This is a genomic window from Cupriavidus sp. MPR-AND1C, from assembly GCF_058809705.1.
Map to the genome: position 1 here is coordinate 57,112 of NZ_JBXASU010000004.1, position 56,218 is coordinate 113,329.

General features: G+C 64.7%; 47 protein-coding genes and 10 pseudogenes (1 of these 57 cut by a window edge). 20 read left to right on the forward strand and 37 right to left on the reverse strand.

The features are described from left to right. The 4 genes in view from pqqB to pqqE are tightly spaced (each overlapping or abutting the next) and all read left to right on the forward strand, a layout consistent with a single transcriptional unit that may run on beyond the window. Window positions 1-397, forward strand: the final stretch of a protein-coding gene (gene pqqB / locus AC1RWI_RS03860) for a pyrroloquinoline quinone biosynthesis protein PqqB (RefSeq protein WP_043346801.1). It extends 521 nt beyond the left edge of the window; 397 of the gene's 918 nt are visible here — the last part of the coding sequence; its start codon lies beyond the left edge, outside the window; it ends in the stop codon at window positions 395-397. Next, on the forward strand, window positions 394-1,086 hold the full coding sequence (pqqC, locus tag AC1RWI_RS03865) for a pyrroloquinoline-quinone synthase PqqC (RefSeq protein WP_492864668.1): 693 nt from the start codon (window positions 394-396) through the stop codon (window positions 1,084-1,086). The genes pqqB and pqqC overlap by 4 nt, the downstream gene beginning before the upstream one ends. Further along, window positions 1,083-1,355 (forward strand): pyrroloquinoline quinone biosynthesis peptide chaperone PqqD, encoded by a 273-nt coding sequence (gene pqqD, locus AC1RWI_RS03870; protein WP_035862268.1) that lies wholly within the window; start codon window positions 1,083-1,085, stop codon window positions 1,353-1,355. The genes pqqC and pqqD overlap by 4 nt, the downstream gene beginning before the upstream one ends. Then, on the forward strand, window positions 1,327-2,523 hold the full coding sequence (pqqE, locus tag AC1RWI_RS03875; RefSeq protein ID WP_492864670.1) for a pyrroloquinoline quinone biosynthesis protein PqqE: 1,197 nt from the start codon (window positions 1,327-1,329) through the stop codon (window positions 2,521-2,523). Before pqqD ends, pqqE begins: the two co-directional genes overlap by 29 nt. A 229-nt stretch (window positions 2,524-2,752) precedes the next feature. Here the strand turns inward: pqqE and AC1RWI_RS03880 are convergent, their stop codons facing one another. The 11 genes from AC1RWI_RS03880 to AC1RWI_RS03930 form a co-directional block, all read right to left on the reverse strand. Next, window positions 2,753-3,037, reverse strand: a complete 285-nt coding sequence (locus AC1RWI_RS03880; RefSeq protein ID WP_492864810.1) for a c-type cytochrome — start codon at window positions 3,035-3,037, stop codon at window positions 2,753-2,755. 161 nt (window positions 3,038-3,198) lie between these two features. Further along, window positions 3,199-4,941: a PQQ-dependent methanol/ethanol family dehydrogenase gene (locus tag AC1RWI_RS03885; RefSeq protein WP_043346807.1), complete on the reverse strand. Its 1,743-nt coding sequence runs from the start codon at window positions 4,939-4,941 to the stop codon at window positions 3,199-3,201. 214 nt (window positions 4,942-5,155) lie between these two features. Beyond that, complete coding sequence (locus tag AC1RWI_RS03890; protein ID WP_492864672.1) at window positions 5,156-6,097, reverse strand: quinoprotein relay system zinc metallohydrolase 1; 942 nt, start codon at window positions 6,095-6,097, stop codon at window positions 5,156-5,158. Continuing rightward, window positions 6,094-6,846, reverse strand: coding sequence for a quinoprotein dehydrogenase-associated SoxYZ-like carrier (locus AC1RWI_RS03895; protein ID WP_236701900.1), 753 nt, complete (start codon window positions 6,844-6,846; stop codon window positions 6,094-6,096). Before AC1RWI_RS03895 ends, AC1RWI_RS03890 begins: the two co-directional genes overlap by 4 nt. 8 nt (window positions 6,847-6,854) lie before the next feature. Then, on the reverse strand, window positions 6,855-7,679 hold the full coding sequence (locus tag AC1RWI_RS03900) for an ABC transporter permease (protein ID WP_492864674.1): 825 nt from the start codon (window positions 7,677-7,679) through the stop codon (window positions 6,855-6,857). Between the two features lie 18 nt (window positions 7,680-7,697). Beyond that, entirely contained in the window at window positions 7,698-8,879 is a 1,182-nt protein-coding gene (locus AC1RWI_RS03905; protein ID WP_492864676.1) for an ABC transporter substrate-binding protein, read from the reverse strand. Beyond that, complete coding sequence (locus AC1RWI_RS03910) at window positions 8,872-9,882, reverse strand: PQQ-dependent catabolism-associated beta-propeller protein (protein WP_492864678.1); 1,011 nt, start codon at window positions 9,880-9,882, stop codon at window positions 8,872-8,874. The genes AC1RWI_RS03905 and AC1RWI_RS03910 overlap by 8 nt, the downstream gene beginning before the upstream one ends. Then, complete coding sequence (locus AC1RWI_RS03915) at window positions 9,879-10,667, reverse strand: ABC transporter ATP-binding protein (protein ID WP_492864680.1); 789 nt, start codon at window positions 10,665-10,667, stop codon at window positions 9,879-9,881. Before AC1RWI_RS03915 ends, AC1RWI_RS03910 begins: the two co-directional genes overlap by 4 nt. After that, window positions 10,667-11,662, reverse strand: a complete 996-nt coding sequence (locus AC1RWI_RS03920) for a tripartite tricarboxylate transporter substrate binding protein (protein WP_492864812.1) — start codon at window positions 11,660-11,662, stop codon at window positions 10,667-10,669. Before AC1RWI_RS03920 ends, AC1RWI_RS03915 begins: the two co-directional genes overlap by 1 nt. 229 nt (window positions 11,663-11,891) lie before the next feature. Continuing rightward, window positions 11,892-12,515 carry a response regulator gene (locus AC1RWI_RS03925; RefSeq protein ID WP_492864682.1) on the reverse strand — a complete coding sequence of 208 codons (624 nt, stop codon included), beginning with the start codon at window positions 12,513-12,515 and terminating at the stop codon, window positions 11,892-11,894. Next, complete coding sequence (locus AC1RWI_RS03930) at window positions 12,512-13,927, reverse strand: histidine kinase (protein WP_492864684.1); 1,416 nt, start codon at window positions 13,925-13,927, stop codon at window positions 12,512-12,514. The genes AC1RWI_RS03925 and AC1RWI_RS03930 overlap by 4 nt, the downstream gene beginning before the upstream one ends. Before the next feature lie 168 nt (window positions 13,928-14,095). Between AC1RWI_RS03930 and AC1RWI_RS03935 the strand changes: the two genes are divergently transcribed. Continuing rightward, window positions 14,096-16,537 (forward strand): TonB-dependent receptor, encoded by a 2,442-nt coding sequence (locus tag AC1RWI_RS03935; protein ID WP_492864686.1) that lies wholly within the window; start codon window positions 14,096-14,098, stop codon window positions 16,535-16,537. A 195-nt stretch (window positions 16,538-16,732) separates the two neighbouring features. Here the strand turns inward: AC1RWI_RS03935 and AC1RWI_RS03940 are convergent, their stop codons facing one another. Both AC1RWI_RS03940 and AC1RWI_RS03945 read right to left on the reverse strand, forming a co-directional pair. Next, a complete protein-coding gene (locus tag AC1RWI_RS03940; RefSeq protein WP_492864688.1) occupies window positions 16,733-16,969 on the reverse strand; it encodes a tautomerase family protein in 237 nt (78 codons plus the stop codon). Window positions 16,970-17,058: 89 nt separating this feature from the next. Further along, entirely contained in the window at window positions 17,059-17,793 is a 735-nt protein-coding gene (locus AC1RWI_RS03945; RefSeq protein ID WP_492864690.1) for an SDR family NAD(P)-dependent oxidoreductase, read from the reverse strand. A 157-nt stretch (window positions 17,794-17,950) separates the two neighbouring features. Between AC1RWI_RS03945 and AC1RWI_RS03950 the strand changes: the two genes are divergently transcribed. After that, complete coding sequence (locus AC1RWI_RS03950; protein ID WP_492864692.1) at window positions 17,951-18,874, forward strand: LysR family transcriptional regulator; 924 nt, start codon at window positions 17,951-17,953, stop codon at window positions 18,872-18,874. Between the two features lie 109 nt (window positions 18,875-18,983). Here AC1RWI_RS03950 and AC1RWI_RS03955 read toward each other — a convergent pair whose 3' ends face one another. The 5 genes and pseudogenes from AC1RWI_RS03955 to AC1RWI_RS03975 form a co-directional block, all read right to left on the reverse strand. Then, window positions 18,984-21,188, reverse strand: coding sequence for an OsmC domain/YcaO domain-containing protein (locus tag AC1RWI_RS03955; RefSeq protein ID WP_492864694.1), 2,205 nt, complete (start codon window positions 21,186-21,188; stop codon window positions 18,984-18,986). 575 nt (window positions 21,189-21,763) lie between these two features. Further along, window positions 21,764-24,337, reverse strand: a complete 2,574-nt coding sequence (locus tag AC1RWI_RS03960) for an EAL domain-containing protein (RefSeq protein WP_492864696.1) — start codon at window positions 24,335-24,337, stop codon at window positions 21,764-21,766. Between the two features lie 575 nt (window positions 24,338-24,912). Further along, window positions 24,913-25,482 carry an MgtC/SapB family protein gene (locus tag AC1RWI_RS03965; protein ID WP_492864698.1) on the reverse strand — a complete coding sequence of 190 codons (570 nt, stop codon included), beginning with the start codon at window positions 25,480-25,482 and terminating at the stop codon, window positions 24,913-24,915. A gap of 37 nt (window positions 25,483-25,519) precedes the next feature. Further along, window positions 25,520-25,642: pseudogene (locus AC1RWI_RS03970) on the reverse strand (hypothetical protein); the annotation flags it as partial. A gap of 114 nt (window positions 25,643-25,756) precedes the next feature. Continuing rightward, window positions 25,757-25,849, reverse strand: a pseudogene (locus AC1RWI_RS03975) (FMN-dependent NADH-azoreductase); the annotation flags it as partial. 205 nt (window positions 25,850-26,054) lie between these two features. Here AC1RWI_RS03975 and AC1RWI_RS03980 point away from each other — a divergent pair. After that, entirely contained in the window at window positions 26,055-26,444 is a 390-nt protein-coding gene (locus tag AC1RWI_RS03980; RefSeq protein ID WP_492864814.1) for a winged helix-turn-helix transcriptional regulator, read from the forward strand. Window positions 26,445-26,641: 197 nt separating this feature from the next. Here the strand turns inward: AC1RWI_RS03980 and AC1RWI_RS03985 are convergent, their stop codons facing one another. Beyond that, window positions 26,642-27,481, reverse strand: coding sequence for a universal stress protein (locus AC1RWI_RS03985; RefSeq protein WP_492864700.1), 840 nt, complete (start codon window positions 27,479-27,481; stop codon window positions 26,642-26,644). Between the two features lie 252 nt (window positions 27,482-27,733). Between AC1RWI_RS03985 and groL the strand changes: the two genes are divergently transcribed. Then, entirely contained in the window at window positions 27,734-29,371 is a 1,638-nt protein-coding gene (gene groL / locus AC1RWI_RS03990; RefSeq protein WP_492864702.1) for a chaperonin GroEL, read from the forward strand. Between the two features lie 84 nt (window positions 29,372-29,455). On the opposite strand, the gene AC1RWI_RS03995 is transcribed toward groL, so the two are convergent. The 11 genes from AC1RWI_RS03995 to AC1RWI_RS04045 all read right to left on the reverse strand — a co-directional run bounded on the left by AC1RWI_RS03995 (window position 29,456) and on the right by AC1RWI_RS04045 (window position 43,184). Beyond that, window positions 29,456-30,082, reverse strand: a complete 627-nt coding sequence (locus AC1RWI_RS03995; RefSeq protein ID WP_043346845.1) for a phosphoribosyltransferase — start codon at window positions 30,080-30,082, stop codon at window positions 29,456-29,458. A 32-nt stretch (window positions 30,083-30,114) separates the two neighbouring features. Continuing rightward, entirely contained in the window at window positions 30,115-30,720 is a 606-nt protein-coding gene (locus tag AC1RWI_RS04000) for a nitroreductase family protein (protein ID WP_492864704.1), read from the reverse strand. Window positions 30,721-31,202: 482 nt separating this feature from the next. Continuing rightward, the gene (locus AC1RWI_RS04005; protein ID WP_043346848.1) at window positions 31,203-31,523 is read right to left on the reverse strand and encodes a hypothetical protein; all 321 of its coding nucleotides are present in this window, start codon (window positions 31,521-31,523) and stop codon (window positions 31,203-31,205) included. A 607-nt stretch (window positions 31,524-32,130) separates the two neighbouring features. Further along, window positions 32,131-32,673, reverse strand: a complete 543-nt coding sequence (locus AC1RWI_RS04010) for a flavin reductase family protein (RefSeq protein WP_043346850.1) — start codon at window positions 32,671-32,673, stop codon at window positions 32,131-32,133. Between the two features lie 171 nt (window positions 32,674-32,844). Further along, window positions 32,845-33,489 carry a BON domain-containing protein gene (locus AC1RWI_RS04015; RefSeq protein ID WP_492864707.1) on the reverse strand — a complete coding sequence of 215 codons (645 nt, stop codon included), beginning with the start codon at window positions 33,487-33,489 and terminating at the stop codon, window positions 32,845-32,847. Between the two features lie 149 nt (window positions 33,490-33,638). Next, a complete protein-coding gene (locus tag AC1RWI_RS04020; protein WP_492864709.1) occupies window positions 33,639-36,020 on the reverse strand; it encodes an exo-beta-N-acetylmuramidase NamZ domain-containing protein in 2,382 nt (793 codons plus the stop codon). Continuing rightward, the gene (locus tag AC1RWI_RS04025) at window positions 36,017-37,291 is read right to left on the reverse strand and encodes a putative glycoside hydrolase (protein WP_492864711.1); all 1,275 of its coding nucleotides are present in this window, start codon (window positions 37,289-37,291) and stop codon (window positions 36,017-36,019) included. The genes AC1RWI_RS04020 and AC1RWI_RS04025 overlap by 4 nt, the downstream gene beginning before the upstream one ends. Further along, window positions 37,288-38,073, reverse strand: coding sequence for a polysaccharide deacetylase family protein (locus AC1RWI_RS04030; protein WP_236701904.1), 786 nt, complete (start codon window positions 38,071-38,073; stop codon window positions 37,288-37,290). Before AC1RWI_RS04030 ends, AC1RWI_RS04025 begins: the two co-directional genes overlap by 4 nt. Before the next feature lie 236 nt (window positions 38,074-38,309). Next, entirely contained in the window at window positions 38,310-39,659 is a 1,350-nt protein-coding gene (locus AC1RWI_RS04035) for a phosphoribosyltransferase family protein (protein ID WP_492864714.1), read from the reverse strand. Window positions 39,660-39,792: 133 nt separating this feature from the next. Next, entirely contained in the window at window positions 39,793-42,504 is a 2,712-nt protein-coding gene (mgtA, locus tag AC1RWI_RS04040) for a magnesium-translocating P-type ATPase (protein WP_492864716.1), read from the reverse strand. A gap of 212 nt (window positions 42,505-42,716) precedes the next feature. Next, window positions 42,717-43,184: a CBS domain-containing protein gene (locus tag AC1RWI_RS04045; RefSeq protein ID WP_492864718.1), complete on the reverse strand. Its 468-nt coding sequence runs from the start codon at window positions 43,182-43,184 to the stop codon at window positions 42,717-42,719. A 367-nt stretch (window positions 43,185-43,551) separates the two neighbouring features. Between AC1RWI_RS04045 and AC1RWI_RS04050 the strand changes: the two genes are divergently transcribed. The 4 genes and pseudogenes from AC1RWI_RS04050 (at window position 43,552) to AC1RWI_RS04065 (ending at window position 46,355) form a co-directional block, all read left to right on the forward strand. Further along, the gene (locus tag AC1RWI_RS04050) at window positions 43,552-44,046 is read left to right on the forward strand and encodes a hypothetical protein (protein ID WP_492864720.1); all 495 of its coding nucleotides are present in this window, start codon (window positions 43,552-43,554) and stop codon (window positions 44,044-44,046) included. A 174-nt stretch (window positions 44,047-44,220) separates the two neighbouring features. After that, window positions 44,221-44,391, forward strand: a pseudogene (locus AC1RWI_RS04055) (YgaP family membrane protein). A 48-nt stretch (window positions 44,392-44,439) separates the two neighbouring features. Beyond that, window positions 44,440-44,571, forward strand: a pseudogene (locus AC1RWI_RS04060) (SDR family oxidoreductase); the annotation flags it as partial. 8 nt (window positions 44,572-44,579) lie between these two features. Further along, window positions 44,580-46,355: a PHA/PHB synthase family protein gene (locus tag AC1RWI_RS04065; protein ID WP_236701906.1), complete on the forward strand. Its 1,776-nt coding sequence runs from the start codon at window positions 44,580-44,582 to the stop codon at window positions 46,353-46,355. Window positions 46,356-46,510: 155 nt separating this feature from the next. On the opposite strand, the gene AC1RWI_RS04070 is transcribed toward AC1RWI_RS04065, so the two are convergent. From AC1RWI_RS04070 to AC1RWI_RS04080, 3 genes and pseudogenes are all read right to left on the reverse strand, one after another. After that, window positions 46,511-46,933, reverse strand: coding sequence for an Hsp20/alpha crystallin family protein (locus tag AC1RWI_RS04070; protein ID WP_043346868.1), 423 nt, complete (start codon window positions 46,931-46,933; stop codon window positions 46,511-46,513). A gap of 102 nt (window positions 46,934-47,035) precedes the next feature. Further along, a pseudogene (locus AC1RWI_RS04075) lies at window positions 47,036-47,209 on the reverse strand (DNA-binding response regulator); the annotation flags it as partial. Window positions 47,210-47,421: 212 nt separating this feature from the next. Beyond that, window positions 47,422-47,613 carry a DUF2188 domain-containing protein gene (locus AC1RWI_RS04080; RefSeq protein ID WP_043346871.1) on the reverse strand — a complete coding sequence of 64 codons (192 nt, stop codon included), beginning with the start codon at window positions 47,611-47,613 and terminating at the stop codon, window positions 47,422-47,424. Between the two features lie 153 nt (window positions 47,614-47,766). Here AC1RWI_RS04080 and AC1RWI_RS04085 point away from each other — a divergent pair, with 153 nt between their 5' ends. The 5 genes and pseudogenes from AC1RWI_RS04085 to AC1RWI_RS04105 form a co-directional block, all read left to right on the forward strand. Continuing rightward, window positions 47,767-49,299, forward strand: coding sequence for a thymidine phosphorylase family protein (locus AC1RWI_RS04085; protein WP_492864723.1), 1,533 nt, complete (start codon window positions 47,767-47,769; stop codon window positions 49,297-49,299). Further along, on the forward strand, window positions 49,296-50,192 hold the full coding sequence (locus tag AC1RWI_RS04090) for a ribose-phosphate pyrophosphokinase (RefSeq protein WP_492864725.1): 897 nt from the start codon (window positions 49,296-49,298) through the stop codon (window positions 50,190-50,192). Before AC1RWI_RS04085 ends, AC1RWI_RS04090 begins: the two co-directional genes overlap by 4 nt. Window positions 50,193-50,375: 183 nt before the next feature. Then, window positions 50,376-50,660, forward strand: coding sequence for a DUF1488 family protein (locus tag AC1RWI_RS04095; RefSeq protein WP_492864727.1), 285 nt, complete (start codon window positions 50,376-50,378; stop codon window positions 50,658-50,660). A 30-nt stretch (window positions 50,661-50,690) separates the two neighbouring features. Beyond that, a pseudogene (locus AC1RWI_RS04100) lies at window positions 50,691-50,792 on the forward strand (1-phosphofructokinase family hexose kinase); the annotation flags it as partial. Further along, window positions 50,782-50,880: pseudogene (locus AC1RWI_RS04105) on the forward strand (1-phosphofructokinase family hexose kinase); the annotation flags it as partial. The pseudogenes AC1RWI_RS04100 and AC1RWI_RS04105, both read left to right, overlap by 11 nt. A 465-nt stretch (window positions 50,881-51,345) precedes the next feature. On the opposite strand, the gene AC1RWI_RS04110 reads toward AC1RWI_RS04105, so the two are convergent. After that, on the reverse strand, window positions 51,346-51,480 hold the full coding sequence (locus AC1RWI_RS04110; protein ID WP_269083335.1) for a hypothetical protein: 135 nt from the start codon (window positions 51,478-51,480) through the stop codon (window positions 51,346-51,348). Between the two features lie 115 nt (window positions 51,481-51,595). On the opposite strand from AC1RWI_RS04110, the gene AC1RWI_RS04115 reads away from it, so the two are divergent. Then, a complete protein-coding gene (locus AC1RWI_RS04115; protein ID WP_043346883.1) occupies window positions 51,596-52,912 on the forward strand; it encodes an erythromycin esterase family protein in 1,317 nt (438 codons plus the stop codon). 292 nt (window positions 52,913-53,204) lie between these two features. Further along, window positions 53,205-53,861: a SagB/ThcOx family dehydrogenase gene (locus tag AC1RWI_RS04120; RefSeq protein ID WP_492864729.1), complete on the forward strand. Its 657-nt coding sequence runs from the start codon at window positions 53,205-53,207 to the stop codon at window positions 53,859-53,861. Window positions 53,862-53,968: 107 nt separating this feature from the next. On the opposite strand, the gene AC1RWI_RS04125 is transcribed toward AC1RWI_RS04120, so the two are convergent. Continuing rightward, the gene (locus AC1RWI_RS04125) at window positions 53,969-54,622 is read right to left on the reverse strand and encodes a BON domain-containing protein (RefSeq protein WP_492864731.1); all 654 of its coding nucleotides are present in this window, start codon (window positions 54,620-54,622) and stop codon (window positions 53,969-53,971) included. 52 nt (window positions 54,623-54,674) lie between these two features. Then, window positions 54,675-54,842, reverse strand: a pseudogene (locus AC1RWI_RS04130) (universal stress protein); the annotation flags it as partial. A 430-nt stretch (window positions 54,843-55,272) separates the two neighbouring features. Between AC1RWI_RS04130 and AC1RWI_RS04135 the strand changes: the two are divergent. Next, window positions 55,273-55,470 (forward strand): annotated as a pseudogene (locus AC1RWI_RS04135) (alcohol dehydrogenase catalytic domain-containing protein); the annotation flags it as partial. Window positions 55,471-55,652: 182 nt separating this feature from the next. Here the strand turns inward: AC1RWI_RS04135 and AC1RWI_RS04140 are convergent. Continuing rightward, window positions 55,653-56,010, reverse strand: a pseudogene (locus tag AC1RWI_RS04140) (tyrosine-type recombinase/integrase); the annotation flags it as partial. Window positions 56,011-56,218 lie beyond the last annotated feature (208 nt).

A 56,218-nucleotide genomic window follows, 5' to 3' on the forward strand; every position in this document is an offset into this window, starting at 1 on the left:
CAACGCGCCGCAGCGTGGCGACAATATCGGGCTGCGCATTGTCGATGCCGCCACCGGCCGGCGCGCCTTCTATGCGCCCGGGCTGGGCCGCATCGAGCCGCGCGTGCTCGACGAACTGCAGCGCGCCGACGTAGTGCTGGTGGACGGCACCTGCTGGCGCGACGATGAGATGCAGCAGCTTGGCTTCTCCGCCAAGACCGCCGCGGACATGGGGCATCTCGCGCTGTCCGGCCCGGGCGGCATGATCGAGACGCTCGACCGCCTGCCCGCGGCACGCAAGATCCTGATCCACATCAACAACACCAACCCGATCCTGGTGGACGACTCGCCGCAGCGCGGCCTGCTGGCGGACCACGGCATCGAGGTGGCCTACGACGGCATGGAAATCACGCTATGACACAAGCCACGGCCTGGAGCCCCGCCGAATTCGAAGCGCGCCTGCGCGCGAAAGAGACCGGCTATCACATTCACCACCCGTTCAACCTGCGCATGGCGGCCGGGCAATGCACGCCGGCGCAGATTCGCGCCTGGGTGGCCAACCGCTTCTACTACCAGACCAGCATCCCGCTCAAGGACGCTGCCGTGCTCTCCAACTGCCCCGACCGCGCCACGCGCCGCGAGTGGGTCGTGCGCATCCTGGACCATGACGGCACAGACACCCAGGAGGGCGGCATCGAAGCCTGGCTGCGGCTGGGCCTGGCGGTGGGACTCACGCGGGACGCGCTGTGGTCGCACCGGCACGTGCTGCCCGGCGTGCGCTTCGCCGTCGACGCCTATGTGAACTTCGCGCGGCGCGCGCCCTGGCAGGAGGCCGTGTGCTCCTCGCTGACCGAGATGTTCGCCCCGGAAATCCACAAGGAGCGCCTGGCCGGCTGGCCGGGGCACTATCCGTGGATCGAAGCGCAGGGGCTGGATTATTTCCGCTCGCGCATTCCGCTTGCGCAGCGCGACGTCGATCACGGCCTGCGCGTGACGCTCGGCTACTTCCGCACGCCGGAGCAGCAGCAGCGCGCGCTGGACATCCTGCAATTCAAGCTCGACATCCTGTGGTCGATGCTCGACGCCATCCAACTCGCCCAACCATGACCCCGACCGAAGCCGACCTGACCAAGCCGACGCTGCACCGGACCTTTCGCCTGCAGTGGGAAGACGCCCAGCAGAGCTGGATCCTGCTGTATCCGGAAGGCATGGTCACGCTCAACGACAGCGCGGCTGCCATCCTGCAGCGCTGCGACGGCAGCCACACTCTCGACATGCTGATCGACGACCTGCAGTCCGCCTTCGGCGTGCAGGGCATCGCACCGGAGGTACACGCCTTTGTCAAACATGCCATCGAACGCGGCTGGCTGGTCTGAGCCGCCAGCAGCCATGGCGCCACCCGGGCCGCCGCTATGGCTGCTGGCGGAACTGACCTACCGCTGCCCGCTCCATTGCGCCTTCTGCTCAAACCCGGTGGACTATGCCCGGCATGATGCCGAGCTCGACACCGCGCAGTGGCGCGACGTCTTCACCCAGGCGCGCGCACTGGGCGCCGTGCAACTGGGCCTGTCGGGCGGCGAACCCCTGCTGCGCAAAGACCTGGAAACACTGGTCGGACATGCCCACGGGCTGGGCTTCTACACCAACCTCATCACCTCCGGCATCGGCCTCACGGATGCACGGCTGGCCGCCTTGCGCGTTGCCGGGCTCGACCATATCCAGCTATCGTTCCAGGACTCCACGCGCGAACTCAACGATTTTCTCTCCAGTACCCGCACCTTCGACCTGAAGCAGCGCGTGGCCCGCCTGATCAAGGCGCACGGCTATCCGATGGTGATGAACTGCGTGCTGCACCGGCATAACCTGCCCCACGTCGGCGCCATCATCGAGATGGCGCTGGAGATGGGCGCCGAATACCTGGAACTGGCCAACACCCAATACTACGGATGGGCCTGGGAGAACCGGCAGGCGCTGATGCCCACGCATGAGCAACTGCGCGAAGCCGAAGCGGTCGTGAATGCCTACCGCGCGCGCATCGGCAACCGGTGCAAGATCCTGTTCGTGGTGCCCGATTACTTCGAGCAACGGCCCAAGAAATGCATGAACGGGTGGGGCACCACCTTCCTTGGCGTGGCGCCCGACGGCGTCGCGCTGCCCTGCCACGCGGCCCGCATGCTGCCCGGGCTCGACCTGCCGAACGTCACCACGCGATCGCTGCGTGAAATATGGCGCGACAGCGACGCCTTCCAGCGTTTTCGCGGCACGCACTGGCTGCCGCAGCCTTGCCGATCCTGCGACTCGCAGGCGCAAGACCATGGCGGGTGCCGCTGTCAGGCGTTCCTGCTGACCGGCGATGCCGCCGCCACGGATCCGGTCTGCGATCGGTCGGGAGAACATGGGAAGGTCATGGAGATCGTGCTACAGGGCAGGCTGGCCGAGGCGCAGGCGCGCGCACGGGGGCACGGGATGGTCTTCCGCAGCGATGGGAATTCGCTCAGGCTGAGCAGCGAAGCTGGCTGCGCCGGCAGAAAAAGCGCCAAATAGAAAATTCGAAAATTCGAAAATTCGAAAATTCGAAAATTCGAAAACTCGAAAAATCGAAAAATCGAAAAATCGAAAACAGAAAAATCAAAGACGTTTCACACCGTGCCTGGGCAGCCATGCGGGCCGATGTGAAACGTCCTTGCGAATCCTTCCTTCGTATCCGGTTTTTATCCGACCGTCAGGCCTGACACCGGTCTATTCCAAGGCTCATCCGATACTCACCCGATGCTCACCCGATACTCAGAACCCACTCTGCCAGCTTCCTGGCATCAGTCTCGCTGAGATTGTCGTGTGGCGGCATGGGAATCCGTCCCCAAACGCCTTTCCCGCCCTCACGGATCTTTTTCGCGAGCCGCTCGGGTGCTTCCCCGTCGCCCTTGTACTTGCCCGCCACCTCGGCAAAGCCTGGCCCGACTACCTTGGTCTTCATGCCATGACAAGAAAAGCAGCCGCTCTTGTCAGCCAGCGCCTGCATATCGGGCGCCGCTTCGACACGGGCGGCACACAGCATCATCGTCACCACCACCACGGTGCCCGTCAACGACAGGAATCCTCTCGCCTTCTGCATATCTACGTCCCAATGCTCTGATCATCGACCCGCCCTCGCGCGTGCCGGCGCCGGTGTGCGATGCCGGCACGCGCAGGACAGCTACGCTACATGGTGTCCGGCAACATTCAGCTCTTGTGCAGCTTGAACACCCACACCGATCCGCCCTGCTCCAGGAAATTCACGCGCTTGGCGACTTCCCCGCCCCACAGCGGCACGGCGCCGCCCCAGCCCGACACCACCGCCACATACTGCTCGCCGCCCTCCTCCCAGGTGACCGGCGGCGCCACCACGCCGCTGCCGGTCTGGAACTTCCACAGTTCCTTCCCGGTCTTGGCATCCGCGGCCTTCAGGTAGCCCTCCGGCGTGCCCCAGAACACCAGCCCGCCGGCGGTGGTCATCACCCCGCCCCACAGTGGCGCGTAGTTCTTGACTTCCCACTCGATCTTGCCGGTCTTGGGGTTGATCGCGCGCAGCGAGCCGATGTAGTCCTCGTTGAGCGGATGGATGGTGAAGCCGGCGCCGAGGAACGCGGCGCCCTTCTTGTAGCCCACGGGTTCGTTCCAGATATCCATGCCCCATTCATTGGCCGGCACATAGAACAGGCCGGTCTGCGGGCTGTAGGCCATCGGCTGCTGGTTCTTGCCGCCGAGGAAGCCCGGCGCGGCGAACACGGACTGGCCCTTCTTCGGATCGCCGCCCGCCGCCGGGTCGCCCGGCCGGCTTTCCGCGATCATGTTGGGTCGTCCGGTCTTGAGGTCGATGCTGCTGGCCCAGGTGATCTTCTTGACGAAGGGAAAGGCGTTCACCAGCTTGCCGCTGGTGGCGTCATTGACATAGAAGAAGCCGTTGCGGTCGGCCTTGCCGCCCAAGCGCTTCCCATCCTGGTCGAAGGTCACGAACTCATTGACGCCGTCGAAATCCCAGCCATCGTTAGGCGTGTTCTGGTAATGCCATACGATCTTGCCGGTGGCGGGGTCGAGCGCCACGGTCGAGGCCGAATACAGGTTGTCGCCCTTGCGCATGTGGCTGTTCCACGGCCCCGGGTTGCCGGTGCCGAAGTAGGCAAGGCCGGTCTGCGGATCGTAGGTGCCGCCAAGCCAGGTGGCCGCGCCGCCGGTCTTCCAGGTCTCGCCGGGCCAGCTGGCGTTCTGGGTGCCGGTCACACCGTTCTCGGTCTTGTTGCCGTCCTTGTCATACTTGTAGCCCATATGGCCTTCCACCACTGGCCTGGACCACACCATCTGCCCGGTCTTGGCGTCGCGTGCCTCGACCCGTCCCACCACGCCGAACTCGCCGCCCGAGATGCCGGTCAGCACCATGCCTTTGACGATCAGGGGGGCCGCCGTGTAAGAGTATCCGGCAGCATAGTCTTCGATCTTCTCCTTCCACACCACCTTGCCGGTCTTCTGGTCCAGCGCCACCAGTTGCGCATCGAGCGTGCCGAAGATCACCAGGTTGTCGTACAGGGCCGCGCCACGGTTGACCACGTCGCAGCAGGGCATGATGCCTTCGGGCAGGCGGTGCTCATATTTCCACAGCTTGGTGCCTGTCTTCAGGTCGAGCGCGTAGATGCGGGAATAGGAGGCGGTCACGAACATCTTGCCGTCGTGGATCAACGGCTGCGCTTCCTGCCCGCGCTGCTTCTCGCCGCCGAAAGAGAACGACCACGCCGGCACCAGCTGGCTGATGTTCTTGGTGTTGATGCGGTTCAGCGTGGAAAAGCGCTGGCCTTGCGGGCCCATCCCCCACGACAGCACGTCGCCCGGCGACTTCGCGTCGTTCTCGATCATGGCATCGGTCACCGCGGCCTGCGCCACCAGGCTCGCGGTTGTCGCCGCGAGCACCATCATCACGCGTAACGTCCTCATTGTCTGCTCCTCTGTCTTGTTGTCGATCTTCGCCGGTGTGCCACGCACACCAGACGGACACTTGGCAATTCCCATGCCAAGGGAAAACACCCGCATCCGGGCCCATAGCAGCCCGATAGCGGCCCCATCGCGGCCTACGGATGCCTTGATGGCGTACCAGCGCGGAACACTCCGTTGCCGTTGTTGCGGAATTGAACAGCACACCTGCCCTGACTCAGCGTCCCAGCGCGGCGTCCTCATACGCCGGGTAGAGGTGCGTCACATTGCGCAAGTACTCCGCCGGCATGGCGCCCCAGTGGGCATATGCCTGCGGCACCGGCATGGCGATCACCTCGGCCAGGTCGCGCCCCTGGGATGCCGCCTGGGTCATGCGGGCATCCAGCCACTGCAGGTAGCCGCGTGTCTGCGCGATGGCATCCGCGCTGCCGAGCGCCGGCCCGTGGCTGGGGATCAGCAGCCGCGCGCCGCTGTCGCGCAGCAGCGCCTGCAATTGGTCCAGGCTGGCCAGCCAGCGCTTGAGATCCGCGTGGGGCGTGGTCGGCACGCGCTCGCGGAACGCCACACCGCCCGCGAACACAATGCCGGCGCTGCGGTCCACGATCACCAGGTCGTCGGCGGTGTGGCCGTCCATCCGGATCAGATCAAAGGTGTGCCTGCCGATCGTGCGCCGGCCCGGGGTCAGCACGTGGCGCGGCGGCGCCGGTTCGGTGTCGCGCATCCAGTTGCCGCACAGGCGATAGAGGTTGTCGGCATAGGCAGGCCCTTCGCGCCGGGCGCCGTCGATGGTGCCGGCCAGCGCGCTGGCGCCCACGTCGGCATAGGCCTGGTTGCCGAAGAAGTAGTCCGGATGCAGGTTGAGATTGAGCACCAGCCGTACCGGCGCCGCCGTGACCGAAGCAATGGCGCGGCGCTGCTGCTCGCCATATTGGCGCGATGGCCCGGTATTGATCACCACCACGCCATCACCCGTGTCGATAAAGGCGGTGTTGATGATGTTGCAGCCGTTGTCCGGCGCGAAATCCGCGTTCGCCCCTTCCAGCAGCCACACGTCGGCGGCCACCTGGCGCGGCGCCAGGCGATAGTCCCCTGCGTCCCCTGCCTGCGCCAGCGCCGCCTGCGCTGCCAGCCATAGCAGGATGCCGAGCACGCGCTTCATGGCGTCACCTGCGCCGCAAACCGGTTGCCGTTGTTATCGCGTCCGGTCACCGTCATGCCGCGCTCGATGGCCCCGCGCAGATCGAAGGAGAAGATCGGGTTTTCAGCGACCGGTTCGTATAGCGTCAGCCGCAGCATCGCTTGCCGCGTGGCGTCGAGCAGGTTCAGCGACTCCACATGGAAAGCTGGGATGCCGGCCACCAGCCCGGTGTCCATCGGGTGCATCACGCGTAGGCGCACCCGGGCACCCGCGCCGCCGAGGCCGGGAAACACGCGCGACTCGACCCGGTTCAGCGTGGTGCTCCATGAGCCATCACGGCGGGTAGCGCCCGGCACCGTGCAGCCGCCGCCGCTGGCATCCACCATCACCCCGCCCACATGCCACACGCCGTCCGGCGTGCGGGCTGCCACGCGCACCGGCGAGGCCTGCTCCAGCTTGAAGCGCAACGACAGCGAGGGACGCACCTTGAGCGGCTCGAACTCCAGCACCTTGCGGATCGGGTTGCGGTCCACCATCACCACGACGCGATCCACCTCGCCGAGCGCCGATGCATCGAAGGCGATCGGCACCCGCATCGGATCTTCGGCAAAGGCCGGCCCGGTGACCTTGACGCGGCTGTCGAACACGAACGGCGCCTGCTGCAGCGCTTCCTTGCGCACCAGCGGCCATTGCGGCGACTGCAACGGATCGCGGCTCTCAGATGCCCACGCGCCCGCCGCAGCCAACGCCAGGCAAGCTGCCAGCGGCATGGCGCGCCTCATGCCGCCCCCCCGGCCTGGCGCACGCGGCGCGCCACCCCGCGCTGCGGGTCGTAGCCGAGCAGCGCCAAGGCGAAAAACACTGCCGTGCAACCGGCCACCACCGCGAGGCTGACTGGCGCGGCCTGCCCGTACAGGGCGAAGCGGATCGCTTCCACGGCATGGGTGAAGGGATTGAAGCGCGCGAGCTGGTAGACCACGGTGGCGCCGGACTCCTCCAGCTTCCAGAGCGGATACAGCGCCGAGCTGATGAAGAACATCGGGAAGATCACGAAGTTCATGGTGCCGGCGAAGTTCTCCAGCTGCCGCACGTGCACCGACAGCAGCAAGCCCAACGCCCCCAGCATCAGCGCGGCCAGCACCATCACGGCCAGCGCGCCGGGCAGGCACGCCGGCGCGAACGTCACGTCGAAGGCCATGGCGACAAGCAGGAAAGCGATCATCTGCAGCAAGGAAAGCAAGGTGCCGGCGGCCAGCTTGCAGGCCAGCAGCCAGGCCCTGGGCAGCGGCGCGGTCAGCAGCAAGCGCATCACGCCCATCTCGCGGTCGTACACCATCGCCAGCGAGGACTGCATGCCGTTGAACAGCGCGATCATGCCGAGCAGGCCGGGCGTGACAAAGACCTTGTATTCGACATAGGTGTCATAGGGCGGCACGATGGCAACGCCGAGCGCGTTCTGGAAGCCGGCCGCGAAGACCAGCAGCCACAGCAGCGGCCGCACCAGCGACGAGAACAACCGCCCGGGCTGCCGGAAGAACTTGTGCAGTTCGCGCCCGGACACCGCGCGCAAGGCGCGCCAGGCGTGGATCAGGGTGGTAGTCATGGCTCGGGCGTCGCCTCCTTATTTGCCTGGCCGGCACGCGGTGTCGGCGGCGTCGGCGCCCAGCGTGTCGAGGTTGTTTTTCGGATGCAGCACGCCTTCCACCGGGGCCACGCCGACCACGCCGTCGGGATGCGCCAGCAGGACCGGCTGGCGCAGCTGGTGGTCCCAGCGCCGGAAGGACAGCGGCGGCCCCTTGAAGCCATCCACCACGACCGCTTCGGTGACCAGCGCCTCGGCCTGCCCGGCAAAGCCGCCCTTGGGCTGCCGCGCCACGCTTTCGGCAATCGCCTTCACGGCCACCCACGCAGCCCAGTCGTAGCCGGTCATGGGGCGGCCCGCCGCCTTGATAAAACGCCGGTTCAGCTGCGGCCCGCCGTTGCGCTCCCATGCCCAGTGCCAGGCCTGGGCGCTCAGCCCGCTGGCACCCACCACCGGGCGCGGCAACTGGGTGGCATAGGGCACGCTGCGCGCGAACTCCCCATCTGCATCGGCCACCACCACCACGTCGTAGTCCACGCCGGTGGTCAGCAGGCTGAGATTGCCCAGCTCGCGCTCGCGCGGATCGTTCGACAGCTTGAACGCGCGCTGCGCCGACCACGCAATGCCGAAGCGGCGGGCGGCCTGCGTGAGCACGGCGCGCTGCGCCGCGTCTTCCGGGGATGGCCCGCTCAGCAACAGCGCACGGCGCCATTTGCGCAGCGCCAGGTATTGCATTAGCGCATCCGCCTGCATGCGCTGGCTGGGCAGCGTGTGGAGCAGGTGCGGCGCGCAGCCAGCGCCGCGCAGTTCATCGTCGGCGGCGGAAACGTTGAACAGCAGCGCTTCGCCGGGCTTGACCGCGCGCGCCGCCAGCCTGACCGCCGGAGCCGGCAGGTCGAGCAGGATGAAGCGCGTGCCCTGGCGCGCCAGCGCGGCCACCATGGGGCCCACCTCGGCTTCGCTGCTGGCCTCCTGCGCATCGAGCCGCAAGACCTGCCCGGCGGCTTCCAGCGCAAAGCGCGATTCCGCCGCTGCCACGCGTGCGCCGTCCACCGGACGTCCTTGCGGCTGGCCGGGATAACGCTGCTCCATCCGCCTGGGCGCATAGCGCGCATCCCCGGCCATGGAAACCACCGCCACCCGTACCTCAGCCGCGTGCGCGGTGGCCCCCAGCCACGCCAACACGGCCAGCCAGCGCAGCCCGGTCGCCGGGCTAATCATCGATCGCCACCGAATGCGGCACCCTGCCCGCCTTGAGCGTGGTCACGGCCTTGTTGCTTGCGGTGTCGACCACGCTGACGTCATCCGAGAGCCCGTTGGCCACGTAGAGCAAGGCGTTATCGCGCGTCAGCGCCAGGCCCCAGGCGCGGCGGCCCACCAGCACGTAGTCCAGCACCCGGCGCGAAGCCACATCCACCACGGCCACGCGATTGGCGCGGCCCAGCCCGATATAGGCGCGCTTGCCATCGCTGCTGGCGACCAGCCCGACCGGGGTCACGTCCTCGGCACGCAAGCCCTTGGGCGTGAAAGCGATGGTCTGCACCACCTCCAGCGTATCGGTGCGGATCACGCTCACGCTGGCGGCCAGTTCGTTGGTCACCCACAGCTCCTTGCCGTCCATGGCGAGCAGCAGGCGGCGCGGGCGGTTGCCGACCTGGATATTCCTGACCAGCTTGCGCGACGCCACGTCGATCACATGGACCAGATTGGCCACTTCCGAGGTGACGTACACCCGCTTGCCGTCCGGGCTGGCCTTCACGCCCTCCGGCTCTTCGCCCACCTTGATGGCAAACACCTTCTTGCCGGACGCGATGTCGTAGGCCGACAGCAATCCGTCCTCCTCGTTGGAGACGTAGAGCGTGCGGCCGTCGGGACTGAGGTCGAACAGTTCCGGATCGTCGCCGACCGGCAGCGAGGCCACGGTCTTGCGGCTCGCCACGTCGACCACGTCCACCCGGCTATCGTCGCTGCAGGCCACATAAAGGCGCCGCCGGTCCGGCGACAGCTGCAGGTGGCGCGGGCGCTTGCATTGCCGCCAGACGGCGATCAGTTGCCTGCTGGCGGCGCTATAGGCGGCCACGGCATCGTCTTTCTCGCTGGAGACGAAGACCTGCCCGGTGGCATTGCGGCTTTCGGCAGCACCGGCCACGCCGGCGGCAATCAGCAGCAGCATGGCGGCCACAGTGGCGCAGGCGATAAAGCCAAGGGAGGGCGGCTTGTTCATGCCGGGACGCGCTCGGTGGCTCGCTCGGCGGCACGGATTGGCGATGCGGGGAAGGCAGTCAGGGCCAGGAAGGCCTGCTCCAGGCTGTCACGCTCGGCTGCGCCGCGTAGCGCGGCCGGGGTGCCATCGAAACGCACCGCGCCGCGATGCAGCACGATCACGCGGTCCGCCTGCTCCACCTCCTGCACCAGGTGCGTGGCCCACAGCACGCCGGCCTGCGCCTGCGCGGCAAGCCGGCGCGCATCGGCAACGAGCTGCGCGCGCGAGGCCGGATCGAGCCCGACCGTGGGCTCGTCCATCAGCAGCACGGCAGGCTCGTGCAACAGCGCGCGCGCCAGCTCCACCTTGCGCCGGTTGCCGCCCGAGAGCTCGCGCACGGACGCCGCGGCCCGCTCGGCCAGGCCGAAATCCTCCAGCAGCCGGGCAATCCGCCCGGCGGCAACGCGGCGCGCCAGCCCGTGCAGGCCGGCATGGAAATGCAGGTTGGACAAGACCGACAAGTCCAGGTCGATGGCTGGCTGCTGGAACACGATGCCGAGCCGGGCCAGCGCGCGCACCGGGTGGCGCCGCATATCCACCCCCACGACCGTGACCCGCCCCGCGTCGGGCACGAACAAGCCGCTGAGGATCTGGAACAGCGTGGTCTTGCCTGCGCCGTTGGGGCCCAGCAGCGCGACGAATTCGCCGCGCCGCACGTCGAGCGAAACGCCGTCCAGCGCATGCTGGTCGCCAAAGCGCTTGCGCACGGCCTCACAGTGCAGTGCCAGCTGGGATTCCGGGGCCATCACAGGTGCTCCTTCGGCAGCGCCGTGCCCACCCGCTCGGCGAAGCGCCGCTCCACGTCCCAGGCGCGCTGCAGGTAGGCTTCGTACCGGGCGGTGTTCATATAGGTCAGTTCCTGGTCGTACCTGGCCAGCTCGGCCACGTGGCGGGGCTGGTACATGGCGCTGCGGAACGCGTCGTGCAGGCGGCTGACGATCAGCGGGTCGGTGCCGCGCGGCACGCCGATGCCATAGGGCGAATTGTGGATCGCGTGGTCGAAACCCAGCTCGCTGACGGTCGGCACCTCGGGCCAGCGCGCCGAGCGCTGCGCGCTGAACACGGCCAGCAGGCGCATCCGCCCGCTGTCCACGAAGGGCGCGAAGCCGGTCGAATTCACGCCCGCCATCAGCGAGCCATTGGCCACCGCCAGCATCTGGTCCGCGGTGCCGCGGTAAGGCACGTGCACGTAGCGCACGCCGCTGCGCCCGAGCACATCCTCCATGGCGAGGTGCGCGGTGGTGCCGATGCCGGTGGAACCCACCGTCAGCGCCCCGGGATGGGCACGGCCCCAGGCAATCAGGTCATCCAGCGTATGGAAGGGGCTGTCCGCGGGCACCACGATGCCGAAGGTGTAGCCGGAGATCATCAGCACCGGCTGGATGTCGCGCAGCGGCTGCCACGCGGTTTTCTGCTGATGCGGGAAGCGATAGACCGTGAGCGGCAACTGGCCGATGGTGTAGCCATCCGGCCGCGCGGCGGCAAGCGCGCCGCCCACCAGCGTGCCGCCGGCGCCTGGCTTGTTCTCCACCACGATGGGCTGGCCGAGCTCGCGCCCGGCCAGCTCCGCCAGCACCCGCATCGAGATATCGGTGGCACCGCCCGCCGGCCATGGCACGATCAACGTGATCGGGCGCACCGGAAAGCGTTGCGCGTCCTGCGCCGGCGCGGCCAGCGCACTGGCCAGCCCATGGGACAGCCCCAGACAGAGCAGCAGCGCGAAAGCAAGGCGACGAAGCATGGCGTGGCAGGCGGTGGAAGTGTTCATGCCGGTTAGAGGAGCAAGGCCGATACCATCTGCGGTGCAGCATGAGCGCTGTGCGCCGCCAGGCGTTCTCCGGCATCGTCCTGGGGGGGCGCCTGCCAATCAAGCAGGGACGCGCGTTGTGCAGTGCGCTGGCGAGCGTTGTACCGCCACGGAACACGGCTTGCGCGCGCGGGGCAACGCTGTCCTGTTTTGGCACAGAGGCTCAGCCGAAGCCGTGCTCCACCGCATAGCGATGCATTTCGACCCGGTTGGCCAGGCCCATCTTCTTGCGGATCAGCGTCTGGTAGTTCGCCACCGTCTTGGTGCTGAGGTAGAGCTGCGCGGCCACTTCCTCGATCGCCGTGCCGCGCGCAAACAGGCGGAACACGTCGAACTCGCGCGGCGACAAGGCCAGGTGGGGCGGCAGCTGGCTACCGGCATCGACCAGGCCCGCGACATCGTCGGACAGCGCCTGCCGCCCGTTGGCCACCTTGCGCACCGCATCCACCAGGGCCTGCGGCGCGCTGCTCTTGGTCAGGTAGCCGGCGGCGCCGGCCCGCATGGCCTGGCTAACGATGGCGGCGCTGTCGTGCATGCTGAACACCAGGATCCGCAATGCTGGCACCCGCGCGCCGAGGCGCTGCAGCACTTCCATGCCGCCGCGCCCGGGCATCGACAAGTCGAGGATCAGCACGTCGGCGCGATGCTGCGTCAGCCAGGCGTAGGCGGCATCGCTATCGCCGAACTCGGCCACGACGCGCACCCCTTGCTCGAGTTCGAGCAGCCGCCGGTATCCGGTGCGCACTACCGCGTGATCATCGGCAAGGACTACGTCGATCGTTTTCATTCGCTCTGGCTCCCATGCGGTTGACCCGCCTTGGCCAAGGCCTGCGGCACAAGCGGAAAGCTCGCACTCAGGCGGCAGCCGGGTGTGGCGAGGGCCGCGGCGCAGGCAGGTTCGATGCGCAGCGTGCCGAGATGGGCCCATGCACGCTCCTGCATGCCCCGCAGGCCATGACTGCGCTGCAGGGCCGCGGCGACGTCGGCAATGCCCTGGCCGTCGTCCTCCACGCTCCAGCACACCGCTTGCCCGGCGGCCGTGGCAGCAATGCGGATCGCCACCCGCTGTGCGCCGGCATGGCGCATCACGTTGGTCAGCGCTTCCTGCGTCATGCGGTACAGCGTCAGGATCAGGTCCGGGCCCGGCGCCACCCCGCCAAGCGCCACCGCATAGTCCACCTGCACCTGCTGGCCCGGCTGGTCGCGCCAGGCTTGCACCAGATCCTGCAGCAGGCGCTCCACCGAAGCCAGCCGGCCGTCGGGCTGCACGCCGTGCGGCCGCAGCCGGTGCAGCAGATGGCGCACCTCGTGCTGGATCCTGGCGCAATGCCCGGCCAGGTCGTTGGCCACGAGTTGCAGCACGGGCTCATGGACGCTCTTGCGCACCAGGTAGGCGGCATCGGCGCGCATCGCGGTGAGCACCTGGCCGAACTCGTCGTGCAGTTCCCGCGCCAGGCGCGCGCGCTCGCTTTCCTGGGCTGTCAGCAGCTTGCGGCTCAGGGCGCGGCGCTCTGCCTGGGTTTCGTCCAGCGTACCGGCCAGGTGGTTGAGCGCGCGGCGCAGTTGGTCCATCTCGCGCGTGCGCATGGGCGGCAGGCGGGCACTGTAGTCCTTGTCTTCGTAGACCCGGATCGCCGCCAGGATCTGTTGCAGGGGCGCGAGGGCCCGTCCCAGGGCCCAATGGATGCCAAGCAGCAGCAGCGCGCCATAGACCGCCAGCACGGCGAGGTTGCCGGCCATGTCGCCGCTGGCTTCCCGGATTTCGCTCTGCGGATTCCAGCGCAAGGCGGCGCGGTAGGTGGCACCGTCGCGGGTGTGGATCTGCCACCTGCTTTCCAGCCGCGCCGCATCTGCCCCGAACCCCGGAAGGGCAAGCAGGCCGCCCAGGGGGAAGCTATCCCGTGGCTGCGGCTCGCTCACCAGCACCTGGCCCGTTGCATCCTCCAGATGCAGCCACAGGTGGCGCATTTGCGCCGATGCGTTGATGGTGCGTAGGGCGGCAAGGTGCGCCTCGCGCTCGGCCGGCGCCGCCGTCTGCAAGGCCGACAGGCGCGGAATCAGCTGCGCCATGGCGTGCGCACCACGCCGCTCGTCGCCGATGGCGCGCGCCGCGAGCCATAGCGCGACCACCAGCGCGCAGCACAGGCAGGCCGCACAGATCCAGATGGCGCGGCTTAACAGATAGCGAGACATCGTCATGGCTATGACGCCCCCCGGGAGGTTGCAGTGGACGGTAGGGATGGCCTGCGGATCGGGAGGTTTTCCCGAAGCCCGAGGTACGGAACCTGCTCCCCGTCCCTCAAGTTGTTTCCCCCAAGCCGGCACCCAGCGCAGGTGCCCCGGCCAATCATTCCGAGGAGATGCAAGATGCCAGCCAACCTACCTCCAAGCCGGCGCAGGGCCCCGCCGGGACGCGCAGCCCTGCGCCGCGGCGCGCCACGGCGCAGCGCGGCCACCGCCATCGCACTGGCCGTGGCATGGCTGGCCGCCCTGCCCGCTGTTGCACAACAGGACAGTGGTGTGCAATCCGGGGACAGTGCCACGCTGCCCGAAGTCATGGTGGTAGCCACCGCACCGCTGCCGGGCATTGGCGTGGACCGCGACCTGGTGCCGTACACGGTGCAGACGGTCAGTGGCGACGACCTGAACGGTTCGCGCACCGGCACCCTCGCCGACTACCTGGCGCGTCACTTCACCGGCGTCAACGTCAACGACATCCAGGGCAGCCCCTTCCAGACCGATGTCACCTACCGCGGCTTTCGCGCCTCGTCGATCCCGGGTGTGCCGCAAGGGCTGTCTATCTACCTGGACGAGATCCGCGTCAACGAGCCCTTCGGCGATGTGGTGAGCTGGGACATGATTCCCGAAGCCGCCCTGGAAGGCGTCTCGCTGGTCTCCAGCGCCAACCCCGCTTACGGCCTCAACACACTCGGCGGCGCGCTCGCCATGACCACCCGCTCTGGCCTCACTTCCCCCGGCTTCACCGCCGATCTCTCCTATGGCAGCGGCAACCGCAAGCGCGCCGACCTGTCGGGCGGCATCCGCAGCGACAGCGGCTGGCACGCCTTCGCCGCCGGCACCCTGTTCCAGGAACACGGCTGGCGCGATCATTCCGAAGGCCGGCTCGGCAACCTGTTCGTCAAGGCCGGGCACGAGAGCGAGGCCAACAGCTGGGACGTCTCCCTGCTGCACGGGCGCAGCACCCTGATCGGCAACGGCCTGGTGCCGAGCTACCGCGCGAGCGGCAATGCCATGCTGCCCGGGCTCTACGAGAGCAATCGCGGCGCCGTCTATACCTATCCCGACAAAACCGAGAACATGGTCACCCAGGCCGCCTTCAACAGCCGCCACTGGTTCGACGACAAGACCAGCGCCGCCGTGCTCGCCTATGTGCGCACCAGCCGCCGCGATACCACCAACGGGGACGTGAACCCGGTCTACGACGCCTACGCGGAAGACTGCGAAGATGGCTTCAAGGCCGACGGCAGCCCGCGCAAGGCCCGCTGCGGCTACACCCGGAGCGAAGGCGCGGCGCTGGATCCGGCGATGCTGAACACCACGCACATGTGGCAGCAGTCCGTCGGCATGGCGTTCAGTTTCGCCAAGGAGACGGAAAAACACCTGCTCAACGCCGGGCTGACGTTCGACCGCAGCCGCCTGACGTACTCGCAGTATGAGCAGCCAGGCACCTTTACCGACGACCGCGGCGTGATCGCGGACCCGAATGCACCGAACGAGCTGTTCTCCGGCGTCAGCGGCACCTCGCGCGCGATTGGCCTGTACTTGTCAGACACCTGGACCGTGACGCCCAGCACCTTCGTGACGGGTTCGGCCCGCTGGAACCACGTGGCCGTGAACAATACGCTGCGCAACAGCGACGGCAGCGAGCAGCCGAGCGAGAGCTTCACCTACCGCCGGTTCAACCCCGCTCTGGGCCTGACGCAGAAGCTGGGCGGCGGAGTCTCGGTATTTGGCGGCTATGCCCAGAACAACCGCGTGCCGACGGTGCTGGAGCTGGGTTGCGCCGATCCCGCCCAGCCCTGCCGCCTGCCCGCCGGCCTGCAGGCCGACCCTTACCTCAAGCAGGTCGTCTCGCACTCCTATGAAGTGGGCGCGCGCTGGCGGCCCTCGAAGGACACGGAGGTATCCGGCTCGTTCTACCGCATTGATAACCACGATGACATCCTCTTCTTGCGCGCCCCCAACACGCAGCAGGGCTACTTCGCCAACTTCGACCGGACCCGCAACCAGGGCTTCGACCTGTCCGCCCGGCAGCGTTTTGGCAATGTCACGCTGCGCCTCGGCTACAGCTATCTCGAAGCCACCTATCAGGCCACCGGGCAGCTCGCGGTGGGGGAACGGACCATCGGCGTCAAGCCGGGCATGCGCATGGCCGGCCTGCCGCGCCACACCGTCAAGCTGGGCGTGGACTGGCAGGCGCTGCCCGAACTGACCCTGGGCGCCGACCTGGTTGGCGTGTCAAGCAGCGTGACCAGCGGCAACGAAGACGGCCTGCGCGCCGACCCGCAGCCCGGCAAGGCGCCCAAGTACGCGGACTGGAGCACGCCCGGGTACGCCACGGTGAACCTGCGGGCGTCTTACCGCGTCAACAAGCATGTCGAGATCTATGCGCGCGTGGCCAACCTGTTCGACCGCCGTTACGAGACCTATGGCCAGATCTCTAACGACCTGTTTCCCAACGGCAATCTGCTGCGTCCGCACGTGACGCCGGAAGACAACGCCAGCGCGCTGTTCGTCGCGCCCGGCGCGCCGCGCAGCGCCTGGGTCGGCGTGGTTTACCGCATGTAATCCGACGAATGCAATCCGACGCATCCAATCCGACAATGGGCGCGCTCCTCGCCAGCGAAATCCGGGCAACTTACGCTGGCATGATGAGCGCGGAGCCGCCCGAGGTGTGGCAGGCCGATGACCTCCTCACCCCGGCACGGCTCGGTCGCGAGTTGATCAAGATGGCGACGCACCTTGATCCCCGCGCGATGCGGCTTATCGGCGGTCCTGCGCGCCGGGGGCTGAAGCGGGATTCGACTGCTTGCGAATCTCGGTGGTCGTCCGCCCCCCGAAACCCCAGTTGTCGGTATCCACCTCTTCGATTGCGATGTGCGTCCATTCGGGCGGTTTGTGCAACACGCGTTCCAGGGTTTCAGTCACTTCCCTGATGACCTGGGCTTTCTGCTCGGCGGTGGTTCCCTCGCGGGTAATGCGAATGCTGACGAAAGGCATGGCGGCCTCCTGCATGGATTGACGTTTCGAGATGAGCGCGATGGATTCCGGGCCGCGGCAGGACGCACCTCCGGCCGCGGTTGCCGGCTTCAGCGGCCTGCGCTGAAGCCGCCGTCCACCGGCAGCACGGTGCCGGAGACAAAGTCGGCCTTGGCCAGGTAGAGCACGGCATCGCTGATCTCGGCGATGTTGGCGATGCGGCCCAGCGGGTGCAGGCTGCCGAGCGCCGCATGGGTTTCGGCGGCATGCATCGGGGTGTCCACGACGCCCGGGGCGACCGCGTTGACCGTTACGCCGTGGGGTGCCAGTTCCAGCGCAAGCGCGCGCGTGGCCTGGTTGATGCCACCCTTGAGGGCCACGGCCAGCAGCGCCGGCACGCCACCGTGCGGCTGAAGCGCCAGAGACGCGGTGATGTTGATGATCTTGCCGCGCTTGCGCTCGCTCATGTGCCTGGCCGCTTCCTGCGACGGATACAGCATGCCCTTCAGGTTGGTGGAGATCTGCTCCTCCACTTCGTCCGGCGTGAACTGCACGAAGGGCTTGGCCGCGAAGATGCCCGCGTTGTTTACCAGCACGTCGACCTTGCCGTACCTGGCAATGGCCTGCGCGAAGACCTGGCGCGCCGATTCGGGCTGACCGACGTCCCCCGCGACACCCAGGAAACGCTCGCCGGCATTCAGCCGTTCAGCGGTGGCTTGCAGGCGCTCGGTGGAACGGCCGGTGCCGACGACGTTGTAGCCCGCTTTGAGGAAGGCTTCGGCCAAGCCCAGGCCGATGCCGCTGGTGGCGCCGGTGATGATGACGGTGTTGTCGGTGTTGCTCATGGTGGTCCTCCGATGGATCCAGATCCAGATTCAGGTTCAGGTTCAGGGTCCGGTGCCGGACGCCAAATCCGTCACCGGTGTGGAGGCACTATATTGCTGCTGTGGAGCGCAATAAACGGGGTTTGCTACACTTGTCCTATTACATGGCGTAAAGAATATGCACCGGCAATTCGACGACATCCTGCTCGGCAGCATCGAGCTCTTTTGCCTGGCCGCCGAAGCCGGCAGCTTCACGGCGGCCGCCAATACCGCAGGCGTCACGCCTGCCGCCGTCAGCCGCTCGATCTCGCGCCTGGAAAAACGCCTGGGCGTGCGCCTGTTCGTGCGCTCCACGCGCAGCATCCGGCTGACTGAAGGTGGCAAGGAATACGTCGAGCAATGCCGCGCCGCGCTCAATTTGCTGGTCGAAGCCGAGCGCAAGGTCACCGGCGAACAGGTGCAGCCCTCGGGCACGATCCGCATCAGCGCCCCGACCACCTACGGGCACCATCGCCTGTTGCCGCTCCTGCCCGCGTTTCGCGCCAAGTACCCGCTGATCAAGGTGGAAGCCCACATCAGCAACCGCAACGTCGATTTCCATGAGGAAAACTTCGACGTGGCGATCCGCCTGCGCGCGCAGCCGGACTCGATGATGGTCTCCCGGCACCTTGAAGACGCGGCGCTGGTGGTGGTCGCAAGCCCCGCCTACCTGAAGCGCGCCGGGGTACCTGGAACGCTGTCGGACCTGGACCGGCACGAGTGCATCCAGTTCGATCTACCGAGCAGCGGGCGGCAGATCTCGTGGCTGTTCAAGGAAGGGGGGCACGAGAAGGAGATTTTCACGACGGGCAACTACATGTGCGCGGAAGACGTGCTGGCCGGCGTGACGCTGGCTAAAGCCGGCGCGGGGCTGTTCCAGACCTACCAATTCGTCGTCGAGCGGGACCTGGCGCAAGGCGAGCTGGTCGAGGTCCTGCAAGCTTTTGCCGGACGCATGCGCCCCGTCAGCCTGATGTATCCGCACGGCCGTTTGCTGCCATCGCGCGTGCGTGCATTCGTCGAGTTCATGATGGAACAGGCGCGTCCGCCAGCTGCTGCTTAGAACGGGGCTCGCCGACGTTGACAGCCGTATTGCCCCCATAGGGAAGAGGCCGGCGCAAGCCGGGCTACCGGCAAGAAGAGCGATCCCGTGCCGGCCGTCACTCGTAACCCTAGCTGGCTGTAGCCACCACATTGGCCCGCGCCTTATGCAGTTTTTTGTAGCTGTCGATCAGGCGGTGGTGCCTATCGAGCCCCTCCAGTTTCATGGTCGTTGGCGTCAACCCGAAGAAGCGCACGCTACCGTCCACTGACCCCATTACCGCGTCCATCCGAGCGTCGCCAAACATCCGACGGAAGTTGACCGCGTAGTCGTCCAGGTCCAGGTCGTCATCGAGCATCACCTCCAGCACCACATTCAAGGCCTGGTAGAACAATCCACGCTCGACCGTGTTGTCGTTGTACTGCAGGAAGGCGCCCACCAGCTCTTGCGCCTCCTCGAATTGCTGCAAGGCGAGATGAATCAGCAGCTTCAACTCGAGAACTGTTAGCTGCCCCCAGTCCGTATTTTCGTCAAATTGGATGCCGATCAACGTGGCAATATCGGAGTACTCATCCAGCTCACTGTTATCCAACCGCTCAAGCAGAGCTGCCAGGCTGGCATCGTCCAGGCAATGCAAGTTCAAAATATCGGCACGGAACAACAGCGCCTTGTTTGTGTTATCCCAGATCAAATCCTCTACCGGGTAGACTTCCGAATAGCCGGGCACCAGAATCCGGCAGGCCACGGCGCCCAACTGCTCATACACCGCCATGTATACCTCTTTGCCCATGTCTTCGAGAATGCCGAACAACGTGGCGGCTTCCTCGGCATTGGAGTTTTCACCCTGGCCAGAAAAATCCCACTCAACAAAGTCGAAATCCGCCTTGGCGCTGAAAAAGCGCCACGACACCACACCGCTGGAATCGATGAAGTGCTCGACAAAGTTATTTGATTCAGTCACGGCATTACTGACGAAGGTGGGCTGAGGCAAATCGTTCAGGCCTTCAAAACTGCGCCCCTGCAGCAATTCCGTCAGGCTCCGTTCCAGCGCCACCTCGAAGCTCGGGTGCGCGCCGAACGAGGCAAAGACACCACCTGTCCTCGGGTTCATCAAGGTGACGCACATCACCGGATAGGTCCCACCCAGCGACGCGTCCTTTACCAGCACCGGAAAACCCTGCTCTTCCAACCCCTGAATCCCGGCCAGAATGCCAGGGTATTTCGCCAGCACTGCGTGCGGCACATCCGGCAATGCGATTTCACCTTCCAGAATTTCGCGCTTTACCGCCCGCTCGAAAATTTCGGACAGGCATTGGACCTGCGCTTCGGCCAGCGTATTGCCGGCACTCATGCCATTGCTGACGAACAGGTTTTCGATCAGGTTGGACGGGAAATACACCACTTCGCCGTCCGACTGCCGCGCATACGGCAGCGAACAGATACCGCGCTGTACATTGCCGGAGTTGGTGTCGTACAGATGCGAGCCACGCAATTCGCCATCGGGGTTGTAAATTTCCAGGCAGTGCGCATCCAGGATTTCAGCCGGCAGCGCGTCCTTCCGGCCAGGCTTGAACCAGCGCTCGTTCGGGTAATGAACAAACGCCGCATCGGCGAGGTCTTCACCCCAAAACGTACCGGCATAGAAATGGTTGCAATTCAGGCGTTCGATAAACTCGCCCAACGCCGACGCCAGCGCGCTTTCCTTGGTCGATCCCTTGCCATTGGTAAAGCACATCGGCGAGTGCGCATCGCGGATATGCAGCGACCACACATTGGGAACGATATTGCGCCATGAAGCAATTTCGATCTTCATGCCCAGATCCGCCAAGACGCCCGACATATTGGCGATGGTTTGCTCCAGCGGCAGATCCTTGCCCGCGATATAGGTGCTGGCGTCAGAAACCGGCTTCAACGTCAGCAACGACTGAGCATCGGCATCCAGGTTCTCTACTTCCTCGATTACAAACTCGGGGCCGGCCTGCACTACTTTCTTTACCGTGCAACGCTCGATGGAGCGCAAGATACCCTGCCGATCCTTTTCCGAGATATCCGGCGGCAGCTCAACCTGAATCTTGAAAATCTGCTGGTAACGGTTTTCCGGATCAACAATATTATTTTGCGACAGGCGGATATTTTCGGTGGGAATATCGCGGGTTACGCAGTACAACTTCACGAAGTAAGCGGCACACAAGGCCGACGAGGCCAGAAAATAATCGAAGGGCCCAGGCGCCGAGCCATCGCCCTTATACCGGACAGGCTGGTCGGCCACTACCGTGAAGTCATCGAACTTGGCTTCAAGACGCAGCTTATCGAGGAAGTTGACTTTAATTTCCATGGGAGAATTCTGAAAATGGTGCTCAAAATGATGTGGCCACGACTACCCGATGCCACGCTGGTGCCGTGCAATGCATCGATGCTTTCCACAAACGCTGCCGCATACGGATAACTTGACAGGCGAACGCCATGGCGCAGGACATGGCTGGAACCGGCGAGCTTCCATGCGCCCTGGCAATATCCAGGCAATATTCACGGCAACGCCAGGTGCGGTTGTACGAAACTGAATCGCCACGCGCCCCCCACATTATTCAGAATGCGGGAACTACCAGGCGATAATCCGAAATATAAAGCCCTGTAAAAACAGGGCTTTAATAGTCAATCAACTGGCGCATAATGTTTCCCAACGGGAATCCTACCCCCCACTCCATCATCAACAGGCCGCCACAAACCCGCGTGGTTAAAGGGATTGGCCATGATCGACCTGGAGCCTTACCGTCAAGCGCGCGGAGCATTTTCTCGCGCGGGAGATGGAGCGATTCGCGGGACGACGACGCTGGCGACCCCATGGCCAATCGGGTCCAAGGATACAGAAAAAGGCCCTTCCGCGAAAGGACGCCGCAGTAAATATGCTTGTTACGACGCTTTTTGCCATGAACTGCGATCGCCGCCCGTACATTTCATGTTGCGACTGCCTGATTGCGCCATTGCCACTTCGCCACGAAGCAGAGAAAGTTCGATCAGCCGGTCCGCCGGTTGGGGCCGTGCCAGCAGAAAGCCTTGCACCTGGTGGCAGCCGACCTCCCGCAGGAACGCAAGCTGCTCCTCGGTTTCCACGCCTTCCATAACGACGTCGATACCAAGCGCATGCCCCATTGCAACGATCGCGCGAATGATCGCACCATCCGGGTTGCGCGAGTCGCTGGTGGCAAGGAACGATCGGTCGATCTTCAGTGTGTCGACCGGTAAATCCTTTAAATATGCGAGAGATGAGTAGCCAGTGCCGAAATCGTCGATCGCGAGGCTGATCCCCCGTGCCGCAAGCTCCCGAAGCAGAATGCCAATCTCCTCGCGCGTATTCATCGCCATGCTTTCCAGGAGTTCGAGTTGCAGCCGATGTGGCGGCAATGCAGTCTCGCTGAGAATGGTGGTCAGATCGGTCAGAAATCCGTCGGTAAAACACTGCCTGGCCGACACGTTCACCGCGATGCGACCGAATTCGAAGCCTGCATCCAACCAGCAGCGTGCTTGCCGGCAGGCCTCACGCAGGACCCACTGGCCGATTGGAACGATCAGTGCCGATTGCTCTGCCAGCCCAATAAAGACGCCAGGCGGCACTAGCCCCTTGCGTGGGTGGCGCCAACGCAACAACGCCTCGACGCCCACAATGTTGCCGTTCGACAGGTCATATTGTGGCTGATAGAAGAGACAGAACTCGTCCTGTTCGAGAGCGCGATGCAGTTCCCCGAGCGTTTCGAGCTGCGCCATCGCCGATGACGTCATCTTGCTTTCGAAGAACTGAAAAACATTCCTGCCCCTGCTCTTGGCCCCGTACATTGCCTGATCGGCCAGCACCATCAGTTGCTCGGCCTGCGCTCCGTCGTCCGGATAGATACTGATGCCAATGCTCGGCGTCACGAAGATCTCGCGGCCGCCGAGATCTATCGCCTGGCCCACAGCATCCAGCAGCCCTTGCGCAACCTGGCCGACGTCGCGGACGTCGACGAATTCCTCGAGCACTAGCGCGAATTCGTCTCCGCCCATCCGCGCGACGGTGTCACTGGCTCGCAAGCCTGTGACAAGCCGCGAGGCAACCACCTTCAGTACTTCGTCACCTGCGTTGTGCCCAAGCGTGTCGTTGACGAGCTTGAATCTGTCGAGATCTAGATACAACACGGCAACTTTGCCACCCCGCCGCTTGCCGTGGACGATCGCGCGCTCCAGCCGCTCTTCGAATAACGCCCGGTTCGCCAGACCGGTCAGAACGTCGTGTGTCGCAAGGTAGCCAAGCCGCTCTTCGGCCTGGCGCCGCTGGGTGATATCAGAGAATATCCCCGCGTAATGCGATATGTTTCCGTCGTTGTCGCGAATGCTCGTAATCGTGAGGTATTCGACGAACAGCTCGCCGCTTTTCCGCCGGTTCCAGATTTCGCCTTGCCAGTGCCCATCGGTCGTGAGCGAATGCCAGAGCGCCCGGTAGAACTCCGGCCTCTGACGGCCCGAACTCAGCAGGCTCGGGTCGCGCCCGATCACCTCTTCCTCCGTAAAGCCGGTCAGGCGCGTGAATGCCTGATTCACGCGCTCGATCTTGGCATACTTGTCGGTCACCATGATGCCTTCCAGAGCAGACTCGAACACGCGATCCGCCATGCGCAAGTTGAAGCGCGCCTGGCCGAGTGCTTCGTCACGTTCGCGCAGCGCGCTCTGCAATTCATTCACGTATTCGTACTCAATGTTCTGCAGGATATCCGCAAAGCAAAGCAACCCGGTCAAACGGCCCTCGCCGTCGCGCACGCCGACATGGCGCATATGCTGCTGCAGCATGTACCGCTGGGCGGCATACAGGCTCTGCGTCGCGGACAGCGTCTGCAGCGGCCGGCTTGCATGGTGGCCGACGCAGCCCCCAAGTCCGCCCTCCCCAATCAACCGGACGACGTCGCGCTCGGTCAGGATGCCATGCTCACCATCGGCATATTCGACGACGACCGCATCGATTTTCTCCGCGCGCATCCGTACGACGACGTCGTGAAGTGCCATATGGTCAGGCACCGTGACGGGAGAATGGATACGAATCGATTCGATCGACTTCAGGCGCAGGTAAAATTCGGCCCCTTGGTTCAGGACGATGTCAGTCTGGCTCAAAACGCCAATACTCAGGCCGTCCTTGACGACCACGAAATGGCGAACGCCAGACTGCTTGAAGCTGACCGCCGCCTCACCCAGTGACGTATTCGCTCCCAGAGTGAACACTGGGCTGCTCATCACATCCCCAATTGGACGGTCTAGAGAGTGAGCATCTTCCCCGGCAGATAGCGCGTCGTGCTCGGTCCAGATGCCGACGGCCTCGGTACCATTCATCACGACGATTGAGCTGCAGCGCTCAGCAAAAATGCGCCTGGCGGCCTCCCGCACCGTCGTGGTGCTCGTGCAAGAAAGCATCGGACGCGCGATGAGGCGTGCAATGGGGATATCGTAAGTGTTGGGATACATTGTCAAACCAATACCTGTGAACCATCGTGGGCGGACATCTATCCGGCCACCGGCGCAGTCGCGCAGGACGCAAACCGATGCGAGCCACCTCCGGCGAAACGCGCAAGCGCGTCCGCGCCACTTCGCCGCCATCGCCTGTATTCCATTGACCTTGCGAACAGGAAGTCTTGCTCGAGTTCACATCCCTTCCCGGCGACGACGAGAAGTGCCTCGGCCGCGCTGCTTCGAGTCGCCCGCCCCGCCAGGCTCGCTTCGCCAACGATGCGGCGGTACATCCGAGGATCCTGTATTGCGCTGACTTACCTGTGGCAACAAATGGAACGAGGTAGCCACTTCCGGTTAACGACAGGCTTGTCAAAAGATTGAGGCAAGATCCAAAGCAGCATGCCGAGGCCGAATGCAACGGCGCCCCAAGGCATGGCTTGGCGGCGGAATTGGGCAGGAAGCGGGGCGTTCTGCGACAAATCGGAATTCCGGTTGAGGTTTGCACGGGGTCGGCAAAATTGCGGTGTATTCACTTCGCCTGACTCAACTCGTCTATATCCACGCTCTGCCGGCAAACAGCTTGAACGTTTTTAAACCATGTGTTCGCCTACCCGAATCAATTGCGTACCGGCACGATGCTGAACCGGGAGACACCCTGGGTTGCAGCCATCTCGGCCGCAAGTCCCGCCGCGCGCCTTGTCCGGTGCGACCAGGCTGATTCGCCACACGGCCTGGTTGTCGGCAAACGTGATGGTCAGGCTGACGTGCAGCACGCGATAGCCGCGGGATTTCGCCCTGTCGATCAGCAGATCGAGGTCAGGTGCTTCTCCGGGCTGGAAAGTCAGCGACACATCCAGCGTCATGCGCCCCGGAAGCCTGGACTCCAGCCGGTGCAACAGGGACATCGAACCCACGCATAGCACGGCGAGCAGCAACGCGGCGGCATAGAAACCAACGCCGAGCAACACGCCGATGGCCGAGGCGGCCCAGATGGATGCCGCAGTGATGAGGCCGCGGATGCTCATGCCGTCCTTCATGATGACCCCGGCGCCAAGGAAGCCGTCGCCGGTGATTACGCCCTGGATGGTATGGGTCGGGTCTGCCTGGATGTGCGCCGTGGCGCCCCCGTACCAGAGCGACGCATGACCGACGAACACCATCCAGGCGCGCCTGGGCTTCATGAAGATCGGTGATCTTGCCCTGGCCGATGTCGAAGCGCGCCTTCGCGCGGTCGCGTTGCTGTCGCAACGCCGCCTTCTCGGCCTGCACCACGCGGAGCGTCTCCTCGCCCAACACCACGCCGAAGTATGCCTCGGCCACCCGCAAAGCCAGGTCCTGGCGGGACTGATCAAACTGCGTTTGCGCCAGGCTCGGAGAGCCGCGAGGTCACGGCGCAATCTGCGCTCGAACAGCGACGCACGCGATTGCTGGAAACCGTCGGCATGCCGCGATGGCGGCCGAAAGGGTACGGCTGACGGAATTGCCTCCCAGGATGCTGGAATCAATGTGAAGAAGCTTCGTGGTCACTCGGGGATCTCCAATAGTAGGCGCTGCCCATCGCGGAGTTGATCAGTCCGAATTCAATGGGCGCGATTGCGTGATGGCTCGCGACCAACATCCGCATCATTCGCGTCCGCCACAAGGAGGCACACCGATGTTACCTGCGACCATTCAACGGGAGTCCGACGATGCGACTGGCACGGTCGTCGAGCACAGGGGCCGCTTGCCCGGCATGCTGGAAAGACGTAACGGGATAGATTTGCCCAGCGACTGCCAGGGATCGGGGGCCGTCCTCGCGCGCATCGGCGATAAGTGGAGCGTCCTCATCCTCGTACTCCTTGCTGACGGACCTATGCGGTTCAATGAACTGAAGCGGAAGATCGCAGGCATCTCGCAGCGCATGCTGACGCGGACGTTGCGGGGACTGGAACGAGACGGACTGGTTACGCGGACCGTATATGGCACGATTCCACCGCGCGTTGACTACGCGTTGACCTGCCTCGGCCACTCGCTAAGGACACTTGTGGAAGCACTCGGGCTATGGGCCATCGCGCATCTCCCAGCCATTGAACAGGCGAGACAGGCGTTCGACCTCCGCGGAAAAAAAGAACTCGGCGCGTGACAAGATCCAGCAAAGGGCCGGCTCATGGCCGCCGATGTCCCAAATGGGGAACAGCCGTTCATCGTTTGCTGGCGCGTGGCCAAATGCGGCGCCAGGGTGACCCAACCCGCCTCAACAGGTCCCTTGATACCCGTCGAGGGCAAGTTCGCATGCCATGGCATGCGTCGCGCGGGCGGCTTCCGCAATGGCTTCGTCATTCAGTGGGAAAAGAGCACAGGGACTGTCATGCCTTCCAGCAACGTCCGTGTCGTCCCGCCCAGAACTACCTCGCGAAGCCTGTTGTGTCCATATGTGCCGGCCACGACGAGATCAGCCTCCAGATTCGACGCCTCCGACAGCAGGCGCTCGCCGGCATCGCCGGATGCTGCCACAGGAAGGTTGCGCAATGCGGCACTCACGCCATGTGCCGCCAACCAGGTTGCCGCATACTGGGCAAGCGCACTCCATGGGTCGCCGACCTTGCCAGCCAGCGTGCATGTCGTGATGGTCACCGCTCTGGCTTTGCGCAGTAGCGGCAGCGCATCGCGGATGGCCCGCGCGGCCTCCCGCCCGCCGTCCCAGGCGACCAGGATGCGGCAGGCCACCGTCTCAAACCACCCCACGCTCGGTATCGTCAGGACTGGCCGGCCGCTGGCAAGCACAATGGATTCGGCGAAGTTCTCGGCCACGAAGGCGGCCGGATTCGCCGGGTCGTCCTGTCCGACCACGATGAGGTCCGCCAGCCGCGCCTCCCGCTGCCCGATGCGCAGCGGAGGTTCGTCGAAGGCATTCCATTCGGTAGTGATGGGCAGTTCTTCTGTCGCACCTTCGAAACCATGCCGCACGACCTCGCGATCCTGCTCGTATTGGGCTTGGAGGACCTCGAGATAGCGCGCGCCGTCGGCAAGGCGGTACGCCCACGTCGGCTCCGGGCGGCGACAGGCAAACATGCCAATCAGCTTGGCATTGTGCTGGACCGCCAGTCGTGCGGCGATATCGAGCCGGTGGTAGGACCGTCGGCTGGCGTCGAGTATGACCAGGATGGTAGCAAAGGACATAAAGATACTCCCGCTGGTTAGTGCGCTCTTGACCGACATTGAGAGCACTGTAGACATTCCCGCGTGCAGCGCAAGGACGGCTTGTCCACTCTTTGCTCCAGGTTAAGAATCGCCAGACGCCTCACAAGGCTCCGGTCTGAATGGCCGGGCAGCAGCAGCGTCCCCGGTGTTTGCGCTGCATCAACGCGCAGCTGGACACGGCAACTACGATAGGACCAGCTAGCCCAATGCATTGCCGACGCGGAGATCGCCATGCCTGCCAGAACACTCATCTTCCATCATGACGCACGCCGCATGATGCTGATCGGCGTGGAGCAATTGGCCCACGCGGTCAAGGTGACGCTGGGTCCGGGCGGCCGCAACGTGATCGTGGAGCGCCCCGGCATGGCGCCGCTGGTCGCCAATTCCGGCGTGGTCGTGGCAAAGTCTGTGACGCTGGCCAATCCGTTCGCCGAAATGGGTGCCCGCCTGATCTGCGAGGCTGCGGTGCGCACCAGTGAGATCGCCGGCGATGGCACCACAACCGCGACCACGCTGGCCCACGCGATCGTGGCCGAAGGTGTGAAGTATGTCGAAGCCGGTCACGACCCCATGCAGCTCAAACGCGGCATCGAGGCCGCCGGCAAGCTGGTCGCCAGCGCCTTGCTGGAAAGCGCCCGGCCCTGCGGCAGTACCGACGAGATGCGCCAGATCGCCACGATCTCGGCCAGCGGCGACCAGACCGTCGGCATGCTGGTGGCCCAGGCTGTCGAGCGGGTCGGCAAGGATGGTGCCATCAGCGTGGAGGATGGCTCGAAGCTGGACGACGCACTGGATATCGCCGACGGCGCGCTGATCGATCGCGGCTATCTCTCACCCCTGTTCGCGACCAACGAGAGCCGTGCCGTCGTGCTGGAATCACCATTGGTACTGCTGTGCGACGCGAACATTGCTGCCATCGCGCAACTGCTGCCCGTCCTGGAGGCCGTGAGCGGCACCGGCCGGCCCTTGCTGGTCATCGCCAATGACGTGGAGGGGGAAGCCCTGGCCACGCTCGTGGTCAACAACCTGCGCGGCGCGCTGAAGAGCTGCGCGGTCAAGTCGCCGGGTTTCGGCGACTCGCGTACCGAGCAGTTGGGCGACCTGGCCGCGTTGACCGGCGCCACCGTTGTCTCTGCGCATGCTGGTATCTCGCTCGAGCACGTGACGCTCGAACAGCTTGGCGATGCCCGCCGCGTGGAGGTCAATAAGGACGCCACCACGCTGATTGCCTCTGGTGGCGAACGCCCGCGCGTGGCCGAACGTATTGCCGCCCTGCGTCTGCGCCTGGACGAGGCGCGCTCGGACTATGAGCGCGAGGCTCTGCAAAGGCGCTTGGCCCGATTGGCCGGCGGGGTAGCCGTGATCAAGGTGGGGGCGGCGACGGAGAGCGCACTGCACGAACGCAAGAGTCGCTTCCAGGATGCATTGCACGCCACCCGTGCCGCGGTGGACGAGGGAATCGTCGCCGGTGGCGGCGTGGCGCTGTTGCGCGCCCGCGCTGCCCTTGACGCCTGGCAGGCGCCGAACGCCGAGCAGGCCGCCGGCGGCCACATCGTCCACGCGGCACTGGCCGCGCCGATGCGGCAGATCGCCGCCAACGCAGGCGCGGATGCTGACGCAGTCGTGCATCAGGTAAACGCCAGCGCCGGCACGCTCGGCTACGACGCTGGCACCGAGCGCTTTGGCGACATGATGGAGTTGGGCGTGATCGACCTCGTCAAGGTAGTGCGCACGGCCCTGCAGAATGCTGTGTCGGTCGCCTCGCTGCTGCTGACGACAGACTGCATGATCTCGGTGCAACGCAGCCCCGCCCGCCAGGACGACCTCAGCATGCGTCCGGGGTCATCGATGTTCGGCGAAGACTACTGAGCAACTCCGCCCGCGCAAGTGCGTGCCAGGTGCAGGCGGCGACGTCACACGGCGACGTCACATTAAGCGGCCACCTCGGTGCCCTTATCTTCCTGCCAGACAGGCTACCACTTCCGCATCCTTGACCTGCGAGAAGTCGCGGTAGAAATCGCCAACTGCCCGGAAACGGTCCGGCGACTCCAGGCACACGACCTCGTCGGCATAGGGCTGCAACAGCGCCAGCGTTTGCGGTGGCGCCACCGGTACCGCGCAGATGATCCGCGCGGGCTTTTGCTCGCGGATAGCGTGCAGGGCGGCGATCATTGAAGCTCCGGTCGCCAGACCGTCGTCCACGACGATAACCTGCCGACCGGTGGCGCAGAGCGGATCCCGGCCCGGGGTGTACGCGGCGCGGCGCTGCCGTAGCAAATCGAGCTGGGCGGCCCGCTCACGGTCGATGTACGCACTGTCGGCGCCCGCCACGGTGGCATAGGGCGTGAGGTAAGTCCAGCCGGTCTCGTCCACCGCTCCGATGGCAAACTCCGGATTGCCAGGCGCGCCGAGCTTGCGAACGAGGACGACGTCAAGATCCGCGCTCAGCGCATCGGCGATGATGGCGCCCATGGGTACCGCGCCGCGCGGCACTGCCAGCACCAGCGGCCGCTTTCCGGCATGGCCAGCGAGCGCACGCGCCAGTTGTGCGGCGGCATCGGCCCTGTCAATGAATGGCATGGTTGCTCTCCTGTGGTTGGCCGTATGGCCGCTTAGGCCGGATAGCCCACGCTTTGGGCCAGGATTACGCGCTGGTCGGGCGCCAGCCGCATTGCCGCAGCCAATGTGCGGCGATCCAGCAAGCCGCGCGCTACCGTGGCAAGGCCCGATGCGGCGCAGAAGAGATAGACGTTCTGGCTGATATACCCCGTGTCCAGCGCTGTATAGAACTGGCGCACTGATTTGTCGGTCTCGTCGAGCATGGACAGCCGGCTAACATAGACGAGGTTCAACGGCGCTTCCGCAACATAGTCCTGCAGGCCGGTGGCCGCGCGCAGGTCTTCGCCGCTGACCAACCGAAGGCGCCAGTCTGCCGCTTCAAGCACATACAAGCCATCCCGCAGCGCAAGGTACAAGTCGATTTCCTGCCAGTTACGGGCCGAGGGCGCTGTGCGCAGGCCGGTTTCCGGGCGGTTGATGCCGAAAGCGGCCCACAGCAGGGAAGACAATAGCGAGTCGTCCAGGCTACGCGGGGCAAAGCGTCTGGTCGAGCAGCGCTGCCGCAGCGCTGTCAGCAATGACATGCCGCCCTCGGATTGCGGTACCAGCAGCTTCAAGTATTCCACGCCGGATTCGGATGAAGCGATGGGATGTGTCACGTCGAACTCCAGATGGTCGGGGTCGGCACGCCCTTGGGATTGCCGTAGGCTGCTAACTGGCCCTGCAACTTGGGATGGATCAAAGGAACGCCATTTGCCCTGTCAATCGTGGAGCAGTAGTCCATGGGACCTAAGGGGTAGGCGCTGGGCAACCCATCGGGGACTTGCGATTCTGGTGGAAACTGTGGGAAGCCGTTGCCTTGTCCCATACAGACCTGACTCCCCAGTTTTGCCTGCTCATCCGTTCTGGACAAACGAGCAACAGCCGCCAAGTCCAGCGGCGCCTGTAGCCCGAAGTCACGAAGCGCCGTGGCGGCACGCATCCTCTTTAGCAATCGGGCGCCATGCAGATGGCTTCAGCGCATAGAGACCGTCGGCGAGCGCCAGATACAGGTCGAATTCCTGCCGGCTGGATGCCGATGCAACCGTGCGCCTGTGGCCTGCCCCAAAGTGAACTGTACGTGCGACTATGGCGACCGACCTTACTTCGAATGCGCACCTTCCTTGTCTGGATCGCGAGTGTCCGTATGTGCCCCGTCGGTGTACGGGTCGAACTTGCCAGCCTTCGCCCCGTTGGTGTAGGGATCTGTCTTGCCAGTCCTCTGCCCGTTGGCGTGCGGATCGGGTCTGCCGGTCTTGGCTACGTTGGCGTTCGGATCATCCTTGCCCGCCTTGGCTTCATCGGTGTATGGATTTACCTTGCCGGTCTTGGTTCCGTCGGTGTACGGATCCGGATTCTTCTGGCCATACACAGAAGCCGCGGCGGCGGCAACAAGTAATGTCATTATGAATTTCCTGTACATCTCTTGCTCCTGTGGCGAATAAAGCGCTGATTGTCGTTCCAATCGCGGCGGAAGGACTTAATCTCACAACAACAGGCTTGCGAGTGGTGCCCGGTGAGCCCCTATCCGGTAGAGATAAACTACACGCGGCACGCTGCAAGGCTAAAAAATGCCAAGGGTGCACCTCCGGTGCTTTGCCGCACACGTATTCCGGCAGTCGTAACTCAGATCGACAGCGCCCTTCGGCTACCCTAAAAGGCCATGCCAGCGGTTTGGCCATTTCCCATCTAGGCGGCAGGATCGAATTGAGTCACTTGAAGTCAATAGTGAAACGCCGCTAACCTCCCCTTGTTGCCTGAAGCATAGTCAATTGTCCGGACACGACTTTGCCTTGAATCAAGGGGCCGCGAGTCTCGAGTGCGATGGCAGCTATGGCCACGGACCACTCGCGGCGTCATAACCCGCACCCTGTTCCTCGTCAACCTCGGCGTACTTTTCTCTGAAGTGCTGACTGTTGACTACGACAGTGAGCGGCAGGCCTCCAAAGGCCGCTTACTTGAACAAATTTCTGGGGGACATGTGCTTTCGTGTTCGCTCCCAGGACTTCTTCAGGCGTCGCAAATAGTCGCTAGACGCCAGGTGGAAGCTTGGAGGCCATCAGCTTCCTCCGGTCAATCTTGCGCCCATCGACAATGAACGTACCATCGCCAACGGCGTGAACCGTGCGCTTCTCCTTGCGCGCGGTATCAATTCGTGCGGCGACCGCCTGTAATACGACAACGTTGTGTTTCTTAACGATGTCGATGACTTTGCATTCTATGTTGGCGAGGCACTCCTTGATCAGGGGTGACTTCACATATTTGCCGCGTACAGGCGTGAGCTTAAACTTGGCAAACTTGTCTGTATCTGCCCCAGAGCACGTCCCTATACCGACCACTTTATCCAGCATGTCGACAGTGGGAATGGCGATGACGCACTCCTTATTTTTTCGCAACGCCGCAAAAGAGTGATTCCATGCACCCGTGGTAATGGCGAATAACGGAGTGAAGTCCATCACCATGGTCCACGAGATGGTCATGATGTTGTCTTTCTGTCCATCGTGAGTTGTGACGAGAACAACAGGCCCCGATTCCATCAGGGTAAAAACCTTGCTCAGTTTCAACGGACGCATCAGTGCACCTCGTGATGGCTTGGTAGCGTATGACGCAGTCATGCGACACGGAGTACAACGAGATTTTCCGTGAACTAAAGGCATTCGAAGCCGCGCATTCGGACATCGCTCTCAGCCAAACCAGCAACGCATCACGACGCTGACGAACCGGCATCCTGACTTTCGCAGCGGTCACGATAGCGTGAGGTGATCAATCACCCTGGTTACGCCCGGTGCCGACCAGGCCGCGCCCATTGCAGCCTCCCGCTCCTGCGGCGAATCGACCTTGCCTTTCAGTGTCACCACGCCCCCCAGCACCTCGACCTGGATATGTGCCGCCTCCCGATGGGCATGCCGCCGCAATGCGGCATCGATCCGCTTGGCCACGTCAGGCGGCGCGACGCGCGGCCTTATCGTGATCTGGTCGATCACGCCGGCCACGCCGCGCAGATGCTCGACGGAGCGCTCAGCCAGTTCACGCTGATAAGCCCAGTCCACCTCGCCAGCTAGCGACACCCAGCCTTTCTCCACGCGCACCTTGATGCCGGCGGCAGGCAAGCCCGCATGCCATTGCAGCGATGCCCTTGCCGCCTGGGCGATCGCTTCGTCGTCGTGCGCGCCGGGAATGCGCAAATCGAGCGCCACGACTACGGCCTTGACACCGGCTACGCGCTCGGCGGCGCGCTCGGCGGCCAGCTTTTCCACATAGGTGCGCAGATGGCCGCTCAAGGTCACTACGCCACCATTGACTTCGACGCCGACCGTGGCGGCGTCCACTGCGGGATCCCAGGCCAGTTCGTCGCTCACGTCCTGCTTGATCTGCATATCGGTCTTCATCTGCCTTCCCCTTGCTAGCATCTGCACCAGATCAGTCTGGCGCGACTGTGATTCCAGCTTAGAAGCGTGGCGCGCGTTGCCATTGACACATATCAAGGCCGCGCCTGCCGGCATGCCGCGCCAAGTCGTGGGCTACTACGCGGCACGACTCAGTACATTAGAAATCGCGCCCGGTCTTGCGCGAAGTCCGCGCCTTGCGTCGACACCGCCATTTCGACCGCCGCCAGCGATGCGTGCGCATCGATCAAGCGCCAGACGCGCTCGGAACCGAGCGACGCGCGGATTGCAGGGAGGTTGAATTGCCGCGGGTAAAGCGCATGCAGCGCGATAGCCAGCGCAAGACCCAGGCGCCCGGGTGGTGTGTTCCCTATCGCTGCCTTGATCGACACGCCATGGCAAAGCCGACCGCGATAGCGTCCTTCAGTCGGCACAAAGCTCGTTACTTCGAACCTCGCCTTGGTATCGAGCTTCTTGAGATAGTCAGCCAGGTCCCGCCCTGCAATCCATGGGGCGCCAACCAGCTCGAATGGCGTCGGCGTGCCGCGCCCCACACTGACATTCGCGCCTTCGATCATGCCGAGGTCGGGATATAGCTCAAGTTGTTCTGTATTGCGCAGATTTGGGGAGATCGGGACCCAGCCAAGTCCAGTGTCGGAAAAGCGCATGAGGCGGATGTAGCCTTGCATGGCGACGACCCGGAGATCCGCGCCGATATGCAGGCGCGCATTGAACATCCGGGCGAGCTCTCCTACGGTCATGCCATGCACCAACGGCAATGGAAAGTACCCGGTAAATGAGGACGGCTTGCCGGGGTCCTGCAGCGGGCCGCCGAACACATCGGCGCCCAGCGGGTTCGGCCGGTCCAGCACAAAGACAGGGATGCCGCGGGCAGCGGCGGCTTCGAGCGTGTAGCCGAGCGTCGTGATGTAGGTAAAGAAGCGCACACCGGCGTCCTGCACGTCGAACACCAGCGCATCCACGCCTTCCAGCGCCGCTGGCGCAAAGCGCTTGTTTCCGTCGTAAAGGCTATGCACGGGCACGCCGGTTGCCGGGTCGGACGAATCTCCCAGTGGGGCATCGATATCGCTGGCCAAGCCATGCTCGGGAGCAAACAGCGCCGCCAGCGTGACACCGGGCGCATGGGCCAGCGCATCCGCTGTTCGCACGCCCCTGCCATCGAATCCGCTGCGATTCGTGACCAGCCCCACGCGCAAGCCCGACAATGGTGCGAACGCTTGCGCCTCCAGTACATCGATGCCGCTGCGCACCGGCCCTGCGGCGGGCGGCAGCCGCATGGCCTGAGCCAAGGCAACCTCCGTGCCTGGCACGGCGTGGGTGATCGCTGCCATGGCGACCGAAGCGGCCTCGCTAGCCAGCAGGGCCAGCACTTGCTGACGCAGCGGTGCAGCGTCCCCCCTGTCGTATGGATGCAGCCGGCTGCTCAGGATGACAGCGAAGCGCTTGGTCACCAGGTCGATCCACACGCCGGTGCCGGTGTAGCCGGTCTGCTCGATCATTCCCAGCGCCGGTAGCCGGTCACGGTTGGCGACGAGCGGCGCGGCCAGTGCCCATCCCAAACCACGCCAGGCATTGGCGGCCAGCGGCGACGCCGGCGCTGCCAGCAGCGCCACGCTCTCGGGTTTCAGCACCGTGGCCGCGCCGCTGCGTCCATCGTTGAGGATCATTTGCGCGAACCGGGCCAGATCCTCGGCAGTGGAAAACAGTCCGGCATGGCCGGCCACGCCCCCCATGCGTGCAGCGATGGGGTCGTGAACACGCCCGCGAAGCATCTCCCCCCCTCTTGGCGCCGTAGGCGCGATCCTGCGCGCCGCCGCCGGGCCGGGAAGAAAGCCCGTGTCCTGCATGCGCAAGGGCGTAAAGATCTGTTCGCGGCACCACGCGTCCAAGGATTGCCCACTGACACGCCGGACCAGCTCGCCAAGCACGATGAAATTGATGTCGCTATAGATCACGCGCGACCCCGGCGGCGCAATTGGGGCCTGGCGCATTGCTTCCCGCACTATGTCGTTCACCCCGCCCGAGCGTCGGCCCGGCGGCAGGCCCGCAGGCAATCCAGAGGTATGCGATAACAGTTCGCGCACCGTGACGCGCTCCTTGCCGGCGACGCCGAACTCGGGTAAGTACTGCGCCACCGGGGCATCCAGGAGAATCGAACCGCGCTCGTTCAACTGCAGCACGGCGGTGGTGGTAGCGATGACTTTGGTGACCGATGCGAGATCGAACACGGTGTTGGCGAGCATCGCCTCGCTCGCCGGGAGGACGGCGCGCAGGCCGGCGGCGGTACGATAGTGGATATGCTCGGCGTCGCCCGCCAGCACCACGGCGCCGGGTACGTTGCCGGCCTCGATCTGGCCGGCGACGATGATGCGCAGTTGCTCACGCGTGCCTGCATCGGTACGCGCAAGGCTCGTCGCCTCAATGGGCGCCTCTGAGGCAGATGCCGCCGATGGCGGCTCGCATGCCAGGATCAGCATCGCGAGTACGGCGAGCAAGGTGTCGCGCGTGCTCATCTTGGCAATTGCGTGGAATCATACTGGTTGCGTGGATTCCAAAGCATCCACCCGTCCGTATCTGCGGAGTCCGCGGCTTGCGTTTGCGCCCGGATCTCATCGGCATCGAACTCGCGATGATCAAATGCATAGTCGCGGAATGCCTGGAGCCAGGGACGGAAGCGCACGCCCGGCAGCCCGGTCCGCCTCTTGGCCTCGGCCAGGGAGCGGGCCACTATCTCCCCGGGATGCTCCACGGGCTTGCTGCAGCCCGGCAGGCCCCAGGTGAAGCCGGACGGGTAGAGCATGGGCGAGATGTAGTCCAGCGCTGCACCCAGGGGTTCCAACTGCTGGCCGATTGCCGTGTCGTCGAGGTTCCAGCACACGTAGCCGAAGATGTCCGCCGAGATGTACACGTTGTAGCGGGCGAGCCGTGTGCGGGCCGCACGGAGAAAGCCAGTGATGGCAGCCACCCTTGCTTCTCGCGTGCTGGTCTGAGCAAAGCGAAGTCCGCCAGCGTCCGGAAAGCGCAGGTAGTCAAACTGGATTTCGTCGAAGCCCATGCGCGCGGCCTCCTCCGCAAGGTCCAGATTGTGCTCCCGGGCGTCTCCCGAAAACGGATCGATCCATCTGAGCCCCTCTCGGTCACGCCAGACATCGCCCCGGCCATCCCGCACAGCCCATTCCGGGTGCGCCGCGGCAAGCGGCTCGTCCTTGAAGACAACGATGCGTGCGATCAGGTACAAGTTGCGCCCGTGCAGCGCCGCCAGCAGAGCCGGGAAATCGTGCACCATGGGCGCAGGTGCCTCCACCCGCCCGCTCGCCCCGATGGCATCACGCGCCGCGCTGCGGTAAGGCGTCATCCCACGGTCCCCCTTGACATCGATCACGAGCGCGTTAATGGCGCTGGATTGCGGCAAGGCGAGCGCGGCATCGCGCAACGCCGAGCTCGAAATGCCGAATACCGAGAGGTAGACCGCCTTGGGCCGCAACGGCGTGAGCGCCACCCGCAGTGGGTTGCCGCCTCTGGCCCCCGCGAGCGCACGGCCATAGCCAGCGGCTCGCGCCCCGATCGTGATAGCGCCCTGCACTGGCGCCCGGATCACAAAAGTCCCATCCGCACTGGTCAGGGAAGAGGCCGCGGATGTATCCAGTACGACCACGGTGGCCCCATGCACGGGGGCGCCAGAGCGAGCATCGACAACAGTGCCGGTGAGCGCGTCCGCGGCAACGGCCTGCCACGCCGCCAGCGCAAGCACGAACCACAAGGCATGACGTGTGCGCGTGCTCATTGCGAGACCTTGGATTGCGATTGCGGTTGGGAATGGGGACCATGCCTAGTTGCGCCCTCGGCGCCCCGATTGCGCGGGCCGGACGATGCGTGCTGCGTGGCGATATCGTCCAGCAGCCGGCCAAGGCACCGCTCGTCGCAGGCGTCGACCATCAAGAACCGGGGCAGCGCGAGCAGCGGCGAATCCCTTGTAACCGGGCGGCCATCGAGCGAAAAGGCCGCCTCGACGCCTTCGCTCGCGGCAATCTCCATGAGCTCCCGATCGTAGATGCCGAACGGCCATGCTAACCGCGTTACGGACCCGCCAAGCTCCTGCTCCAGACGTTCGCGCGCGCGCCGCAACTGGTCATGTGCCAATGCACGAAACGCCGCCGGCGCCAGGCGCCTGCGTTCGGTGTTGAAGTTCGGATGCCAGAAGCTGTGCGATTGCACCGAGAACAAGCCAGTTTTCTTGAGCGCGCGCAGCTGGTCCCAAGTCAGCGCGTAGGATGCGTTCGAAATGGCCGAGGGATAGATAAACAAGGTGACAGGGATTTGCTCACGCTGGACTATTGGCATCATCACGTCGAACACCGACCGATGGCCATCATCCGCCGTAATCGCAACGGCATTCGCGGGAAGAAAATCGGGACCGCCTTCGACCCAACGTACGACATCGTCCAGGGCAACGATGTGGTAGCCCTGCGCGGCAAGCATGCGCAGATGGGCTTCGAACGTCGTCGTTCGCACTGTCATGCCATCCGCGGCAACAGGGCCGAAGCGATGATAGACAAGGATGGGCACCCGTCGCTGCGCGCCAGCCGATTGCGCGCCAGCCGATAGCGGGCTAGCCGATAGCGAAAAGCATAGCAGCACCAAGCAGAGCATTTGATACAGTGCAGGCCCATACCGTCGGCCCTTCCGATGCATGGCCTCTCCCGTTGCCTGCCTCCTGCCGGCTCCGGGTTCGGATCCAGCCTGTTTGACAAGCGCGGGACCAAGGCCGCGCTGCACGCGCAGTAGCGATATCCCGGGCATGCCTACACGACTGCGACCTGCCCATCGGCAAGCAATTGCGAGAACCAGCTCCCTGTCAGCACAGCCAGTTCTTCTATCGCGGCGGGTTCCTCGAATATCCTGCCCTCGCCTGCAACCAGCCGCAGCTGCCGGGGACAGCGAAGCCTGCCGAACACAAGGTCGTTTCTCCGAATGCCCTCCGGATCGCCGGCGCCCACCACGAGAAGCGTAGGCATGGTCACGCTGCCCACGGCGTCCGCATCGGCCAAGTCCACGCGTCCCGCGGCAAGTACCAGCGCGCGCAGATCCGTCCCTTGCTCCGCCGCCACGCTCAATGCAGCCGCCGCAGCGGTGCCGGTGCCAAAGCAGCCAAGCAGGACCGCCGGCAAACGCAGCCGCGAGTGCACGAAGCCGGGCACCGCCTGCATTACCATCCGCAGCCTGCCGGCCAGCATGGCAATGTCCCGGCGCTTTTCCGTGCGCATCGCCTCCCTTGGCCCGATCAGGTCCACCAGCAGCGTGGCCAGCCCCCTGGCGCGCAGCTTCCTCGCCACATACTGGTTGCGCACGGCATGGTCATCGATGCCATTGGCATGTACCATCAGCACCAATCCTATAGGACTGACGGGGGCGTCGAGCACGCCATGCAGCCTGATGCCGTCGCACAAGATGCCAACCGGCACGGCGGTCGCAAGGGTCTTCCTTGCGCTGGCCTCGGCATTGCGCGGTTCGATATCGCGCCAGAGCAATGCGCGGACTTTTCCGTCCTCCACCTCCGGAAAGCACTGGTAGGCATGGCGGATATCGTGATCCGGCCCGTCGGCGTTCAGGCATACCACCTCGTCGACGCTGGCACGGACCGCCGCCAGCCCTTGGGGCGCGCCCACGGGGACTGCGCAAACCAGCCAGGCTGGCTGCCGCCTGCGTACCGCGTGGATCGCCGCCATCATGGTGGCGCCAGTGCAGAGTCCGTCGTCCACCAGGATCACGATGCGGCCATGCGGGTCAAGCCGCGCACGCTGCGACGTGTAGATCGCGCATTGCTGCTTCAGCAGATCAAGCTTTGCCAGCCGCTCCTGGGCAAAATGCGTGGGAGCGGGCTGCCCGACCGCCGGGTTCTTCACGCGGTAGGTCCAGCCATTCTCGGTCACGGCGCCAACCGCGGCGACGCCATCGTCCGGGCCGATCAGCTTGCTGACCAGTACCACATCGAGTTGCCCCTCCAGCGCATCGGCGAGGCCGCGCCCGATGGGTACGCCGCCCTTCGGAATGGCGAGAATCAAGGGATGCTGGCCCCGATACTTGGAGAGCGCCTCGGCTAGCTGCGCCGCGGCCTCTTCCCGGCTCGCGAAACGGGCAAGTGGCGGACTCATCGATTTGCCTCCCATCCTTCGGGCAGCGGCTGCGCGCTGCGAGTTAGTTCCGGCTTGCACCCAGATTAAGCCGTTGGCATAGCCAGTTCTTGTGCCATGTCAAATATTGGGCCACGACCCCATCGATAGCGCCTCAATCGATCGAAAACCGACCGATCAGCCATCCGCGCAGGGCATAGGTCAGGCAGCAATAGCCAAGGATGATCGGCGGCAGGAATAGCCAGAGCATGCCGGGCGGAGGCAGCAGGCCCAGCGGCTGTGCGAGCGGCGAGTAAGGCAGCCAGATGCCAATCAGGCAAATCGCCAATGTGGTGGCAATCAGCGCGGTGCTGCCACGGCTTTGCACAAAGGGAACGTGTCTTGTGCGAATCACATGAACGATCAAGGTCTGCGACAGCAGCGACTCCAGGAACCAGCCGGTCTGGAACAGGTGCTGCTGAGCCGGCGTGCTAGCGCCCAGTATCCAGTAGAGCGTCGCAAAGGTGACGTAGTCGAACAACGAGCTGATCGGGCCGATGCACAGGATATAGCGGCCGAGCTTGCCGATCTCCCATCGGCGCGGGCGGCTGACGGCATCGTCGTCCACGTTGTCGGTAGGCAGCGCCGTCTGCGAAAAATCGTAGAGCAGGTTATTGGTCAGCACCTGGATCGGCGCCATCGGCAGGAACGGCAGCCAGGCACTCGCGCCGAGTACGCTGAACATATTTCCGAAGTTGGAACTCGCACCCATGCGCAGGTACTTGAGCAGGTTGGCAAAGACCTTACGGCCTTCGATCACGCCGTCGTGCAGGACCAGCAGACTCTTTTCCAGCAGGATGATGCTGGCGGACTCCTTGGCGATATCCGCGCCGCTGTCCACCGAGATGCCCACGTCGGCCGCGTTTAGCGCGGGCCCGTCGTTGATGCCATCGCCGAGCACCCCCACCACCCGTCCGCGCCCGCGCAGGGCCTTGACGATGGCCGCCTTGTGCGCCGGTGCCAGCTTGGCGAAGAGTTGCGTGCGCTCGGCAAGCTCCCCCAGCGCTTGCGGCGTGAGTCCGTCGAGTTCCGCGCCGAGTACGGCCCGACCCACGTCAAGGCCGACTTCCCGGCATATCTTGCGCGCGATCACCGGGCTGTCGCCGGTCAATACCTTGACTTCGATGCCGCTGTCGCGCAGCGCGGCCAGCGCCGGTGCCGCGCTATCCTTGGGCGGGTCGATGAAGGCGATATAGCCAAGCAGGATCAGGGCGGACTCGTCCGCCACCGAGTAAGGTTGTGTATCCGGCGCCGGCGGCAAAGGCTTGTAGGCGATCGCGATCACCCTGAAGCCGTCTTCGTTGAGTGCATTGCACACCGACATCAGCGAATGGCGGTGCGAGTCGTCAAGCGCCATCGCCCGCCCGCCGAGCTCGGCGCTGGCGCATGCGGCATACACTTCCTCCACCGCTCCCTTGCAGACCAGGAGCCTGCCGTGGGGCCCGTCCACCACAACCGACATGCGACGGCGCTCGAAATCGAACGGCACTTCGTCGATCTTGCGGTAGCCACCCTCCAGCCGGAGCGTTTCGCCGACCTCGTCATGCAGGAGCACCGCCTTGTCCAGCAGGTTGTGCAAGCCGGACTGGTGGTAGCTGTTCAGGTAGGCGAATTCCAGCACGCGCGCGGTCTCCTGCCCCGCCAGGTCCACATGCTTCTTCAGGATGATGCGGTCCTGCGTCAAGGTGCCGGTCTTGTCGGTGCACAGGATATCCATGGCGCCCAGGTTCTGGATGGCGCTGAGGTGTTTCACGATCACCTTGCGGCGCGACATGGCAAGCGCGCCTTTTGCCAGGTTCACCGTTACCAGCATCGGCAGCATCTCGGGGGTCAGCCCCACGGCGACTGCCACCGCGAACAGCAGCGCCTCCAGCCAGTCGCCCTTGGTCAGCCCATTGATCAGGAACACCAGCGGCGCAAGGATCACGATCAGGCCGATCATCAGGCGCGCGAAGCGCTGCAGGCCTTGCTCGAACACGGTACCGGAGGTTTCCTCGGACAACGAGCGGGCGATGCCGCCAAACACGGCGCGCGGCCCGGTCAGCACCACCACCACGGTCGCGCTTCCACTGGCCACGGCCGTGCCCATCAGCACGATGTTCTCCAGCGTGCCGGGCTCGTCGCCGCTGGCGCTCTCCAGCGCGAACTTCTCCACGGGCAGCGATTCGCCGGTCAGCGCTGACTGGTTAACGAACAGATCTTTCGAAGCCAGCAGCCGGGCATCCGCGGGAACAAGGTCACCCGCCGCCAGATGAACGATGTCGCCCGGCACCAGTGCGCCGATTGGCAGTTCGCTGGTGATGGGTAATGCCCCCGGCTGCGACCGGCGCTGCGTGGCGGCGGTGGTATGCACCATGGCGCGCAGCGCCGCTGCAGCACGTCCGGAGCGGCGCTCCTGCACGGTGGCCAGGCCAACGCTGAGCATCACCATCAGGGCGATCACCGCGGCCGCGTCGTAGTCTCGGATGGCTGAGGATACCGCTGCCAGGGTCAGCAGCATCACATTGAGCGGATTGAGCAAACGGCGCAGCAGGTCGAGCACCGCCGGGCGCGGACGCTCATGTTCCACCAGGTTGGGGCCGAGGTTTTGCAGGCGCAGGGTGGCCTCGGCGCCTGTCAGCCCCTCCAGGCTGGTATCCAGCTGCTGGAGCAGGGTCGCTTGCGGCAAGCCGGCGGCCCGTAGCAACGCGTCCGGTATGCCGCCAGACGAGGCCGGCTTCTGCCTGCCAGTCGGCGCAGTACCTGCCGCGCCTTGCCCCGATGCGACAGGCCGGTGCCGTAGCCGGCCCACCATCCCGCCCAGGTACTGGATCGCCCGGCCAATCATGAACGCGCCCTTGCCTGTGCTAGCGCAGCCCTGGCAAGCAGGCCGGTGAACCTCGCCCGGTCATTGACCAGCAGCTTGCCGGCGAGTTTGAGGATACCGGAACCCATGTTCTTGCTCTCTTGTCCGTGTGCTGCACTGGACCGCACCGTCCGGTCCCGCGGGTTCCGGGACAGACATCGGACATTGGGCACGGGAGAAGCCCCACCCGCCACTCAGAGGTGCAGCGGTGTCTGCACGCTGCCGGAACGTTCGTGTTCCCGCTCGTTGTGCAGCACGCTGGCGAGCATGTTCCACTGAGCGCCAAGGGCATCAACGATATCGTCCAGCGACAGTACGCCCACCACCGCTTCGGCATCCGTTACCGCGAGGCGGCGCACGCCGTGCGCCAGCATCGTCTGCAACGCGTCGTCGATGCCTGCATCCTTGCCGATCGCCACCACGCCGCGCGTCATCACGTCCGCAACAGTCGCCTCCGCGGGCACCGTGCCTGCGGCGGTGCTCTGCAGCACGATGTCGCGATCCGTGACGATGCCCATCGCGCGCTGGCCGCCTCCGAATGGCTCCGTCACCACCAGCGCGCCAACGTGGCGGTCGCGCATCTGCACCGCAGCGTCGCGCAGCGTGCACGTACGCGGGATATGAACGGCGGACAGCGAGCAAATCTCTTCGATCCTCATCATGCTTCTCCTGGCTTGACCTGGGTTTGTGCCGATTCAGATTCCCGTAGCGTTCGCCGGCGATGCTCAGGGGGGATCAAGGCACGCCGGTGCCATGCATTCAGTCTAATGTCGGGCGCTCAGCAGCCATTGACGCAGATCAATTGCGCCTGCAGCGCGGCGCAGGAGGACGCGCAGGAGGACGAGCTGTATCAGGCCTTGTGCGAAACCTGCTTGCCAGAGTGGCCTCACAACGGGGCAAGAAAATAGCCGGCTGCGCGGTCCACCTTGCGTCGCATTGCGCTGGATCAAGCCACGCGTGGCTTCGCCGGCAATACTGTAACTGTCGCCGCCCTGTTGAGGCCGGCAATTAATGCGGACCAAAACCATCATGGCTAGCAAGCGTGTCGTCGCCTGTCTCGCGGCAGCGGCGTTGATCGGGCTCATCGAACCAGCGTTGCCCGTCCATGGGGCGCGACCGTATGCCGATACCCCGCTTCAGGTACAGGAGATGAACGGGATCCCCTATGTGTCCGGCGGTATCGGCGACGATGAGGTGAAAGCCATTCGCTCGATGGCGGGCCGCTTCAATGTGCGGCTTGGCTTCTACAATGCGAAGGGCGGCGAGGCGCTGTCCGACGTCGTGGTATCCGTGGTGGATAGCAACGGCAAGCGGCGTCTGCGGGTAGTCGCGTCCGGTCCCTTGCTATACATGCGACTGCCGGCCGGTGCTTATACCTTGCGTGCCGAGTATCAAGGCGACAGCCAGACGCGCCGGTTCACTGCCGGGCATGCCCCGGTCAGCTACCTGTTTCGCCTGCGCGTCAACGAGATGGAAGACGACTGGATCTATTGCGATTCGAAGTGCCCCCGACGCGGCCGGTGACACCGGAGCCGTTTGACGGCATTGCGTACGCTTCAGCGCTAGTACGTGTCAAAGTTGCCATAGATCAAAGCCACCGGCAGCCATCTGGCTATATTGGGTTCCTGTGGTCGGAATCGCGAAACGACCCCGGCAACGCCGCATCTGCATTTAACGAGCTATCGAGGGGATGACGCCGTGCAAACCAATATCGGTACGGTTGACCGCACGTTCAGGATCGTTGTCGGCCTGGCCCTGATCGGCCTTGCCGTCACCGGCACGATCGGCGTGTAAGGATGGATTGGCGTCATCCTGGTCCTGACAGGGCTCGTCCGCATCTGTCCACTCTACAGCCTGCTCGGTGTCTGAACCTGCCCGGCCTCGGGCGGAAAGCCCGACTGATCCGGCCTGCCTTCGCCCGTGGCCCCCGCCGGCAGGCTTCGGCGCCCGGAAGAGGTCGCGGCGCCGATTACCCTCACGTGCTCCGATGACGCAGCGTTTGTCACCGGCGCCAATATCGCCATCAATGGCGGGCAGCACATGCAATGAACGCCCCTATGCCAACCCGTGAACTTGCCGCCGCACCCGAGGCGGAATGCGGCTGCGCTCCCATCGATGCCGCACCGGACCAGTTCGACGAGCAAGTGCGCTCTACGCTGGCCTGCGCGACGCAGGGCATGTCGCTTGCCTCGTTCTGGCTGGCCGGACTGGACTGGGCGTTGCACCTGGCCGTCTCCCCTGGCAAGGTCGACGCGTCCCTGGGAGAGTGGATGAGCGCAATGATTGCCGCGACCGGCGGCATGTTGCCCGGTCCGGCCACTGCGCAACCAGCACCCGGCGCAACGGCGCCGCCGTCCGACCTGCGCTTCGCCGATCCCGCCTGGTCGCAGTGGCCTTTCCGCTTCTGGCGCGATGCCTTTCACAACAACGAGGCGCTATGGGCGTCGCTGACGCACGGGCTGCGTGGCGTATCCCCGCACCATGAGCGGATCGTGTCGTTCTGCGCGCGGCAGATGTTCGATACCTGCTCGCCCGGCAATGCCTGGTGGCTGAATCCCGTGGTGCTGCAGGCCGCCGCTGCCAGCGCCGGCGGCAATTTCGTCAACGGGATCCAGCACTGGCTGCACGATATGCAGGACGTGGTGGCGGACCTGTCACGCGAACCAAAGTTGCGTCGCCCGCCCACCTTCAAGGTAGGACGGGATGTCGCCGTTACGCCCGGCAAGGTGGTGTTCCGCAATGCCCTGATCGAGCTGATCCAGTACGCGCCAGCCAGCGCCGAGGTATGGCGGGAGCCAGTGCTGATCGTGCCTTCCTGGATCATGAAGTACTACATCCTGGACTTGCAGCCGCGGGACTCGATGGTGCGCTTCCTGGTCGAGCAAGGCCACACGGTCTTCATGATCTCGTGGAAGAACCCGGGTGCCGATGCGCGCGACCTCGGGCTTGACGATTACCTGCGCCTCGGCGTGCGGGCCGCCTTGCACGCGGTGCGGGAGCGCTGCCCCGATACGCGTATCCACGCCGCCGGCTATTGCCTGGGCGGCACGCTGCTGTCGATCTGCGCGGCGGCGCTTAGCCGCGACGACAGTGGCTTGCCCCTGCAAAGCCTGACCTTGTTCGCCAGCGAGACGGACTTTACCGAGCCAGGAGAACTCGGCCTGTTCATCGACAGCAGCGCCTTGTCCACGCTGGACGCGATGATGCGCCAGCAAGGTTACCTGGACGGTCCCCAGATGGCAGCCGCTTTCCAGATGCTGCATTCGCGCGACCTGGTCTGGTCCCGCATGATGAGCGAGTACCTGCTCGGCAAGCGGCTGCGCCCCAACGACCTGGTGTCATGGAACCGGGACGTCACCCGCCTGCCCTTTCGCATGCATTCGGAGTGCCTGCACAAGCTGTTCCTCAACAACGACCTGGCGGAAGGACGCTATTGCGTGGATGGCCGCCCCGTCGCCCTGTCAGACATCGGCATGCCGATCTTCGCGGTCGGCACGGAACATGACCATGTCTCGCCCTGGCGCTCGGTCTACAAGCTGCATCTGCTGACGTCGGCGCCGTTGACGTTCCTGCTAACCTCGGGCGGCCACAATGCCGGCATCGTGGCCGACCCTTCGCATCCCGGCCGCCGATACCGGGTGGAAACGCGCGCGGCGCAGGCAACCTATGGCAGCCCCGAACGCTACCTCTCGACCGCGCGACGGCATGAGGGATCCTGGTGGCCCTGCTGGCAGGCCTGGCTGGCGTCACACTCCACCGGCCGGGTCCCCGCGCGCGACGCGGCGCACGGCGCGCTCGCCGACGCACCCGGGAGCTACGTGCTGGAGGGTTAGGCAGACCGTTGCGACGCGAGCCCGCGCGCATTGATGCCATCCACCGCGATGGCCCGACGGTCAGGCCGGGCCTGACCGGCACTGTCCGGTATTCCATGACGTGCCCTGTGCATTGGCTGCGCTGATGCCCGTGGGCGGCCCCGGAAAACACCATGTCAGCGGATCGTCACACGCTGTTGCGGCGAGGCTTCTTTCTTGGGCAGTACCACCCGAAGGACACCGTTCTCGTAGCTGGCATCCACCTTGCCTTCGTCCACGGCGCTGTCAAGCGTGAAGGCGCGTTGCATCGCGCCGCTGTAGCGCTCACGCCGGATCACGCGCTCACCTTCCTTCTGCTCGGAGGACTTTTCCACCTTGGCTGAGATCATCACCGTGCCGCGATCGACGCAGACTTCGATATCCTCCTTCTTAGCGCCGGGAATCTCCGCGACCAGGCTGTAAGCCTTGTCGGTCTCCGTCACGTCGACCTTGAACGCAAATCCGCCATCATTGGTGCCACGCAAGGCGCGTAGCATGCCTTGCAACATGTCACCGACCGGTTCGACCGACAGCGGATCATAAATCCTGAGATTGCGCATTGTTGCCTCCTTGGGGTGAACGGCCCGCAAGAGGAGCGGACCTCCGGTTCATGGTGGCATAGCGCGCTGATGGCACCTTGTCCCAGATCAAGCGCGGCGGAGCTAGATTTCGCCTTCGCCACACAGGCGATGCCGGATCGCATAGCGCACCAGTGCCGCTTCGCTGGGCAACCGCAGCTTTTCCATCAGCCGCATCTTTTAGGTGCTCACGGTCTTGGCGCTGACGCACAAGGCGGCAAACACGCCCGACCGCAGTGGCCCGTCCGGCATCAGCCGTACCTTGCCGCGCTTGCAGCGCGGCGCCGTATGGCAGAGACTTTGCGTATCCCTGTCCTTTACTACCTCTGCTGCCCGATCGGCAACATCCTTGTCCTGCATCAAGACCTATGCATCCAAGCTAAACAATGCTGGCATCAGGAAGCAGGCATCCGCCGGAGCAAGGTTCATGAGCCGCGTACCCACAGCCAGCCATCGCGAGAACGCCGAGCCTATGCGCTCGGCCCGGCAATCCCGCCATGCTGTGCGGTCCACTGTCGCGCCCTCGCCGTGGCGATGCGGATGGCCATGCCCTCGTCCATGCCTTCGCGCAGCAGGGCGTTGGCAATCTCGATGGCCTTCTCCCGTGTGTCAGGGGCCAGGTGTTTCATCGAAGCTGGATAGTAGTCCGCGTCCCAGGGCATGTTTCACTCCATCCACGTCATCCATCAGCGGCCGGCAGGTATTCCGGCTCAGTATGGCGCACCCATTGGCGCGCGATCTGACGTGGCGCAATAACCGGCGCGAAATCCCGCGGCGCGACTTCGCCCCCGCTTGCGCCGACCAAGGACCAAGCCATGCATACGCAAACGCAAGCCGCTGCCGAAACCCTGACCTTCAAGCCGCTGGAGATCGACACCTACCAAGAGCATGTGATCTACATGCATCGGGACTGCGTGGTGTGCCATGCCGAAGGCTTCTCCGCTCAGACTCGGGTACAAGTGAGTACTGGCGCGGGCGCGCAATCCCTGATTGCCACGCTCAATGTGGTGGGGGACGCGCTACTGGCGCCTTCCCAGGTAGGCTTGTCTTCCGGTGCGAGCCAGCAACTCGGTGTAGCGGCTGGCGACATCATCGCCGTCACGCATGCGCCGGGCCTGGAATCCCTGCGCGCGGTGCGCAGCAAGATCCACGGCAATCCACTCGACGCGCCGCAGCTCTGCGCCATCATGGGCGATATCTCTGCCGGCCGGTACTCGGACGTGCACATTGCTGCCTTCCTGAGCGCGTGCGCGGGCGGCCGGATGACCACGCAGGAAACTGTCGACCTGACCTGCGCCATGCTCGACACCGGCGACCGACTCGATTGGGACCGCCCCGTGGTCGCCGACAAGCATTGTGTCGGCGGGCTCCCGGGCAATCGCACCAGCCCGATCGTGGTAGCCATCTGCGCGGCAGCGGGCTTGCTGCTGCCCAAGACCTCCTCGCGCGCCATCACCTCTCCCGCCGGCACCGCCGACACCATGGAAGTACTGACCCGGGTCACGCTGAGCGCGGCGGAGATGCGCCGCGTGGTGGAGCGGGTCGGCGCCGCGCTAGTGTGGGGCGGCTCCCTGACGCTCAGTCCCGCGGACGATGTACTGATCCGCGTGGAACGCGCGCTGGAAATCGACAGCGATGCCCAACTGGTAGCGTCCGTGCTGTCGAAGAAACTGGCGGCCGGCTCCACCCATGTGCTGATCGATGTGCCGCTCGGACCCACCGCCAAAGTCAGGACGGATGCAGACCTGGCGCGCCTGCGCCTGCTCCTTGAGGAGGTGGCGCGCGCGTTCGGCATGCATGTTCTGGTGGTCCATACCGACGGCAGCCAGCCCGTTGGGCGCGGAATCGGTCCCGCGCTGGAAGCGCGCGATGTGCTGGCCGTGTTGCAGGGCGCGGAATCAGCACCGGCCGACCTGCGGGGCCGCGCCCTGCTGCTGTCCGCAAGCCTGATGGAATTCTGCGGCGCAGTGCCTGCCGGGCAAGGCCTGGCACTGGCAACGCGCCTGCTCGCCGATGGCGCCGCCTGGGCCAAGTTCCAGGCCATCTGCGAAGCACAGGGCGGCCTGCACCAGCCGGGCAGCGCCCCGTTGCGGCGCGAAATCCTGGCACCGGCCGATGGCATCGTGACCAGCATCGACAATCGGCTGCTGTCGCGCGCAGCCAAGCTGGCGGGTGCCCCCAACCGGAAGGCGGCGGGTATCGACATGCACGTCCGCCTCAACGATGCCGTGCGCGCAGGCCAGCCCCTCTTTACCATTCACGCGCTGGCACAGGGCGAACTGGCCTACAGCCAGAACTTCCTGACGACGCATCCCGCGATCAATATCGGCACAACGGAGCAAAGATGAAACCAACCTTGTTCGCCTTGCCGGGCAATGAGCGGGCCGCGCGGGCACTGGCGAGCGCGCTGGGAGCCGACTGGGGCAGCGCCGCGATACGGCATTTCGCAGATGGGGAATCCAGCGTGCGCCTGCTGTCACCGCTGCAGGGCCGGCAGGCCATCCTCGTTTGCACGCTCGACCGTCCCGACGAGAAAATCGTACCCCTGCTGTGGGCTGCCATCGCTGCGCGCGAAAGCGGTGCAAGCCGCGTCGGCTTGGTGGCGCCCTACCTCGCGTACATGCGGCAGGACGCCGTCTTTCATCCGGGCGAGATCGTGGCGGCACGGCATTTTGCCGCACTCTTGTCCCGTCACTTCGATTGGCTGGTCACGGTGGACCCGCACTTGCACCGCATTGCCACCCTCGACGACATCTACACCATCCCCACGCAATGCGTTCAGGCCGCGCCAGCCATCGCGTCATGGCTGCGGGCCACAGTGAACCAACCGTTCCTGGTCGGGCCGGACGAAGAAAGCCGTCAATGGGTAAACGACGTCGCACGCCGGTGCCAGGCACCGGCCATAGTGCTGCATAAGACGCGGCACGCAGACCGCTGCGTTGAAATCCAGGCAGCCGACCTGAACGCGGCGGCTGGATGCACACCAGTCCTGCTGGACGATATCGTGGCCACCGGCTCGACCATGGTGGCGGCGGCGAATCTGTTGCGGCGGGCCGGACTGGCACCGCCTGTCTGCGTTGCGGTGCACGCGGTATTCGCGGGCGATGCCTTTGCCGAACTGCGCGCGGTTGCCGCCGAGATCGTCACCTGCGACACGGTCTCCCATTCGTCGAATGGGATTGCGCTGGCCGCGCCGCTGGCTGAAGCGGTATCCGCCGTAACCAGCATTGCGTCGCGGTAAGCGCAACCGACAATCTCTTGCACCGGCTTGACGTTGGACAGAAAACCGTGCGGTTCGGCTTGCGGCGGCAATCGTACTGTCTAGACTGCAGAAAGCCGACAAGGTGATTGTGGCCTTGACGTTTTCTGTGCTTCTCCTCGCCTTTCCCTGCTCTGCTTTTTTCTCGCCCCGGGGGGTGATGCCATGACCATCAAACAGATCATCTTTCCCAAGACCAGCCCCTCATTTTGCCCCGCCGATCTGTCTCTCGAATGCCCTGTCAGCGTGAACGGCGCAGCGGCCAGCTACGCGATCACGGCCGAAGCACTGGAAGACCACTTTGGCGCGCGCTCGCACCGGGCTGAAGACCTGATCCAGGCCTTCGAAGGACACCGCAAGGACATCGAAAACGTAGCCCGGCAGTTGTTCGAAATGACCGCCGCCCATAATATTGTGCTGCACAGCGGTCATTTCCGCTTCGCGGTATAGCGTCCAGTTTCCAGAAGGCGACGGCGGGTCATACCAGACACCGTCACTGTCACGCTGAATCCCGCTGTGGATGTAGCGACCTCCATCGAGCGGGTGCTCGATACGCGCGAATTGAGATGCAGTGCCTGCCGATATATATGCCCGGCTCGCACGCACAGCCAGCGCACGCGGCACACGCATGGTGCTGGACATCTCGGGTCCCGCGCTCGCCGCGGCGCTGCTGTGCCACGGGCCATCGGCTTGCGCTGGATTTGCCGTGCCGGTGTGCGCCGATTGCAAGCGCCAGGGCATCGGCAGCCTGCGGCCCGGCAAGATGGTGGCCTGCTGCCGCGCCCGCGGCGCACGGGAGCGGGTGGGAATACTGGCCGCCCGCCTTTGACCGGCCGGGGACAGGGGTTGCGCTGGATCAAGTCGTTCGCGGCCATTTCATCGATACTGATTAAATACGTGGTACACAGCAGCGGCAACGCTATCCTGCCCCTGGAGCAGGCTTAACCGGCATGGATTGCCTATGCGTCAGTCCCGGAACAACGCTAGCAATCGGCGCCGCGCAGATCCAAAGGCCGCGGGCGCCGACGAGGCTATGCTACCGCCGCGCGGCAGGATCCTCATGCCGCGCTACCCGATGCGGCAAAAAACAGCCTCGCTCGCGTTCAGCGCGCTGGGCGCGACACCGGACTCGCTGCTAGGCATGCCACGACCGCGCCTGCTGCGCTTGCTCGCCTTGGTCGAGGAACTGCAGCGCGCGCTCGACCTCACGCGTGACGGGATAGCCCTCGCGCTTGCCAGCACGCACACGCCACCAAGTAAACCGGTCCAAGTGGCAGCCCCTGAGCCCTCCGAATTTGCCACCGGCGAATCCTGCCAAGGCAAACGAAGAACGCGCAGCGTGCCTCGTCGTCACGCGCGGAAGGCTCCATGAGGAGGAAAAAGTCATGTGCCCACAGCTCACCCCATTCCTGGCCGTGCGCCTATTGGCGCGGCGGCTCAATGACAATGACAGTGACTACGAGGAGGTGCTAGCGCTGGCCGAGGGACGGAACTTTATCCTGCTGGGGGAGGCGACGCACGGCACCCGTGAGTTCTATCGCATGCGCGCCGACATCACGCGCTTGTTGATCATGCGTGGTGAAGTGGGCGCCATCGCCATCGAGGGCGACTGGCCCGATGTCTGGCGCGTGAATCGCTTTGTCCTGGGCGAGGGCAGCGACGTCGCCGAATCCGCGCTGGATGACTTCCAGCGTTTCCCCGCCTGGATGTGGCGCAATCGAGAGATGCTGGCATTCGTTGCCTGGCTGCGCGCGCACAACACCACGCTGCCGGTTGCCGCCCGCGTCGGCATCTATGGCCTGGACTTGTACAGTCTGTATCGGTCGGCGGACGCGGTGATCCGCTATCTTGAACAAATCGACCCTGATCAGGCGGAACTGGCGCGCGCTCACTATGCGGCCTTGGATCATGTCCGGGAGCCGCAGACTTATGGCTACGAGGCGGCCACGGGTCAACGCCGCAGCGCGCGCGATGGCGCCATTGCGCAACTGCTGAAACTCCGCGAGGATGAGGCGGAGCACCTCTCGCGAGACGGTCTTTCCGCCATGGATGCGTTTTTTTTTGCCGAGCGGAATGCGCAGGTCGTCGTCAATGCAGAACATTACTATCGCGCCATGTTCGAGCGACGCATCAACACCTGGAACCTGCGCGATGCCCATATGGCGCAAACCCTGTTTGCCATTTCCAGGCACCGCCTCCGCCAGGGCGGCGCCGGCCGCGTAGTGGTGTGGGCACACAACTCGCATGTCGGCGATGCACGGGCCACTGAGACACACACGCACGGCGAGTGGAACCTCGGCCAATTGGTGCGGCAGGAAGCCGGCGCGGATGCCTTGCTGGTGGGCTTCACCACCTACACGGGCCATGTCTGCGCGGCGTCCGCCTGGGACGCCGCGGCGGAACAGAAATGGGTCCGCCCTGCCCTGCGGGACAGTTGCGAGGCACTCTTTCACGCCAGCGGACTGGACCGCTTTTACCTGCCTCTGGATACCCCGAGCGCGGCGGAATTGCGCATGCCCATGCTACAGCGCGCCATTGGCGTGCTCTATTTGCCCGAATCGGAGCGCGCGAGCCACTATTTCACCGCTGCGGTCGCGAATCAGTTCGATGCCATCTTCCATGTGGACGAAACCAGTGCGGTGGAGCCGCTGGCGCCGCCGCTTGGGTGGCACCAGCCCGAGGCGACGCAAACGCTAGCCTGAAATTGCGCGGTAAGGGCGGGTTGGGGATCTGGCGCTACCAGCATAGCAAGGCCATCGCCCCCGACAACACGCTCTTCATTCACCCAGTGCCAACGAACCCTCCCCGTGCGGCGCCGACCCACTGTTCGATTGGTGGCAGGTCAGCGCTTTCTGGAGTGCGAAATGGCGGCGCGAAATCAATCGGCTGACGCAGATCAAGGCGTGCCATCGATCCGGAACTAAGCTCGGATTATTCTGGCTGTGCGTGACGCCGGCCGGCCCGCAAATCCCGAGTTCCAGGACGAGGTGAAACATGAGCGAAGTAAAGAGGCTGCAATACGAGCCGATCACCGGCTTACTGCCGCGCCCCGCAAGCGGCGGCGCTGACAAGCACATTGACTTTCCCGAACCTGATATGTCCGGGGGGCTGCCCTTGATGGGAGCGCTTTGGCAACGCAAGAGTACTCGGTCTTTCACAGAGGAAGCGTTAAGCACCCGGCAACTCGGCGACCTGCTGTGGGCCGCCGACGGGGTCAACCGGCAGGGCGGCGGGCGCACCGCACCTTCGCCTCATGGCTTGAACGAGATCGACATCTACGTGGCGCTGCCCCAAGGCCTGTATTGCTACGACACGGCCCATCACCGCCTTATCCGCAAACGTGCGAGTGACATGCGCAACCTGACTGGATATCAGGACTTTGTCGGCCTCGCGCCGCTGGACTTGATCTTTGTCGCGAACTATGGCCGGATGACCGGGCTAGTGCCACAGCAGCGCGGGGGATTCGCCGCAGTCAGCGCGGGCGCGATTGCGCAGAATGTCTATCTATATTGCGCCTCGGCGGGGCTGGGCACGGTAGTACGCGGATGGCTGAACCACCGGGCGCTCGCTGAAGCCATGTCGCTGAACGAGGACGAGGTGCCGCTGCTAGCGCAGACCGTGGGCTTTCCCCTCGTTGCCGTGACACAGTAGCGCAGTAGCCAGCCCAAACAACGCAGACTGCGCCGCGCGCCCGGCAATCGACAAGCATGCGAAGCGCCAAGCGCCGACGCCTTGCCGCCGGGCGAACATCTCAGGTCTCATAGACCCACCGTCATGCGGTCCACCACCTGCGTCACGCCGGGAGCGGACCATGCCGTCTCTCGGGCAGCACGGATTTCGGCCCAGTTGCGCAGCGTGCCAGACAATGTGACGGTACCTCCGGCGACGGCGATGTTCAGGTGCAAAGCATCGGCGATCGCCTGGCGCGAAAGCGCATTGGTGATTCGCTTTGCGAGATCTGTCGGGACAACCGTCGGGCGCACGCTGACGCCGTTGGCAATGCTAGTAACACCCCGCACCCGCCGCACCATGTCGGCGGCGGCCGCGCGCTGGTAGCCGTGGTCCACCTCGCCCGTCAGCGTCACCGCGCCATGCTCTACCATCACCCTAATGGTGTCGGCGGGTATGGCGGCATTCCACATCAGCGCGTTTTCGATCCCACGCGCAATGTCGGCATCCGGCCGCTGCTCGTCGGGCGACAGGCGCACGTCGAGTTCGACCACCACCGCCCCCACGCCGAAAACACGCCGCACCGCTTCTTCCACCGCATGCTTTGCTGCGAAACTGTCAAGCTGACCACTCAAGGTCACCACGCCCTCGTTGACCTGAACGCCGATGCTCTCGGCGCGGATTTCGGGATCCCATTCCAACTCTTCGCAAACATCCTGCTTGAGCTGCGCATCGCTTTTCATGGCGTTCTCCTGTCCGTCAATTCGTGTTACCGCACCGGCAACGTGCCGGCAATCAATGTGACATCAGCACCGGCACTGTCATGGTGTCCAGCAAAGTCTGTGTGACACCGCCCAGTACCAACTCGCGCAGACGGCCTTGGCCGTACGCGCCCATTACCGCCAGATCGGCGCCGAAGTCTGCCGCGCGCGAGAGTAGTGTCTCGCCGATGGCAATGTCCGATCCTTCCTGGCAGTATTCGATGTCCGCGTGGACGCCATGGCTTTCCAGTGCCGCCACGGCATGGCGCGGCAGGCCCGCATCCGGCCGTGCACCTGCGCCTTGCGCACAAAACACCTTGGCATGGCCGCCCATGGCCTCATGCAAAGCGCGCGTGGCTTCGCGCCCGCCGTTCCACGCCACCACGGCACGCGCCGGGCATGTCGGGCTGCGGCGAGGCAAGCTGCAGCCGCAAGGCGGTCCTGCGCGCGTAGGCTGGTGTCCATGTGAACCATGATGCTTGCGTAGTCCATGACATTCCTGTGCGGTTTGAACGCTTGCATCCAGTCTAAGAAACGCCCGGCAGCGGCTATTGACTCAGGTCAAGGCAATGACCCACGCGTACGCCGCCTTACGCCGGCTTGGCGCCAGCACGCTCTTCTGCCAAAGGCGCGTGCCCCAGCAAAACCGGCTGACAGCATTGCCTGACGAGTCCCTGCGCCTGGCGCACGTCCCCGTGCCAAGCCCCGGCCCAGGCGAAGTGCGTATCGCGGTGAGCACCTGCGGTGTCTGCCGCACCGACCTGCACATTGTCGACGGCGAACTCGCGCACCGGAAAGCCGCGCTCATTCCCGGACACGAAGTCGTCGGCAGATCATTCCCCTGGCCGAAACGACGATCTATGAATTGGAGCGCCGCGTCGAGCTCCCTCACGCTCGAACCAGACGCCGCGTTGCGTCGTCCGGGACCTGGACGAGGTGCAAGCGTGTATCGAGGCACGCAAGCAGGCGTCTCGTAGCGTTCAGCAGCGTCGTGCCGGTGCGGCGCAGCTCGTGCAGTGGCAGGCGCACCGCGCGCCTTCACCTTGCTGCAGAGGGCGCGTAGGTCATCGGCGGTGATTTCGTTGAGTAGCCGGTTCAGGAAGACCGGCAGGATGTCCCGATCGACGATGCTCTGACGCATCGTCTTCGTGCTGTCGGCCATGCGCGCACCCGCCAGCCATTTCTCGGTCATTTCCCCGAAGGTCTTGGCGGCGGTCAGCCGACGCTTCTCACGTTGCTTTTCCAGCGCGGGGGACTTGCCCTCGGCGACGGCCTTCTTGGTGTCGATCCGCTTTTCACGGGTCGGGGCCGGTTGGCCCGTAGCGGCCGGCGGTCAGCGTCTCGCGGCGGCCGTTGAGACGGTAGTCGTAGGGCCGATGCGCTCCCCGATGCCGTCGCACGAGAACTGACATCGAGCTGGTAGGCTGTGCGATCGCTGGTGTCCGAGTAAAATTCAGGACGCAGTTTGCGCATGAATTTTGATGGCGTCACCCCTTTCTTGTTCTCTTTCAGCCATTCATTGCCTCTTAAATACGAGTTCCGTCATCGTATACATGCGAAGAAAATGTTCGAATGTCG

Excerpts from the sequence above, each read along its gene's own strand:
- AC1RWI_RS03885 (WP_043346807.1), bottom strand. The coding sequence starts at position 4,941 with ATGAGGACGTTACGCGTGATGATGGTGCTCGCGGCGACAACCGCGAGC.
- AC1RWI_RS04015 (WP_492864707.1), bottom strand. The coding sequence starts at position 33,489 with ATGAAGACCGATATGCAGATCAAGCAGGACGTGAGCGACGAACTGGCC.
- AC1RWI_RS04090 (WP_492864725.1), top strand. The coding sequence starts at position 49,296 with ATGAAACCAACCTTGTTCGCCTTGCCGGGCAATGAGCGGGCCGCGCGG.
- AC1RWI_RS03935 (WP_492864686.1), top strand. The coding sequence starts at position 14,096 with ATGCCAGCCAACCTACCTCCAAGCCGGCGCAGGGCCCCGCCGGGACGC.
- AC1RWI_RS03925 (WP_492864682.1), bottom strand. The coding sequence starts at position 12,515 with ATGAAAACGATCGACGTAGTCCTTGCCGATGATCACGCGGTAGTGCGC.
- pqqC (WP_492864668.1), top strand. The coding sequence starts at position 394 with ATGACACAAGCCACGGCCTGGAGCCCCGCCGAATTCGAAGCGCGCCTG.
- AC1RWI_RS04025 (WP_492864711.1), bottom strand. The coding sequence starts at position 37,291 with ATGAGCACGCGCACACGTCATGCCTTGTGGTTCGTGCTTGCGCTGGCG.
- AC1RWI_RS03920 (WP_492864812.1), bottom strand. The coding sequence starts at position 11,662 with ATGCTTCGTCGCCTTGCTTTCGCGCTGCTGCTCTGTCTGGGGCTGTCC.
- pqqD (WP_035862268.1), top strand. The coding sequence starts at position 1,083 with ATGACCCCGACCGAAGCCGACCTGACCAAGCCGACGCTGCACCGGACC.
- AC1RWI_RS04115 (WP_043346883.1), top strand. The coding sequence starts at position 51,596 with ATGTGCCCACAGCTCACCCCATTCCTGGCCGTGCGCCTATTGGCGCGG.
- AC1RWI_RS04125 (WP_492864731.1), bottom strand. The coding sequence starts at position 54,622 with ATGAAAAGCGATGCGCAGCTCAAGCAGGATGTTTGCGAAGAGTTGGAA.
- AC1RWI_RS03895 (WP_236701900.1), bottom strand. The coding sequence starts at position 6,846 with ATGCCGCTGGCAGCTTGCCTGGCGTTGGCTGCGGCGGGCGCGTGGGCA.
- AC1RWI_RS03910 (WP_492864678.1), bottom strand. The coding sequence starts at position 9,882 with ATGAACAAGCCGCCCTCCCTTGGCTTTATCGCCTGCGCCACTGTGGCC.
- AC1RWI_RS03940 (WP_492864688.1), bottom strand. The coding sequence starts at position 16,969 with ATGCCTTTCGTCAGCATTCGCATTACCCGCGAGGGAACCACCGCCGAG.
- AC1RWI_RS04045 (WP_492864718.1), bottom strand. The coding sequence starts at position 43,184 with ATGATGAGGATCGAAGAGATTTGCTCGCTGTCCGCCGTTCATATCCCG.
- AC1RWI_RS03915 (WP_492864680.1), bottom strand. The coding sequence starts at position 10,667 with ATGGCCCCGGAATCCCAGCTGGCACTGCACTGTGAGGCCGTGCGCAAG.
- AC1RWI_RS03905 (WP_492864676.1), bottom strand. The coding sequence starts at position 8,879 with ATGATTAGCCCGGCGACCGGGCTGCGCTGGCTGGCCGTGTTGGCGTGG.
- AC1RWI_RS03995 (WP_043346845.1), bottom strand. The coding sequence starts at position 30,082 with ATGCCATTCATTGACAGGGCCGATGCCGCCGCACAACTGGCGCGTGCG.
- AC1RWI_RS03945 (WP_492864690.1), bottom strand. The coding sequence starts at position 17,793 with ATGAGCAACACCGACAACACCGTCATCATCACCGGCGCCACCAGCGGC.
- AC1RWI_RS03960 (WP_492864696.1), bottom strand. The coding sequence starts at position 24,337 with ATGTATCCCAACACTTACGATATCCCCATTGCACGCCTCATCGCGCGT.
- AC1RWI_RS04010 (WP_043346850.1), bottom strand. The coding sequence starts at position 32,673 with ATGCGTCCGTTGAAACTGAGCAAGGTTTTTACCCTGATGGAATCGGGG.
- AC1RWI_RS04095 (WP_492864727.1), top strand. The coding sequence starts at position 50,376 with ATGACCATCAAACAGATCATCTTTCCCAAGACCAGCCCCTCATTTTGC.
- AC1RWI_RS04050 (WP_492864720.1), top strand. The coding sequence starts at position 43,552 with ATGGCTAGCAAGCGTGTCGTCGCCTGTCTCGCGGCAGCGGCGTTGATC.
- AC1RWI_RS04035 (WP_492864714.1), bottom strand. The coding sequence starts at position 39,659 with ATGAGTCCGCCACTTGCCCGTTTCGCGAGCCGGGAAGAGGCCGCGGCG.
- AC1RWI_RS03965 (WP_492864698.1), bottom strand. The coding sequence starts at position 25,482 with ATGGTGTTCGTCGGTCATGCGTCGCTCTGGTACGGGGGCGCCACGGCG.
- AC1RWI_RS03880 (WP_492864810.1), bottom strand. The coding sequence starts at position 3,037 with ATGATGCTGTGTGCCGCCCGTGTCGAAGCGGCGCCCGATATGCAGGCG.
- AC1RWI_RS03900 (WP_492864674.1), bottom strand. The coding sequence starts at position 7,679 with ATGACTACCACCCTGATCCACGCCTGGCGCGCCTTGCGCGCGGTGTCC.
- AC1RWI_RS04085 (WP_492864723.1), top strand. The coding sequence starts at position 47,767 with ATGCATACGCAAACGCAAGCCGCTGCCGAAACCCTGACCTTCAAGCCG.
- AC1RWI_RS03930 (WP_492864684.1), bottom strand. The coding sequence starts at position 13,927 with ATGACGATGTCTCGCTATCTGTTAAGCCGCGCCATCTGGATCTGTGCG.
- pqqE (WP_492864670.1), top strand. The coding sequence starts at position 1,327 with ATGCCATCGAACGCGGCTGGCTGGTCTGAGCCGCCAGCAGCCATGGCG.
- AC1RWI_RS04070 (WP_043346868.1), bottom strand. The coding sequence starts at position 46,933 with ATGCGCAATCTCAGGATTTATGATCCGCTGTCGGTCGAACCGGTCGGT.
- AC1RWI_RS04065 (WP_236701906.1), top strand. The coding sequence starts at position 44,580 with ATGCCAACCCGTGAACTTGCCGCCGCACCCGAGGCGGAATGCGGCTGC.
- AC1RWI_RS03955 (WP_492864694.1), bottom strand. The coding sequence starts at position 21,188 with ATGGAAATTAAAGTCAACTTCCTCGATAAGCTGCGTCTTGAAGCCAAG.
- AC1RWI_RS03890 (WP_492864672.1), bottom strand. The coding sequence starts at position 6,097 with ATGAAGCGCGTGCTCGGCATCCTGCTATGGCTGGCAGCGCAGGCGGCG.
- AC1RWI_RS03985 (WP_492864700.1), bottom strand. The coding sequence starts at position 27,481 with ATGTCCTTTGCTACCATCCTGGTCATACTCGACGCCAGCCGACGGTCC.
- AC1RWI_RS04080 (WP_043346871.1), bottom strand. The coding sequence starts at position 47,613 with ATGCCCTGGGACGCGGACTACTATCCAGCTTCGATGAAACACCTGGCC.
- groL (WP_492864702.1), top strand. The coding sequence starts at position 27,734 with ATGCCTGCCAGAACACTCATCTTCCATCATGACGCACGCCGCATGATG.
- AC1RWI_RS04120 (WP_492864729.1), top strand. The coding sequence starts at position 53,205 with ATGAGCGAAGTAAAGAGGCTGCAATACGAGCCGATCACCGGCTTACTG.
- AC1RWI_RS04020 (WP_492864709.1), bottom strand. The coding sequence starts at position 36,020 with ATGAGCACGCGCGACACCTTGCTCGCCGTACTCGCGATGCTGATCCTG.
- AC1RWI_RS04005 (WP_043346848.1), bottom strand. The coding sequence starts at position 31,523 with ATGTACAGGAAATTCATAATGACATTACTTGTTGCCGCCGCCGCGGCT.
- mgtA (WP_492864716.1), bottom strand. The coding sequence starts at position 42,504 with ATGATTGGCCGGGCGATCCAGTACCTGGGCGGGATGGTGGGCCGGCTA.
- AC1RWI_RS03950 (WP_492864692.1), top strand. The coding sequence starts at position 17,951 with ATGCACCGGCAATTCGACGACATCCTGCTCGGCAGCATCGAGCTCTTT.
- AC1RWI_RS03980 (WP_492864814.1), top strand. The coding sequence starts at position 26,055 with ATGCTGGAAAGACGTAACGGGATAGATTTGCCCAGCGACTGCCAGGGA.